60 protein-coding genes (2 of these 60 cut by a window edge) are annotated in these 54,667 nt (G+C 68.2%); 30 read left to right on the top strand and 30 right to left on the bottom strand.

Annotated features, from left to right (window positions below):
• The 4 genes from ACFQ9K_RS01120 to ACFQ9K_RS01105 all read right to left on the bottom strand — a co-directional run.
• A protein-coding gene (locus ACFQ9K_RS01120) for a hypothetical protein (RefSeq protein ID WP_378717204.1) crosses the window boundary here: on the bottom strand, positions 1-196 show its 5' portion. 170 nt of this gene lie to the left of the window's left edge; 196 of the gene's 366 nt are visible here — the first part of the coding sequence; it begins with the start codon at positions 194-196; its stop codon lies beyond the left edge, outside the window.
• A 3-nt stretch (positions 197-199) separates the two neighbouring features.
• Complete coding sequence (locus tag ACFQ9K_RS01115) at positions 200-1,954, bottom strand: alpha/beta hydrolase (RefSeq protein WP_378717205.1); 1,755 nt, start codon at positions 1,952-1,954, stop codon at positions 200-202.
• Positions 1,951-2,265, bottom strand: coding sequence for a hypothetical protein (locus ACFQ9K_RS01110; RefSeq protein ID WP_378717207.1), 315 nt, complete (start codon positions 2,263-2,265; stop codon positions 1,951-1,953). Before ACFQ9K_RS01110 ends, ACFQ9K_RS01115 begins: the two co-directional genes overlap by 4 nt.
• A 240-nt stretch (positions 2,266-2,505) precedes the next feature.
• Complete coding sequence (locus ACFQ9K_RS01105; RefSeq protein ID WP_378717208.1) at positions 2,506-3,195, bottom strand: cutinase family protein; 690 nt, start codon at positions 3,193-3,195, stop codon at positions 2,506-2,508.
• A 286-nt stretch (positions 3,196-3,481) separates the two neighbouring features.
• Here ACFQ9K_RS01105 and ACFQ9K_RS01100 point away from each other — a divergent pair, with 286 nt between their 5' ends.
• On the top strand, positions 3,482-4,051 hold the full coding sequence (locus ACFQ9K_RS01100; RefSeq protein WP_378717209.1) for a TetR/AcrR family transcriptional regulator: 570 nt from the start codon (positions 3,482-3,484) through the stop codon (positions 4,049-4,051).
• Positions 4,052-4,254: 203 nt separating this feature from the next.
• Positions 4,255-4,812, top strand: coding sequence for a hypothetical protein (locus ACFQ9K_RS01095; protein ID WP_378717211.1), 558 nt, complete (start codon positions 4,255-4,257; stop codon positions 4,810-4,812).
• A gap of 12 nt (positions 4,813-4,824) precedes the next feature.
• Here the strand turns inward: ACFQ9K_RS01095 and ACFQ9K_RS01090 are convergent, their stop codons facing one another.
• A complete protein-coding gene (locus ACFQ9K_RS01090) occupies positions 4,825-5,385 on the bottom strand; it encodes a TetR/AcrR family transcriptional regulator (protein ID WP_378717213.1) in 561 nt (186 codons plus the stop codon).
• A gap of 105 nt (positions 5,386-5,490) precedes the next feature.
• Here ACFQ9K_RS01090 and ACFQ9K_RS01085 point away from each other — a divergent pair, with 105 nt between their 5' ends.
• Entirely contained in the window at positions 5,491-6,039 is a 549-nt protein-coding gene (locus tag ACFQ9K_RS01085; protein ID WP_378717214.1) for a cupin domain-containing protein, read from the top strand.
• Positions 6,040-6,187: 148 nt separating this feature from the next.
• Here the strand turns inward: ACFQ9K_RS01085 and ACFQ9K_RS01080 are convergent, their stop codons facing one another.
• Complete coding sequence (locus ACFQ9K_RS01080) at positions 6,188-8,887, bottom strand: hypothetical protein (RefSeq protein WP_378717215.1); 2,700 nt, start codon at positions 8,885-8,887, stop codon at positions 6,188-6,190.
• On the opposite strand from ACFQ9K_RS01080, the gene ACFQ9K_RS01075 reads away from it, so the two are divergent.
• The gene (locus tag ACFQ9K_RS01075; protein WP_378717240.1) at positions 8,852-9,079 is read left to right on the top strand and encodes a hypothetical protein; all 228 of its coding nucleotides are present in this window, start codon (positions 8,852-8,854) and stop codon (positions 9,077-9,079) included. The two genes, ACFQ9K_RS01080 and ACFQ9K_RS01075, sit on opposite strands and share 36 nt — an antisense overlap.
• Positions 9,080-9,121: 42 nt before the next feature.
• Here the strand turns inward: ACFQ9K_RS01075 and ACFQ9K_RS01070 are convergent, their stop codons facing one another.
• On the bottom strand, positions 9,122-9,850 hold the full coding sequence (locus tag ACFQ9K_RS01070; protein ID WP_378717216.1) for a TetR/AcrR family transcriptional regulator: 729 nt from the start codon (positions 9,848-9,850) through the stop codon (positions 9,122-9,124).
• A gap of 22 nt (positions 9,851-9,872) precedes the next feature.
• The gene (locus ACFQ9K_RS01065; protein WP_378717218.1) at positions 9,873-10,259 is read right to left on the bottom strand and encodes a DUF4189 domain-containing protein; all 387 of its coding nucleotides are present in this window, start codon (positions 10,257-10,259) and stop codon (positions 9,873-9,875) included.
• A 326-nt stretch (positions 10,260-10,585) separates the two neighbouring features.
• Between ACFQ9K_RS01065 and ACFQ9K_RS01060 the strand changes: the two genes are divergently transcribed.
• From ACFQ9K_RS01060 to ACFQ9K_RS01050, 3 genes are all read left to right on the top strand, one after another.
• A complete protein-coding gene (locus ACFQ9K_RS01060; protein ID WP_378717219.1) occupies positions 10,586-11,476 on the top strand; it encodes a LysR family transcriptional regulator in 891 nt (296 codons plus the stop codon).
• Between the two features lie 165 nt (positions 11,477-11,641).
• Positions 11,642-12,217, top strand: a complete 576-nt coding sequence (locus ACFQ9K_RS01055; RefSeq protein ID WP_378717221.1) for a dihydrofolate reductase family protein — start codon at positions 11,642-11,644, stop codon at positions 12,215-12,217.
• Between the two features lie 160 nt (positions 12,218-12,377).
• On the top strand, positions 12,378-12,749 hold the full coding sequence (locus tag ACFQ9K_RS01050) for a peptidase inhibitor family I36 protein (protein WP_378717223.1): 372 nt from the start codon (positions 12,378-12,380) through the stop codon (positions 12,747-12,749).
• Between the two features lie 102 nt (positions 12,750-12,851).
• Here ACFQ9K_RS01050 and ACFQ9K_RS01045 read toward each other — a convergent pair whose 3' ends face one another.
• Together ACFQ9K_RS01045 and ACFQ9K_RS01040 are read right to left on the bottom strand one after the other, a co-directional pair.
• Positions 12,852-13,340 (bottom strand): MarR family winged helix-turn-helix transcriptional regulator, encoded by a 489-nt coding sequence (locus tag ACFQ9K_RS01045; protein WP_378717225.1) that lies wholly within the window; start codon positions 13,338-13,340, stop codon positions 12,852-12,854.
• Between the two features lie 208 nt (positions 13,341-13,548).
• Complete coding sequence (locus ACFQ9K_RS01040; protein ID WP_378717227.1) at positions 13,549-13,728, bottom strand: hypothetical protein; 180 nt, start codon at positions 13,726-13,728, stop codon at positions 13,549-13,551.
• A 170-nt stretch (positions 13,729-13,898) separates the two neighbouring features.
• On the opposite strand from ACFQ9K_RS01040, the gene ACFQ9K_RS01035 reads away from it, so the two are divergent.
• A complete protein-coding gene (locus ACFQ9K_RS01035; RefSeq protein WP_378717228.1) occupies positions 13,899-14,156 on the top strand; it encodes a hypothetical protein in 258 nt (85 codons plus the stop codon).
• Positions 14,157-14,335: 179 nt separating this feature from the next.
• Here ACFQ9K_RS01035 and ACFQ9K_RS01030 read toward each other — a convergent pair whose 3' ends face one another.
• From ACFQ9K_RS01030 to ACFQ9K_RS01015, 4 genes are all read right to left on the bottom strand, one after another.
• The gene (locus tag ACFQ9K_RS01030; RefSeq protein ID WP_378717229.1) at positions 14,336-14,734 is read right to left on the bottom strand and encodes a DUF4870 domain-containing protein; all 399 of its coding nucleotides are present in this window, start codon (positions 14,732-14,734) and stop codon (positions 14,336-14,338) included.
• A gap of 64 nt (positions 14,735-14,798) precedes the next feature.
• Positions 14,799-15,440 carry a hypothetical protein gene (locus tag ACFQ9K_RS01025; protein ID WP_378717230.1) on the bottom strand — a complete coding sequence of 214 codons (642 nt, stop codon included), beginning with the start codon at positions 15,438-15,440 and terminating at the stop codon, positions 14,799-14,801.
• A gap of 54 nt (positions 15,441-15,494) precedes the next feature.
• Complete coding sequence (locus tag ACFQ9K_RS01020) at positions 15,495-17,471, bottom strand: S9 family peptidase (RefSeq protein WP_378717231.1); 1,977 nt, start codon at positions 17,469-17,471, stop codon at positions 15,495-15,497.
• A gap of 45 nt (positions 17,472-17,516) precedes the next feature.
• The gene (locus ACFQ9K_RS01015; protein WP_378717232.1) at positions 17,517-18,728 is read right to left on the bottom strand and encodes an FAD-dependent monooxygenase; all 1,212 of its coding nucleotides are present in this window, start codon (positions 18,726-18,728) and stop codon (positions 17,517-17,519) included.
• 544 nt (positions 18,729-19,272) lie between these two features.
• Between ACFQ9K_RS01015 and ACFQ9K_RS01010 the strand changes: the two genes are divergently transcribed.
• The 3 genes from ACFQ9K_RS01010 to ACFQ9K_RS01000 all read left to right on the top strand — a co-directional run bounded on the left by ACFQ9K_RS01010 (position 19,273) and on the right by ACFQ9K_RS01000 (position 22,243).
• Positions 19,273-20,769, top strand: a complete 1,497-nt coding sequence (locus ACFQ9K_RS01010) for an amidase (RefSeq protein ID WP_378717233.1) — start codon at positions 19,273-19,275, stop codon at positions 20,767-20,769.
• Positions 20,766-21,755, top strand: a complete 990-nt coding sequence (locus tag ACFQ9K_RS01005; protein ID WP_378717234.1) for a sigma-70 family RNA polymerase sigma factor — start codon at positions 20,766-20,768, stop codon at positions 21,753-21,755. The genes ACFQ9K_RS01010 and ACFQ9K_RS01005 overlap by 4 nt, the downstream gene beginning before the upstream one ends.
• A gap of 77 nt (positions 21,756-21,832) precedes the next feature.
• Positions 21,833-22,243 (top strand): SgcJ/EcaC family oxidoreductase, encoded by a 411-nt coding sequence (locus ACFQ9K_RS01000; RefSeq protein ID WP_378727002.1) that lies wholly within the window; start codon positions 21,833-21,835, stop codon positions 22,241-22,243.
• Between the two features lie 102 nt (positions 22,244-22,345).
• Here ACFQ9K_RS01000 and ACFQ9K_RS00995 read toward each other — a convergent pair whose 3' ends face one another.
• Positions 22,346-23,782 carry an MFS transporter gene (locus ACFQ9K_RS00995; RefSeq protein ID WP_378727003.1) on the bottom strand — a complete coding sequence of 479 codons (1,437 nt, stop codon included), beginning with the start codon at positions 23,780-23,782 and terminating at the stop codon, positions 22,346-22,348.
• Positions 23,783-23,874: 92 nt separating this feature from the next.
• Between ACFQ9K_RS00995 and ACFQ9K_RS00990 the strand changes: the two genes are divergently transcribed.
• The 5 genes from ACFQ9K_RS00990 to ACFQ9K_RS00970 all read left to right on the top strand — a co-directional run bounded on the left by ACFQ9K_RS00990 (position 23,875) and on the right by ACFQ9K_RS00970 (position 27,728).
• Positions 23,875-24,564, top strand: a complete 690-nt coding sequence (locus ACFQ9K_RS00990; protein ID WP_378727005.1) for a winged helix-turn-helix transcriptional regulator — start codon at positions 23,875-23,877, stop codon at positions 24,562-24,564.
• Between the two features lie 168 nt (positions 24,565-24,732).
• On the top strand, positions 24,733-25,209 hold the full coding sequence (locus tag ACFQ9K_RS00985; RefSeq protein WP_378727007.1) for a DUF1772 domain-containing protein: 477 nt from the start codon (positions 24,733-24,735) through the stop codon (positions 25,207-25,209).
• Positions 25,210-25,309: 100 nt separating this feature from the next.
• A complete protein-coding gene (locus tag ACFQ9K_RS00980) occupies positions 25,310-25,708 on the top strand; it encodes a PPOX class F420-dependent oxidoreductase (protein WP_378727009.1) in 399 nt (132 codons plus the stop codon).
• 237 nt (positions 25,709-25,945) lie between these two features.
• A complete protein-coding gene (locus ACFQ9K_RS00975; protein ID WP_378727202.1) occupies positions 25,946-26,584 on the top strand; it encodes a hypothetical protein in 639 nt (212 codons plus the stop codon).
• Positions 26,585-26,630: 46 nt separating this feature from the next.
• Entirely contained in the window at positions 26,631-27,728 is a 1,098-nt protein-coding gene (locus ACFQ9K_RS00970) for a serine hydrolase domain-containing protein (protein WP_378727200.1), read from the top strand.
• A gap of 45 nt (positions 27,729-27,773) precedes the next feature.
• Here the strand turns inward: ACFQ9K_RS00970 and ACFQ9K_RS00965 are convergent, their stop codons facing one another.
• Entirely contained in the window at positions 27,774-30,851 is a 3,078-nt protein-coding gene (locus tag ACFQ9K_RS00965) for a BTAD domain-containing putative transcriptional regulator (protein WP_378982642.1), read from the bottom strand.
• Between the two features lie 261 nt (positions 30,852-31,112).
• On the opposite strand from ACFQ9K_RS00965, the gene ACFQ9K_RS00960 reads away from it, so the two are divergent.
• Genes ACFQ9K_RS00960 through ACFQ9K_RS00945 form a run of 4 tightly spaced genes read left to right on the top strand, consistent with a single transcriptional unit; the run spans position 31,113 to position 34,294 of the window.
• Complete coding sequence (locus tag ACFQ9K_RS00960; protein WP_378720521.1) at positions 31,113-31,313, top strand: ferredoxin; 201 nt, start codon at positions 31,113-31,115, stop codon at positions 31,311-31,313.
• A gap of 42 nt (positions 31,314-31,355) precedes the next feature.
• Entirely contained in the window at positions 31,356-32,579 is a 1,224-nt protein-coding gene (locus tag ACFQ9K_RS00955) for a cytochrome P450 (protein WP_378720522.1), read from the top strand.
• A gap of 48 nt (positions 32,580-32,627) precedes the next feature.
• Positions 32,628-33,524 carry an alpha/beta fold hydrolase gene (locus ACFQ9K_RS00950; protein ID WP_378720523.1) on the top strand — a complete coding sequence of 299 codons (897 nt, stop codon included), beginning with the start codon at positions 32,628-32,630 and terminating at the stop codon, positions 33,522-33,524.
• A 35-nt stretch (positions 33,525-33,559) separates the two neighbouring features.
• Entirely contained in the window at positions 33,560-34,294 is a 735-nt protein-coding gene (locus tag ACFQ9K_RS00945) for a MerR family transcriptional regulator (protein WP_378720525.1), read from the top strand.
• A gap of 3 nt (positions 34,295-34,297) precedes the next feature.
• Here the strand turns inward: ACFQ9K_RS00945 and ACFQ9K_RS00940 are convergent, their stop codons facing one another.
• Positions 34,298-34,861, bottom strand: coding sequence for a TetR/AcrR family transcriptional regulator (locus tag ACFQ9K_RS00940; protein WP_378720555.1), 564 nt, complete (start codon positions 34,859-34,861; stop codon positions 34,298-34,300).
• Between the two features lie 168 nt (positions 34,862-35,029).
• On the opposite strand from ACFQ9K_RS00940, the gene ACFQ9K_RS00935 reads away from it, so the two are divergent.
• Positions 35,030-35,470: a hypothetical protein gene (locus tag ACFQ9K_RS00935; protein WP_378720526.1), complete on the top strand. Its 441-nt coding sequence runs from the start codon at positions 35,030-35,032 to the stop codon at positions 35,468-35,470.
• A 4-nt stretch (positions 35,471-35,474) separates the two neighbouring features.
• Here ACFQ9K_RS00935 and ACFQ9K_RS00930 read toward each other — a convergent pair whose 3' ends face one another.
• Positions 35,475-35,954, bottom strand: coding sequence for a DinB family protein (locus ACFQ9K_RS00930; protein ID WP_378720527.1), 480 nt, complete (start codon positions 35,952-35,954; stop codon positions 35,475-35,477).
• A gap of 316 nt (positions 35,955-36,270) precedes the next feature.
• Positions 36,271-36,588 carry a hypothetical protein gene (locus ACFQ9K_RS00925; RefSeq protein ID WP_378720528.1) on the bottom strand — a complete coding sequence of 106 codons (318 nt, stop codon included), beginning with the start codon at positions 36,586-36,588 and terminating at the stop codon, positions 36,271-36,273.
• 248 nt (positions 36,589-36,836) lie between these two features.
• On the opposite strand from ACFQ9K_RS00925, the gene ACFQ9K_RS00920 reads away from it, so the two are divergent.
• On the top strand, positions 36,837-37,934 hold the full coding sequence (locus ACFQ9K_RS00920) for a fatty acid desaturase family protein (RefSeq protein WP_378720529.1): 1,098 nt from the start codon (positions 36,837-36,839) through the stop codon (positions 37,932-37,934).
• A gap of 12 nt (positions 37,935-37,946) precedes the next feature.
• On the opposite strand, the gene ACFQ9K_RS00915 is transcribed toward ACFQ9K_RS00920, so the two are convergent.
• Positions 37,947-38,525: a TetR/AcrR family transcriptional regulator gene (locus ACFQ9K_RS00915; protein ID WP_378720530.1), complete on the bottom strand. Its 579-nt coding sequence runs from the start codon at positions 38,523-38,525 to the stop codon at positions 37,947-37,949.
• Between the two features lie 49 nt (positions 38,526-38,574).
• Here ACFQ9K_RS00915 and ACFQ9K_RS00910 point away from each other — a divergent pair, with 49 nt between their 5' ends.
• A complete protein-coding gene (locus tag ACFQ9K_RS00910) occupies positions 38,575-39,429 on the top strand; it encodes a phytanoyl-CoA dioxygenase family protein (protein ID WP_378720531.1) in 855 nt (284 codons plus the stop codon).
• Between the two features lie 13 nt (positions 39,430-39,442).
• Here ACFQ9K_RS00910 and ACFQ9K_RS00905 read toward each other — a convergent pair whose 3' ends face one another.
• The gene (locus ACFQ9K_RS00905) at positions 39,443-40,282 is read right to left on the bottom strand and encodes an alpha/beta fold hydrolase (RefSeq protein ID WP_378720532.1); all 840 of its coding nucleotides are present in this window, start codon (positions 40,280-40,282) and stop codon (positions 39,443-39,445) included.
• Positions 40,283-40,337: 55 nt separating this feature from the next.
• A complete protein-coding gene (locus tag ACFQ9K_RS00900) occupies positions 40,338-41,027 on the bottom strand; it encodes a MerR family transcriptional regulator (RefSeq protein WP_378720533.1) in 690 nt (229 codons plus the stop codon).
• Between the two features lie 446 nt (positions 41,028-41,473).
• Between ACFQ9K_RS00900 and ACFQ9K_RS00895 the strand changes: the two genes are divergently transcribed.
• The gene (locus tag ACFQ9K_RS00895) at positions 41,474-41,971 is read left to right on the top strand and encodes a DUF4254 domain-containing protein (RefSeq protein WP_378720534.1); all 498 of its coding nucleotides are present in this window, start codon (positions 41,474-41,476) and stop codon (positions 41,969-41,971) included.
• 521 nt (positions 41,972-42,492) lie between these two features.
• Complete coding sequence (locus ACFQ9K_RS00890) at positions 42,493-43,755, top strand: PucR family transcriptional regulator (RefSeq protein ID WP_378720535.1); 1,263 nt, start codon at positions 42,493-42,495, stop codon at positions 43,753-43,755.
• A gap of 11 nt (positions 43,756-43,766) precedes the next feature.
• Here the strand turns inward: ACFQ9K_RS00890 and ACFQ9K_RS00885 are convergent, their stop codons facing one another.
• Positions 43,767-44,603, bottom strand: a complete 837-nt coding sequence (locus ACFQ9K_RS00885) for an alpha/beta fold hydrolase (RefSeq protein WP_378720536.1) — start codon at positions 44,601-44,603, stop codon at positions 43,767-43,769.
• A gap of 440 nt (positions 44,604-45,043) precedes the next feature.
• On the opposite strand from ACFQ9K_RS00885, the gene ACFQ9K_RS00880 reads away from it, so the two are divergent.
• Together ACFQ9K_RS00880 and ACFQ9K_RS00875 are read left to right on the top strand one after the other, a co-directional pair.
• Entirely contained in the window at positions 45,044-46,480 is a 1,437-nt protein-coding gene (locus ACFQ9K_RS00880; RefSeq protein ID WP_378720537.1) for a lipase family protein, read from the top strand.
• Positions 46,481-46,532: 52 nt separating this feature from the next.
• On the top strand, positions 46,533-47,531 hold the full coding sequence (locus ACFQ9K_RS00875; RefSeq protein ID WP_378720538.1) for a DMT family transporter: 999 nt from the start codon (positions 46,533-46,535) through the stop codon (positions 47,529-47,531).
• Here ACFQ9K_RS00875 and ACFQ9K_RS00870 read toward each other — a convergent pair.
• Positions 47,431-48,270 (bottom strand): DUF72 domain-containing protein, encoded by an 840-nt coding sequence (locus ACFQ9K_RS00870; protein WP_378720539.1) that lies wholly within the window; start codon positions 48,268-48,270, stop codon positions 47,431-47,433. The two genes, ACFQ9K_RS00875 and ACFQ9K_RS00870, sit on opposite strands and share 101 nt — an antisense overlap.
• Before the next feature lie 85 nt (positions 48,271-48,355).
• On the opposite strand from ACFQ9K_RS00870, the gene ACFQ9K_RS00865 reads away from it, so the two are divergent.
• From ACFQ9K_RS00865 to ACFQ9K_RS00855, 3 genes are all read left to right on the top strand, one after another.
• Positions 48,356-48,778 carry a PPOX class F420-dependent oxidoreductase gene (locus tag ACFQ9K_RS00865; protein WP_378720540.1) on the top strand — a complete coding sequence of 141 codons (423 nt, stop codon included), beginning with the start codon at positions 48,356-48,358 and terminating at the stop codon, positions 48,776-48,778.
• Between the two features lie 156 nt (positions 48,779-48,934).
• Positions 48,935-49,105 (top strand): hypothetical protein, encoded by a 171-nt coding sequence (locus ACFQ9K_RS00860; RefSeq protein ID WP_378720541.1) that lies wholly within the window; start codon positions 48,935-48,937, stop codon positions 49,103-49,105.
• The gene (locus tag ACFQ9K_RS00855) at positions 49,102-49,353 is read left to right on the top strand and encodes a cold shock domain-containing protein (RefSeq protein WP_378720542.1); all 252 of its coding nucleotides are present in this window, start codon (positions 49,102-49,104) and stop codon (positions 49,351-49,353) included. Before ACFQ9K_RS00860 ends, ACFQ9K_RS00855 begins: the two co-directional genes overlap by 4 nt.
• On the opposite strand, the gene ACFQ9K_RS00850 is transcribed toward ACFQ9K_RS00855, so the two are convergent.
• The 6 genes in view from ACFQ9K_RS00850 to ACFQ9K_RS00825 are tightly spaced (at most 16 nt apart) and all read right to left on the bottom strand, a layout consistent with a single transcriptional unit that may run on beyond the window.
• Positions 49,333-50,538 (bottom strand): TetR/AcrR family transcriptional regulator, encoded by a 1,206-nt coding sequence (locus ACFQ9K_RS00850; protein WP_378720543.1) that lies wholly within the window; start codon positions 50,536-50,538, stop codon positions 49,333-49,335. The two genes, ACFQ9K_RS00855 and ACFQ9K_RS00850, sit on opposite strands and share 21 nt — an antisense overlap.
• 13 nt (positions 50,539-50,551) lie before the next feature.
• A complete protein-coding gene (locus tag ACFQ9K_RS00845; protein ID WP_378720544.1) occupies positions 50,552-52,099 on the bottom strand; it encodes a long-chain-fatty-acid--CoA ligase in 1,548 nt (515 codons plus the stop codon).
• Positions 52,100-52,115: 16 nt separating this feature from the next.
• Positions 52,116-52,946, bottom strand: coding sequence for an SDR family NAD(P)-dependent oxidoreductase (locus tag ACFQ9K_RS00840; protein WP_378720545.1), 831 nt, complete (start codon positions 52,944-52,946; stop codon positions 52,116-52,118).
• A 15-nt stretch (positions 52,947-52,961) separates the two neighbouring features.
• Positions 52,962-53,372 (bottom strand): MaoC/PaaZ C-terminal domain-containing protein, encoded by a 411-nt coding sequence (locus tag ACFQ9K_RS00835; RefSeq protein WP_378720546.1) that lies wholly within the window; start codon positions 53,370-53,372, stop codon positions 52,962-52,964.
• Complete coding sequence (locus ACFQ9K_RS00830; protein WP_378720547.1) at positions 53,369-53,827, bottom strand: MaoC family dehydratase N-terminal domain-containing protein; 459 nt, start codon at positions 53,825-53,827, stop codon at positions 53,369-53,371. Before ACFQ9K_RS00830 ends, ACFQ9K_RS00835 begins: the two co-directional genes overlap by 4 nt.
• A gap of 4 nt (positions 53,828-53,831) precedes the next feature.
• Positions 53,832-54,667 carry the 3' portion of a lipid-transfer protein gene (locus ACFQ9K_RS00825; RefSeq protein ID WP_378720548.1) on the bottom strand. The gene runs 352 nt beyond the window's last position, so the window shows 836 of its 1,188 coding nt (coding positions 353-1,188); its start codon lies off the right edge, out of view — the gene reads right to left on this strand; it ends in the stop codon at positions 53,832-53,834.

Raw genomic sequence — 54,667 nt, 5'->3', positions numbered from 1 at the left:
GGTCCTCCAATGCCGCCTGGTAGGCGGCCAAGAGGGCTTGCGCACCTGGTATCGATGCCTGCACGAGGCGATTATTGGCGTCGACGATCACCCGGACGCCGTCGACATCACCTACTCCGCGCACCTGTTCCAGCGCGGCCTGGGCGCGCCGCACCTTGAGGCCGAGCGAATCGAAGTCGTTGTGCCGCATGCTCATCGGCTACCTGGGCGGCGGTGGCGGCGGCGGTACCGGCTGGGTCTGTGCCACCGGAGGCGGTGCGGGCGGGATCTGTGTCGCCTTGTCCCCCTTGCCCGCGATGATGTGACCCATACCCTCCAGCGATCTGCTCCCCGGCTCCCAGTACTTATTGTGTGCGGCTCCGTTCAAACCGAGCTCCGAACTCGGCCCGGGATCGGACGGGAAGGAGCGCCCGCGGAAGTCGGGATCGGTGGGATCCATGCCGTAATCGTCAAGTCCCCCAGACTCTTTCGGCGGCGCCGAGCCGGTGCCGGACGGGTTGTACGGGTCGTGGATGGCCGGCCCGGAGTCGACGCCGAAGAGGGCATCGTCGAGCTTGCCCACCCGGTTGGCCGCATACAGGGGCGTCGGATCGTGGACGGCGGCGGTCGCGTACACCCGGTTGCCCACCTCCTCGGACCGGACGCCGGTCAGGCTGAGATCGCTCGCATGCTCGACCGTTGTCCCCGGGCTGGCCACGAACACCACCGCGTCGGCATTGAGAGTCCGGCCATGGCTGGCCGCATCGCCGATCACGGTGGTGCCGTAGCTGTGGCCCACCACGGTGTTGTAGGACGGCGCGCCGACATGTGAAGCGCGCAGGCCATTCTGGAAGCGATCCAACGCGCCTGCCCCGGCGTCGGCGTACCGCCGGTGGGTGGCATCGAGAAGTTCGGGTGGTGCGTCGTAGCCGAGCCACGAGATCACCGCGGGATTCTTCGCGCCGGCGGTTCTGGCCTGGTCGCGCATCCGATCCACCCAGTCCATATACATGCTCTTCGACGGCCGGGAACCGGTGCCGGGCACGAAGGTGGCGACGTGGTCGGCGAGGTCGGGGTTACCGGAGGCGATGGCAGCGTGCGTGGTGGCGCCGGATTTGGTGTCGATCAGCAGGAGGAAGCGATCGGGGTGCTGTAGCTCCTTGTTGATCTTTTCCAGATCGTCGCGCTTGCCCTGCAATGCGGGGTCACCGGCGCGGGCGCGGGCGAGCTCGTCCTGCAGTGTCATCCGGTTGTAGTGGTCGCGGTCGACGACCGGGATGCCGTCCCGGTTTCCGATATACGGGTCGTGCTTCCACAACGCGTCCTTCTCCGCGGGGGTCAAGGTGGCCCAGAAGTCGTGCAGCTGTTGCGGATCGTCGGGCAATTGCGCCCGGCCGGCCAGAATGTCTTTGACCTTCGAACCAACGTCAGAGTTGGGGTTCTTCTGGTAGGTGTCCAGCAGTTGCAGCGAGTCGGTGATGGCCTTGGCCGCCCTCGTCTCGGCGTCACCGAACTGGGCCAGTAAGTGCTGGATCTTGGACTGGTAGCCGGCGGCCTGCGTGTCGAGATAGTGCTGGACGAGACCCGGTACGCTCGGATGTTCGTTGCCGGGAGGCACTTTCGGTGCGGTGACATTGCCGGCGTCGTCGACCGACATGCCGTCGTCCTCGGTCGCGTGCACGACGGTTGTCAACAGCACGTCGCGGTACCCGGCCAGCTCGGTGCCGAAGGCGTTGTAGTGATCGGCGAGTCCGACCACGGTCTCGGCGAGATGATTGGCGTCGAGCTGATGCGCCAGCGTCCGCGCCGAGGCCGCCGCGGCGCCTGCGCCCTTCCACTCGCCCAGCTCGTGATCGACGTCGCGAGCCATCTGCCCGACTCGGTCGGTGAACACGTTGGTCTGCGTCGACAGCGCCTCGGCGACCGACACCATGGTCTCCGGCACGCATGCCCGTACGTGGGTGATGGTCGTCATGATCCGGCGTAACGGCGCAGCTGATCCGTGTTCGCCTGTTCGAGCTCCGAATACGTGGCGGCGCCCGCGGTCATCCGGGTGGCCATCTGGTTGATATTGCCGCCGATCAGCTCGAACGCGTGCCGCACGGCCTCGGGAACCCGGTCGGACACCGCGCGCACCGGCGAGTCCTCGGCCATGATCGCCTTCGCCCCGATGATGATCTGCCCGATCTCAGCGGCGTGCGTACCGAGCTTGCCGCCGAGCCGACGTAACGCGTCCGCGTCGACCTGCAGCACGGCGTCACCGCGCTCCTCCACTGGCGTCCCCATTGCACCCCCGCATTGTCGGTTCGGACAATTTCACCCGACGGTAGCATTCCGTGTTCCGCGACGGCGACCCCCCAAAACCTCCACCCCGAATCCTGCCGCCCACCCGGATCGATTGTCCTTCAACGCATCTCACCACCGTGAGCAATCGCCTCCGCGGTGAGCGGGCTGCGGCGTGGCCGCTTGACTCAGCGCGCACGGCGGCAACACAGCCCCCAGATCGGGCCCGACCCGGACACTGGATCAGACGTGAGACGCGACGAATTGCGCTGCGGCGGAGGCATGCCGGGCGTAGTTCAGGTGCACGTTCCAGTCCGATCCGTTCGGGTCGCACACCGGATCATTGTGATTGCAGACGTCGTAGGTGCGTTCGGCGTAGACGCCGGTGACCGATCTGCCCACTCCGCGAATGGGGTTGCCGAACAGCAGCACCGCCGCGATCCGCGGCGTCAGCTGGGCGGGCAGGGTCGCGACGATGGGGCCTCCGACCTTGGCGCCGGCACTGCTGATTCCGATCGAATTGTCGACCACGTTCGCACCCTGGGAGTAGCCGAGGAGCACGAAGCGCTGTTCCGGACATGCGGCGGCCTGGGCCACCACGTGCGCGACCAGGTCGCGGTTTCCGGCCTGTACCGAGGCCGGCTGGTTCAGATCGGCCGGATATGCCACCCGGTACGCGTCGGTCTTGGCCGTCAAGGCGTCGGCGATGGCCGAGTACACCGGATTTCCGACGACGGTTCCCAGCTTCTCCTTGCTCCAGGCGCCGCCGGGTTCATTGGTGCCGCGAGCCGAAACCACGTGAATGTCAGCGCATCCCGCCGCTACCGCAGTGCCTGCCCCGATCGCGCTCGCCCCGGTTACCACCGCCAAGCCGGCCAGCGCCGTGACGACCGCCGCCGATATCGCTGGCCGGCCCGATCCCACCATTGTCATGCGTCTGCCTCTCGTTCGAACCCTGCGGCGAACGGTAGGTGGGACATAGGCAGAGCGACCTGTACCGGGCGGGTTTCTGGACGCCTCACTAGTGCGGAGAGTCGAGATGCGCATCTGGCACAACGCGAGTGCACTGCCGCGCAGCGCAGCCCGGCATCGATGCGCAGCGGCGTCGTGGGGCGGTCGACACCCTCCCCTGCTGGCGTCTCCACCAGCGAATCCCTTCGAGATACAGACCGTTCTATCTGCTAACCTTGATGGGATGGCGCGTAAAGCTGGGGGTCAAGTGTCGGAAGCGCGGTCGCGGCTGCTCGCGACGGCGACGCGGCTCTTCTACGCGGAGGGTCTGCACTCCGTGGGAATCGATCGGATCGTCGCCGAGGCGCAGGTTACGCGGGCCACGCTGTACCGTCATTTTCCCGGCAAGGAAGACCTGGTCGTCGCCTATTTGCAGGGTGTGCACCAGATGGAGCGCGAGGGTATCGACAAGATCCTCGCCGACGAGTTGCCCGCGGTCGACGCCCTGCGGGCCATCGCCGACTCGATCGCCGAGGGCATCCGGTCAACCCACTTCCGCGGCTGCGCCTTTCTCAATGCGGCGGCGGAGTATCCGGATCCGGCGCATCCCGTGCGCCGAGCCGTGCGCGAGCATCGGGAGTGGTTCCTGGGCACCATTACAGACCTGCTCGCGCGAGTCGGTGGGACCCCGCCGGAGCCTGCGGGCCGGCATTTCGTGATGCTGCGGGACGGCGCGATGGCGTCGGGCTGCCTATCGGACCCGGCCGAGGTCTGCGAAACATTCCTACGCGGGGTCGATGGAATACTGCGGTTCCGCGACGCCGCCTCGGCGAAGTAAGCGCGCCGTGAGCACTGCATTCAGCCCTGCCGCGTCGCTCTGAGAACGCCCAGAATCCCCTCTCGGGTTCAGCATCCCCGCGCTAAGCATCAGGTAGACCGAACGTTCTTTCTTGACAAGAGGTCGCACGGTCATTATGCTCAGACGAGATAGAACGTTCGGTCTCGATGAGGATCTGCCCCATAGCCTCGAAGGGAACCATGATGACTACTGTCGACTTGCCCGCCGCAGCACCGGCTCTGCGCCGGTTGTACTTCACGCGGTTCGCGTTCGCCATCGCGTGGGCGGTGCTGGTGTTCCTGACCACCAAATCGGGTTTGGGGGCGGCCGGCGCGGCCCTGATTGTCGTGTACCCACTGTTCGACGCGGGTTCGGCCATCGTGGACTCGCGCACGGCCGGAAGCGGCAGTTCGATACGCGGTTTGTCCGTGAATATCGCGATCAGCCTGCTGGCCACCATCGGCGTCGGCATCGCCGCGACTTCCGGCATTCCGGCCGTGCTGCGGGTGTGGGGCGTCTGGGCGATCGTCGCCGGCCTGGTCCAGTTGATCGTGGCCCTCACCCGCCGCGAGCTGGGCGGCCAGTGGCCGATGATCCTGAGCGGTGGCATTTCCGTACTGGCCGGGGCGAACTTCATCATCAGCGCGGCCGGGGCGAACGCGTCCCTGTCCACCGTGGCCGGCTACGCCGTCCTGGGTGGAATCTTCTTCCTCGTCTCGGCGATCCGGCTCGGACGGCCGAGGTCAACGTCGTTGCGCTGACGCGGATCGGCCTCAGAGCGACAGAAAAACCGCGGCCGCTTCGGCGGAGAGCAGGTCGGCGCGTGGCGCGTCCCCGTCGGTTTGCGCCAGGTGCAGCAGGCCGAGGATGGCCGCGTAGGCGATCCGCGCCCGATGTGCCGCGCGCTCCGGCGGGAGGCCGAGTTCACGGTAGGTGCGCGTCATCAGTTCCAGCCTGGCGTTGTTCACCTGACGCACCGCGTCCCGGACCCGAGGATCGTTGCGGTCGCCGAGCAGACTCAGATGTACCGACGGCGCCAGCGGCTGGACGGCTTGCACGACGGTGGTGAGCAACTCACGAAGCCGCTGTTCCGGATCGGCGATGGCGGCGTAGGCGGCGAGACCTCCGTCGCCGTGGCTGCGAACCCACTCCGCGAGTGCGGCTTCGATCAGCTCGTCCCGGTTCCGGTAATGCGCGTAGAAACTGCCCTTGGTCACGCCGAGGGTCCGCGCCAGCGGTTCGACCGCGACCGCGGCCAACCCGCCGACCGCGATCGCTTTCAGCGCGGCCAGCGCCCAGTCCTGGGCGGACAGCCTGGTCGACTCGTTGCCCACGAGGAAGAGGATACGCCAGCGTATTGACGACGATCACCCGGCAAGATACGGTGGCGTATCCATACGCAACCGTATCCATACGGTGCCGTACTGAGGAGCGATCTGATGGAACACCCGAAGATTCGGCGCGTCGTCACCGGGCACGACCGCGACGGCAAGTCCCGCGTGGTCGAGGACGGTGAGGTCGAGGCCATCACCACCGATCTCCTGCCCGGCTTCGCCGCCTATCAGCTCTGGGGCAGAGACGAGCACCCCACCTTCCCCGACGACGGCTCGCCCCGCGGCGCCGAGGCGTGGTACCCACCTCGCGACGGGTCGCGCTTCATGATCAACACGATCCCGCCCGGCGAGCCGGCCGTACCCGCCGACCTAGATCTGGCCTCGGCACTGGAAGCGCTGGAACGGCAAATGCCGGGCGCGATGGCGGTCCAGGAGCCCGACGGCGCCGGGATGCACACCACCGACAGCATCGACTACGTGCTGGTGGTCTCGGGCGAGGTCACGCTGGAGGTCGATGACGGCGAGCAGCGAGCGCTGCGCGCGGGCGACGTAGTCGTCCAGAACGGCACCCGCCATGCCTGGCGCAACCACGGCACCGAACCCTGCATGATCGTCGGCGTCGCCATCGGCGCCGATCGCGCCCGGCCTGCCTAGTCCGCCGCCGAAGTAGCCAGGGCGAAAATGGTTGTTGGACAACGAAAGTCGCACTGCCAACGCGAACCAACGTAGCGTTCACATCGCCGAGGATCGGCTGGAACACCAGCGAACGCGTTACCGGCACGCCCGCTGTCCGCGCAGGGCGCTATGTCCCGGTGCCGTGCAGTGTGATCTTCAGACGTGGGTTGCCGTTCTTCTGATTGATCTTCAGCGTGGCGTCGAACTGGCCGGCGTCGGGTGGGTGGAATATCACCCGCAGGTAGCATTCGGTCTTCCCCTGGGGCGGTGGGCATTCGCCGTCGAGGATGGAGAAGGCCTTGTTGTTCATGCCGTCGTCGAGTTGCACCACGGCCAGGTTGTCGCACTCCATGTAAGCGAAGGGGATGTATTTCTTGACTGCCTTCCCGTACTGGACGTCACCGTAGTAGACCGCGGTGCTGTACGGGGTGCAGGCCGGCTTTGGCGTCGTGCTCGAGGTGACAATCGGGATCGGAACGACTTTCGCTGTGCTGGTGGTCGTTTCGACGGTAGACGCAATCGTGGGTGCGGCCGCGGTCGGAACATTCGACCGCGGCTGTCCGGTGCGGGTCGGCTCGGGCTTCGGGCCCGGCGGAAGCTGTTCGGGCTCGTCCGTCGCGGAATCCGTTGGCGGGGTGGTGAAGACGATGGTGCCGGTGGCGGCGATCTCGGCGGGCGGGGGTGTCATCCGCGAACAGGTGCCCCACAACCCCAGCACGATGGCGATGATCACCGCGCCGATCAGGGTGCGGGGAACGCGGCGCCGGCTGCCGACCGCAGGGCGATCGGGCGGAGTCCGCCATTTCGCGATGGTGTCGCGCACCCGACGGGTCTCCGGGTGATCGGGGCCGAGGCGAGCGATGAAGTTGGGCAGCCACGCCTCCCACAACTCGATCCGCTCCGCCAGGGACGCCGAGGGCAACGCGTACAGTGCGGCGAACGCGCCGACCGGGTCGCCCGCTCCGAGGTAGTGCCGGATGGCGGCGACTTCCCGATATGCGGCGGCTTCGGCGGTGCCGCTCTGACCGAGCGCGGCGATGATCGCCCGATGCGCCCGGACACTCGAGCTGTCTTTGCGCGGATTCGCTTTGCGCAGTGGATCTTTCAATGCCGGGTGGGCAACGCCGAGATGCTCGCCGGTCGAACCGGGGCGACGCCGGGCGATCAGCGCGCCGAGACCGACCGCCGAATCGCGTACCTGCGCCGCATCGATGGTGGGCGCGCCGAGCTCCTGCACTGCGCGCCGGACGACGTCGATCGGCAGGACCGGTCCGGCTTCCGCGGCGACCACGACGGTGATCAGCAACCCGACCGCCTCCGCGCGCGCCCCGGTCAGCGACCACTGCAGGTGCCCAAGTCGATGCCGAACCAGGGAGTCGATGGATAGACCCGCGGTGAAGTCGCTGTCCGCGAGGTACCGGTCGACCTGCACGATCAACCGGGCGTGCAGCCACCCGGCCACCGCGCGCCACGGGCGGTCCGGCCACGGCGCGCCGGCCGGGACGCCGGGGTCGACGGCGGTGAGTGCGCGCTCGACTCGGGCTCTCGGCCACGGGTCGCCGTGTTCGTCTCGCGCGTGCCGCAACAAGTAGGCACCGACGTCGGCCACACTCGGCATCGGGAGCTCGAAGCGCCACATGCGCAGGGCCGACGGCAGGGCGGCGTCGGCATCGCCACGGGCAGTGCCGATTACGCGGACATGCGCGAAGTCCGCGTGGCTGGTCAACGTCTCGATCGCGGTCCACAGTTCATCGCGGTGGCCGTGTTCGGTCGGCAGATCGAGTCCGTCGATGAGAAGCGTTGTAGTGCGTCCTGTTTCGCCCAGTGTCACGAGCGCGCGGGCCAATCTTGCTGCCACCCTCGGGTATTCGACAGGGACGACAGCCGCCACCGGTTCGATCTCACCCGCGGTGCCGAGCACCGCGACTCGGCGTTCGAGCTGGATCGCGAGTTCCTCGGTTACCGATCGCAGCGTACTGGTGCCGGTGAGGAAGACGGCGGCGCCGATATGCGCTGCGCTGATCGCGGTTTCGAGGCCGAGCAGGTCGGGGCGCACCAGCAGGGCGACGGCGGTGGATTTGCCGCTGCCGCCCGGTCCGAGGAGCATTCGCAGGCGTTCGTAGCCGTGCTCGGTCACGGCGTTCACCTGGCTACGCAGCGCCTTGGTGACATGCAGTCCACGAACGAGTTCGTCGACGGTGCCGGCGTCGGGACGGTCGCGCACCGCGTCCCGAGCCCGAGTCACATTGGGTACCAGCCACAATCCCTGATCGGCGACCGAAGCGGGCGCGCCGGCGGCGAAGGAGAAGTGCTGCGGCTGCTGCCGCGCACAGGCTCGCGCTACCGGCACCAGCAGATCCGCGAACAGCAAATTCTCACCGCTGGTGGGGATTCCGCTGCGGAACGTCGCGAGCATGGTGCGGGTGAAGCATCCGTCGTAGGCGTTGCCGTCGTCGCTGGCGACCAGCAGGTCCACCCGGCCGGACATCTGCCGGACGAGGGCCGGCCAACCGCGTGCCCCCGCGTCTGCTGCCGCCGCGGCCTCGCAACTGTCCACCACGACCAGGAGACCGTCCAGCCCGGGCGAACCGCTGATCCGTTCCTTGAGGGTCTGGGCGAGGTGAACGGCGTACTGCGAGTCCAGAATCGGCCCGCCGTCTGCGTCCGATTCGAGCGAATCACGGGCCAGGAAATAATAGTCGCCATTGACGCTGAGACCGTGCCCGATAAACCACAACAGCAACGTTGCTGCTTGCTGCCCCGCGGACTGGAATGCCGAGCGCAATGTTGCTTGGAGATTCCGAACGGTCGGATTCACTATTGTCATACCGCCGGGTACGGCAGGCCGCCATCCACCGGAATCAGCAAGGGCAGCAGCGACTTCCGTGGCCAAACGAGCTGGAAAGCCGAGGTGGACAAGCGCATCGCATTCGGAGCCGATAATCAACGCAAGCCTTCTCCCCACGGCTACGATGGTAATATCGATCCCTTCGAAATACCGATCAAGAAGACAAATTGACCGGGACCCTCCAGTACGGCCGAGCCGGCGTACTCAACCGGTTCAGCCGACGTCCTTGTCGTGCGGGCCCGCATGGACTGACGGATCGGCGGCGGCCCGGCGGAGTCCGAACTCGTGGGCGATGTCGGCGGCTTCACGAATGGCCGAGCGGAGGACGGGGATACGGCTGAGGGCGAGGGTCCGACGAACGAACGGGACGAGGCGGTCGACGAGGCGGTAACTGTCGAGGCAACCGGGTGACCGGTCGTGCACCCAATACAGAACGAGCCCCATTTCGGCGAGCCACGCGAGTTCGGGCAGCACATCCCGAAGCTTCGGATCGACGCGAGTGGTGGCGCCGTTGACGGCCTCCGCGCAAATACTGATCGCGAGTTCCCTTGCGGCAGCGCTTTCTTCGGAGAATGGGCTGAGCGGGCTGTCCGGGTCGGCAGCGGTGATGAACAGCTGCGCGCCGAACTCGCGATAAGGCGTCGCCACGTCCAGCCATGTCCGCATCACCAACCCCAGGCGTGCGGCCATATCGGGCTCCGCGGCGAGCGCCGCCTGAGCGACGTGCTGATGGTCGGCGATGATGCGGTCGTAGAAGCCTTGGATCAGATGCTCTTTGGAGGCGAAGTAGTAGTACGCGTTGCCCACCGAGACTCCCGCCTCCTGGGCGATGGCCCGCATCGTGGTCTTGGCGTAGCCGCGCTCCTCGAACAATCGCAGCGCCGTTTCGAGGATGTGCATGCGGGTAGCGGCGCCCTTCGGCGCCGCTACGTTGTCCGTCATGCCTGCCACGTTATCCGACAGTTCAGTAGGGGTTATCGGTGCACATGGTGAAGGCAACCCGTCCGGGGCGCGGGGCGGCACTACCCGGATCCGGGAACGGCGGAGCGCTCATGGCCTTTACCATTGCCTGCTGCGCTGCCTCCACCTCCGTGGAGCCGATACCGACGGCGACGTGGTCGTCGACGCCGCGCGCGACCGCGGCGCAACGGTTGATGAAGGTCGCGATGATCCGGCAGTCGGCGAACCCGCAGAGCGTCAAGGCATCGTCCTGTGCGTCGGAGTCATTCGCGGCGGTGACGCCCGCCACCGCTGTGGTGCTCGCGGACATCGCGATCGCGCCGTAGATGTCGTTATCGGCATGAGCCGATCCGGTGGCGCTGAAAACGGCCAGCACCGAGCCGACTGCCACGACGGCAGCTTTGGACCAAACGGTCACGCGAATCCACTCCCTTGAACACGTTCAAAACATCGGTGAGCACAGTATGCGGCATCGATTTGAACATGTTCAAGACTCGAGTTGGACAGACACATACCGGGGCCGATGCGGCACCACGGTCCAGGACAAGCGACGAGGCTGCGTGACAACAGCGCGGAGCAGCGTAGGCCGTTGCTGATCGCCCCGTGCTCGGCTCGGTGACCCGACGATCCTGCGGAATCGGAGCGTGCGCGTTGGTGTTGTCAAGTCCTGATTCGCGCATGCTACGTTGAGCGCCGCTTCACGAACTGAGGATATCGATGCTGGAACGTCTCGAACTCGAGGCATTTCTCACCCTTGCCGAGGAATTGCACTTCGGGCGAACGGCCGAGCGACTGCACGTGACGACCAGCCGAATCAGCCAGACGATCGCCAAGCTGGAGCGGCGGATCGGGGCGCCGCTGTTCGAGCGCAACAGCCGGATTGTGCGGCTCACGCCGTTGGGCAAGCAGTTGCGGGATGAACTGCGGCCGGCCTACGACCAGATCTCGGCCAGCGTGCGCGCGGCGAGCCAGGGCGGTTCGATCACCCAGACCATCACCGTGGGTTTCTCCGCGCCCTGGAGCGGAAACCTGCTGGTGCGCGCCGCGGCGGTCGTCCAAGAGCGGTACCCGAACACCGGGATCGACATCGAGGAGATCCAGCTGATCGATCCGCTCGGCCGAATGCGTTCGGGCGCGGTGGATTTGCAGCTCACCGAATTCCCCATCAACGAGCCCGACATCACCACCGGGCCGATCGTCTTCGCCGAGCCACGGGCGCTGATGGTGCCCGGCGGTCATCCGTTCGCCACGCGGGAATCGGTATCGATGGAGGACATGGCCGACGCGACACTGGTCACCATCGCCGACGAACACGTGCCGCGCTACTGGATGGACGAGTACTACCCGCGGCACACCCCCGCCGGACGGCCGATACCGCAGGGCCCGGCCACGAACTTCTGGCCCGAGGTACTGGTGCACGTCAGCCAGGGCGTCGGCGTCAGCACCGTCTCGCTGCGCGCCCGCGACTTCCACTCCCGCCCCGGCATGGTCTTCGTCCCGATTCACGACGCGCGGCCGATCGAATACGGCCTGATGTGGCCGACCGGGCGCAAGAATCCGCTGGTGGACCCCTTCCTGGAAGCCGTCGCCGAGGTGGCCGAATCGTAGTGACCGCCGCCTTCGGTAAACGCAGCGTTGAGTGCGGCTAAGCGTTAACTCGCGCTTAGCGGAGCGTTGCCGAAACGCCGCTTGCCGCAAAGATTTCGACTGACAATGCTGGACTGCACCGCAGCAGAGATCAGCGGATTCGACCATGAGATTTCAGGAGGAATTGTGCCACGCGAATTGGTGTACACGGGGTTCATGTCGCTGGACGGCGTCGTGGACTCGCCAGGCGGCAAGGAAGAAGGTCATCGCAGCGGCGGCTGGGTGATGGCCACCGATTTCGTCCCGGAGGCCTACTCCCTCAAGACCGACGAACTCGCCGACCACACCGCGCTGTTGTTCGGCCGCCGCAGCTACGAGGCGTTCGCCCCGTACTGGCGCGAGTCCGACGATCACGTCGCGTACAAGGAGCTGCCCAAGTACGTCCTGTCCACCGCCCTCACCGAGTCCGATCTGCTCGACGGCTGGGGTCCGACCACCATCCTGCGCAGCACCGAGGACGTGGCGAAGCTCAAGCAGACCGAGGGCGGCGCCATCTTCATCCACGGCAGCGCCGAACTTGCCCGCCGCCTCGCCGACGCCGACCTCATCGACCGGTACAACCTGCTCGTCTTCCCGGTCCTGCTGGGTGCGGGCAAGGGTCTGTTCAGCCGTTCCGACCGAGACAAAACGCAACTGCGCCTGCGTGATTCGGCCACCTACGCCAACGGTGTGGCCAAGCTCGTCTACGACGTCGTGCGCTGACCCGCGCCCGCCCGCCCGCGACCGCGGGCGGGCATTGTCGGCGACGAGTTGTTGTCAGCGTGTATGCAATTCTCGATACGCCGACGATATCGGCCGACTTATACCTTTGACTCACTAAATCTCCTGTTGCACAGGGGATCTGGAGACGAAGGAGAAGACGATGAGACTACGCGTACTCGGCGCGGCGGCGCTGCTGGTGCTAGGTATATCCGGTCTGGCCTCCCCCGCCCAAGCGGACCCCGCGCAAGACGCCACCGGATACGCCCGCTGCCCGAATGGGAATTTCTGCCTCTTCAGCGCGCCCAACGGGGGCGGGCGAATCGCGTACTTCCGCCTAGGCTCCACCGATCTGCGCCTGCAGAACATCGACGGCCAAGCCTATTCGAAGTGGAATCGCACCGACCGATACTGGGATGGGTTCACCGAGTACAACTATCGCGGCGGCATCATCTTCCGGAGCGGGCCCGGTCAACAGCTCAATATTCCGGCCGATGTCGCCGTTCAGGTGCATTCGGTGAAGGGGGCCGCCTGACCCGGAAGCACGGCCTACGTAGACAGATAACCGCCCCACCCAGCGAAAGCCGCTGGGCGGGGCGCTTTTCGTGGCTATAGACCAGCACAGCGCAAGGCCGGTTCATCGAGGTTCGCGCCGGGCCCGGCGTCGCCGTTGCAGTCCCGGGTGTATGCCCGCGGGGAGGTCGGCGTGGGCGGCGATGCGCTGGAGCAAGGGGCGGAACAGTATTCGTTCGGCTTCGTCGAGCGGGGCGAGGATCTCCGATTCCAGTGCGTCGGCCTCCGCGTGGACCGCGCCGAGCACGTCGCGCGCGTGATCGGTGAGATGGACCGCGTGGGCGCGGCGGTCGTCCGGATGCTGGCGCCGAGCCACCAGTGCGCGCTCCTCCAGCTCGTCGACCAGTCCGACCATCGCGTTGCGGTGCACGCGCAGCAGATCCGCGAGTTCCTGCTGGCTGCGTCCATCCGCAACGGCCAGGTGGCCGAGGACGGCGAAGTGCGCCGGATCGAGATCCAATCGCGCCAGCCGCTCGGTGAACCGGTACGCCACGTGATGACCGATTTGCGACAACAGGAAGACTGCGCGCGAGTCCAGCGGCGGGTTCGCCATGAACTCACAGTAGCAACCGGGCGATAGTGCCACCGCGCCAGCGGATAACACGTCGGCCGAACCACCGCTGACGGAGGGTCGCGCGAACGCTGGTGCCCCAGGCGGGAATCGAACCCGCTACCGGCCGCTTTAGAGGCGGCTGCTCGGCCGTCGAGCTACTGGGGCGGAGGGGTGGCCGCGGCACTGCCGGCCACCCCAGGATGACCGATCAGGCCGCGTCCGGATCGTCGATCCGGTCGCGCAGTTCCGCGTTCGCGATCGCGGCCCTGGCGGCTCGGTACTCGTCCGAGGTCAGGGATCGCCCGAGCTGGTCGAGCGTCCGCAGCACGAACCGTTGCGTGACGACGCGGCGGTTCAGCACGTCGAGCGCGGCGGCCTGCCGCCACACCTTGCGCTGCAGCCAGCGGGTGGCCGTAGGCAGGTCCCCGGCGAGCTGGGCGCGCAGCGCGTCCCGCTCGGCGACGAGTTCGACGAGCTGAGCGCGCAGGTCGCTCGGCTAAGTGTCGTTGGAGATAGTCATGATTTCACCTCCCCTCGTTCGGTGAAGGCGAGAGGGAGGTGGGCGACCAGCCGGCGGGCGGCCGGTTCGAACGCGGCGGCGGTCAACGCACCACCGAGATCGGGTTCATGCACCCGGACCAGCCGGTGGCCTGCCGCTGCGGCGTCGGCGCACAGCCAACCAAGGGACAGTTCGTCAGTTGTGTTGAGTACCACCAAGACATTCGAGGTGGCGTGCCAGCCTGCGAACACGTCTGGATGCGCGCGGGCAAAGTCGAAGGCGGCGTGTGTTACCTGCGCGACCTGTATCCCCGGTGATAGATCGGCACGGGTGATCAGGTACAGGCGGCGGAACGGAACCTAAAGCTGGGTCACGAGATCAATGGTAGCCCAGCGGGACTCACCGCGCGAGACCATAGTTTCGGTGGCGAACTCGATCAACGACCCGAGACAGCCTCGGGCCGTTGATCTTCGGACTGATGACTTCGGACGTGCCGCTACTTGACCGAGTCGGCCAACCGGTCGGCGTAGGGAGCGATGAACTTTCCGACGACGGGGAGCTGCGCGCGGAACCCGCCGGTGCGGTTCGCCCGGACCATGGCCATGATCCAGACGACCAGGGTGAAGATCGACAGCGCGAGTCCGGCAAGGCTGAAGATGACCCCCAGGGCGCCGAGCAGCGAGCCGACGATGCTCAGGACGATGTTGAGCACCGAGACCGCGCCGAAGAAGACGATCGATTGCGCGGCATGGAATCTCACGTCCGGGTCGTGTTTTCCCACGAACAGGAAGATGATCCCGGTGAGCCACCCCAGCGCGTAGGACAGGATCGCGCCGGTCTTCTTGTCCAGGCCGGCGGGTCGCGGTTGGTTCGTATGCGGTTGAGAAGATGTCATGGGGTAAGTAGATGCCGGGCGCGCCGCCTACCGATCCCAGGTTTTCCGAGCGGACCGATACGGCTCAGCTGCCCGCCAGGACCGCGGCGTCCACATACCGGGGGTCGCGGGCGATCGCGGCAAAGCTCGACTTGCCCTCCGCACCAACCGATTCCTCCACCTCGGCCAGCCGGACCAGCAGATCGAAGTAGTCGGCCTCGGCGGGCCGCAACGCGGCGATCGGCGCCGCCAGATCGAGATCGGCGGCGAACCGCGCCCCGTCGACGCCCACGGACAGCGTCGCCAGCCATGCGTCCGAATCCGCCGCGAACATCGACCCGCTGGTCTCGGCCCAGAACAACACCGTGCTCGGCACCTCGGCGGAACTCGACCGCCCCGCCGCGGCGAGCAGCACCAGCGCGGTATAGATATTCGACTCACAGAACCCGAAGTGCATCAGGTAGGCCTCCAGCGCCCCCTCCCGATACCGCAGTACATATGTCAGTCCGCCGGTGTCCGCCCCGAAGCAGTCGGCGAAATACTCCCGTGGCGTCACCCCCTGCTCGGCCAGCCGCCAATCCGGCGACTTCCCGTCCCAGAACCACCCGTCATACATCGCACCGTGGTTCTCGATCACCTCCGGCCCCGGGGCCGGCGTCTCCAGCCACCGCTCGAATGCCGCTCGCTCCATGGGAATTCGGGCAGCAACGACAAACGTATCCGACACGACCGGCTCCTCATCGATCTCGACGGCGCCCACCGTACCGGGCCCCGCGCCATCCTAAGATCCCGCGAGGTTCTCCACGACAACCGGCTCGATGCCTTCGGCAGCAGGCAGCGTGAACCCGAAAACCTGTCCGTAGAAACTCAATTCGGCGTCCAGCGCACGGCGGATGTGCTCCGCGCGGCGGAACCCGTGCTGCTCGCCCTCGAAGACCAAGAACGCCACCGGGATTCGCCGCGCGCGCAGCGCCTCGACGATCATCTCCGACTGATTGAGCGGCACCACCGGGTCGTCGCTGCCCTGCAACACGATCAGCGGCTTGCGCAGTCGATCGACATGATGGATCGGCGACCGCTCGCGATAGATGTCGCGCCTGGCCGGGTATTCGCCGATCAAACCGTCGAGGTAGCGGCTTTCGAACTTGTGCGTGTCGGCGGCGAGCGCCTCGAGGTCGGCGACGCCGAAATGGTCTGCGCCGGCGGCGAACGGAGTATCCGCCCGGGCGAGCGCGGCGAGCGTGGTGTAGCCGCCGGCCGAACCGCCGCGGATGGCCAGCCGGCGCGCGTCGACCCGGTTCTGCTCGCCGAGCCAGGCGGCCGCGGCGATGCAGTCGGCTACGTCCACCACTCCCCAGGCGCCTTTGAGCAGCTCGCGGTACGCGCGGCCGAATCCGGTCGAGCCGCCGTAGTTCACGTCGACGACCGCGAACCCTCGGCTGGTCCAGTACTGGGTTTGCAGCGACAGCATGGGCAGCGCGGCACTGGTCGGCCCGCCGTGAATCATCACCAGCAGCGGCGGCAGTTCCCCGGCCGGCCCGCGGTATTCGCTGCTCGCGGGCGGGTAGAACAGCGCGTGCGCGGTCCGCGGCGCACCGGCGCCGTCCACCGAGGGAAACGAGATCGGCTCGGGCACCGAGAGCGCGGCCGGGTCCAGACCGAGATCCCGCGGCGCCCGGAGGCTCTCGAATTTCGGTGTTCCGGAGGCGAATTCGATGCGGTACACGCCGAGTTCGGTCGCCGGGGTGGCGGCAACGACGACGACCGCGTCCGCGCCGACCCGCTCGATCGCGGTGATCGCGGAGAACGGCAGGTCCAGATCGGCCACCGAGCCATCCGGCCGGCGCACGCCGAGGCCGTCGTAGCCGTCGCGCCAACGCGCGAACACGATGCTGCCGTCCTCCAGCACGGTGTAGCGCGATGATCCCAATTGCCAAGCGGGCATACCGATCTCGGCGTCCCGCTCGATCATCGGGGTGACCGCGCCGCCGGGCGTCCAGCGGTAGAGATTCCACCATCCACTGCGGTCGGAGAGGAACAGCAGCGAACCGTCGGGCTGCCAGCGCGGTTCCATCACCGACTCCCCCGGACCGCCCGCGACGACGGTCTCGGCCCCGGTCGCGAGGTCGCGCACCCGCAGGACGGTGTCGTCCCACGGCATCGACGGGTGATCCCACGACACCAGCGCGAGCGAGCCGCCATCCGGGCTCAGCCGGGGCGCGGCGACGAAATCCGTTCCGCTGAACAGGATTTCCGGCTGCGCCGCCTGGCCCGCGGACAGCCGCACGATCTCGTTGCGGACATCGATCGCGCCGCGACCGTCGACCGGATGGTGCTCTCGGACCGCCACCATGACGGTGCCGTCCGGGGACAGCGCGCCATCGGCGTACCGGTCGCCGCGGGCCGCGGCGGGAACGGGGGTCAGCGGCACCGGCGAACCACCCGACGCGAGCCGGTACAACCGCTGGTCGGCCCAGTTGGTGAACCACAGCACCCCGTCGCGCACCCACCATGCCGCGCCGCCGTATTCGTGCACCGCGGTACGCGCGTCCATGCCGTCCGGCAGCAGGTCGGTGACCGTGCTGTCGGCGGCGCGCCGCACGATCTGGGTCCGCCCGCCCTCGCTCGGCCGCCCCTCCGACCAGTAGACGTCGGCGCCGTCCACCCGCACCTCCCACAACCGCACCGCGGCGGTGACGACGAATTCGGAGGTGATCGAGGTCGGCCAGGATCCGAAGGGCAACTCTGTAACTGTCACCGGCCCAGGCTAACCGGCCGCCGGCCCGGCCCGCCCCGGCCGCGGCTAGGAGGTGACGGGCGCGCCGATCGACGGCCCGGAATCCGGCACCCCGGCGTAGTCGGGCAGCTCGACGCCGTTGATCGCCCGATCGATCAGCTCGAAGTCCCATTCGACCTCGGGCTCGGTGCCCGGCTCCGGCTTCGGCGCGGGGTTGGTGAGGCTGTGCGCGTGCAACCGGCCGATCTCCTGATTCGCCTCGACGAACGGGCGCATCCGCGCCTCGTAGGCGGCGAACCCGGCCTCGATGTCCCAGCCGGCGGCGGCCAGCTCGCCCGCCAGCAGGTAGGCGCCGACCAGAGCGAGCCCGGTGCCCTGCCCGGACATCGGCGACGAGCTGAACGCCGCGTCGCCGAACAGGCCCACCCGTCCGTTGGACCAGCGGTCCATCACCACCTGGGCGACCTGATCGAGGTAGAAATCCGGGGTGTCGTCCAGGTGCGCGAGGATCTCCGTGGTCCGCCAGCCGAAGTCGGACATCCGCTCGCGCAGCAGCCGCTTCTGTCCCTCGATGTCGCGGTAGTCGACCTCGAAATCGGCCGAGGGGAAGGAGAACATGGCCATCGCCCGGGTGGCGTCCTGGATGGGGCGCAGCATGGCCGAGCGCCCCGAATCCTGGTAGTCGAGCAACCAGCGATCCAGCCCGAACTCGTTCGGCACGCTGTAGAAGGCCAGCACCAGCCCGAGGTGGCGGACGAACTGCTCGCGCGGCCCGAAGACCATCGCGCGCAGCGCCGAGTGCAACCCGTCCGCCCCGATCACCAGGTCGAAGCGCCGCCGATCGCCGCCCTCGAAGGTCACGTCGACCCCGTCCGCGTCCTGGGTGAGCTCGGTGATCCGGTCGCCGAAGCGGTACTCGACACGGTCGCGGGTGTCGTCGTAGAGCACCTGGGCCAGGTCGCCGCGCAGGATCTCGATATCGGCGATGTAGCCGTCGCCGCCGTCGTCCTCCACGCGGAAGGTCTCCAGCACCTTTCCGTCGGTGTCCACGGTGTGCGCGCCCGCCGTGTCCGTGCAGGCCGCGCGGATCGTCGCGTCCAGGCCCATCCGCCGGATGACCTCCTTGGTCACCCCGCGCGCGTCCACCGCCTGCCCGCCGGGACGCAGTTCGGCCGCGCGCTCCACCACGGTCACCACGGCTCCTCGCCGCTGCAGCCAGTGGGCCAGTGCGGGCCCCGCGATGCTCGCGCCGGCCACCAACACCCGGATCCCGCTCATCGCGCCACCCGCTCGCCCGCCGTGCCGTCGAGTGCGACGCAAGTTTCCAGAATCGAGTCCCGCATGTCAGTGCCTCCGTGTGCTGTCGGTGTATCCAGCTGTATCGACGGCGGACCCAGCCGAATTTCATCGGTGCGGCCGAGATCGGGCGAATGAACTCGCCCGATAGCGCGCACCTACCCGGTGGAACCACTTGCCTGCCGAACAGTCTCGGCGATGCCGGACCGCGCCGCAGCGAGTTGTCGGCGCTGCGTGGCGGTCAGCGGATCGAAGACGAGCCGCCGCGGACGAGGAGCAGTTCATCGACCGCTCGCTGACCCGGTTCCTCTATACCAGCGAGACTCCGATCTTCGGTTGAGCCGAGCACCCCGCCGGTCGGACGAACAGCTCCGCTGACCGGCCGGTGGGGGCGGTCGATCGGCCGGGCAACGGCCCGCGAACATGACGCGGCCGCACCCCGGGTGCATGATGGCGGTGCTCGACACCACGAACTCGTCCGCGACCTCGCGGCCGACGGTGACGATCCCGGCCGAGAGGAAAGTCCATGCGGTACAGCGAATACCGGGCCTACGACGCGGTCGGCCTGGCCGAGTTGGTCGCCAAAGGGGACGTGCGCCCGATCGAACTGCTGGAGGCCGCGTCGGCCCGCCTCGACCAGGTCGACCCCGAGATCAACGCGATCAGCCTGCGCATGGACGAGGCGGGGCGGGCGGCGGCCGAACGTCCGCTGGCGGGACCGTTCGCCGGTGTGCCGTTCCTGCTCAAAGATCTCGGCCAGGATTTCGCGGGCTATCCGACCGCGTCCGGCACCGGCCCGTTGCGAAAACTGAAGGCCGACAACAACAGCACCGTGGTGCAGCGGTGGATCGACGCGGGCCTGGTGATCTTCGGCAAGACCACCACCCCCGAGTTCGGCGCCGTCGCGGTCACCGAGACCCGCACCTACGGCGCGACGCGCAATCCGTGGAATCTCGACCGGACCCCGGGCGGTTCGTCCGGGGGCTCGGCGGCCGCGGTGGCGGCGGGGATCGTGCCGATGGCGGGCGCCAGCGACGGCGGCGGCTCGATCCGCATCCCGGCGGCCTGCACCGGGCTGTTCGGTCTCAAGGCCGGGCGCGGGCTGGTCCCGGCGGGCCCCGATTTCGCCGAGCACATCTTCGGCGCCGCCACCGCAGGCGTGCTCTCGCGCACCGTCCGCGATTCGGCGGTGATGTTCGACCTGCTCAGTGAGCCCGATCCCGGCGGCCCCTATCTGGCGAGCCGCTCCGCCCAGCCGTACGCCACGGCGGTGGACGCGCCACCGCGCCGGCTGCGCATCGGCTTCACCCACGAATCCCCGTTGGGCACACCGGTACACGCCGAGGCGGTGCGCGCGGTCGAGGCGACCGCGGCGGTGCTGGAACAACTGGGTCATCAGGTCGAGCAGGCCGCGCCGCGCCTGGACAGCAGGCAGATGGCGCACGATTTCATGACGATCTGGACCGCCAACCTCGCCGCCCGCCTCGCCCAGGCCCGAAAGCTCAGCGGCGCACGCGATTCCGACTTCGACCTGACCACCCGCGTGGTCGCCGCCGGCGGTCGCGCGCACTCCGCACCGACGTTGATCGAGGCGCACGGCCGGTGGAACACCTACACCCGCGGTCTCAGCGAGTTCCACGACACCTACGATCTGCTGCTCACCCCGACCCTCGCCGAGCCGCCGCTGCGCATCGGCCAGACGAAACCTCCTGCGGCCCTGGAGAAGATCATGGGTGTGCTGCTGGAACTGCGTGCGGGCACGGCGATCACGCGCACGCCGATCTACCGCGACCTCGTGCTCGCCAATCTCGCGCCGGTCCCGTTCACCCAACTCGCCAACGTTACCGGCCGACCCGCCATGAGCGTGCCCCTGCACCGCACCGCCGACGGGCTCCCGCTGGGCACCCAATTCGTCGGGCCCCTCGGCGCCGAATTCCTGCTCCTGCAACTCGCCGCCGAACTCGAACGGGCCCAGCCCTGGAGTCACCTCGAACCCCCGCTCGCCCCCGGGACGGCGGAATGACCGAAGCGGGCTTCGAGCGTCGAATCGAACCGTTCCGGACGGAACTGCTGGCGTACTGCTACCGGATGCTCGGCTCGGCGCACGACGCGGAAGACCTGGTCCAGGAGACATACCTGCGGGCGTGGCGAGCGCGCGAGCAGTACGACGAAACGCGCAGTTCGCTGCGCACCTGGCTCTACCGGATCACGACCAACGTCTGCCTGACCGCGCTGCACGGCCGCGACGGCCGTCCCCTGCCGTCGGGTCTGGTCGCCGCGGCGGATCCGCTCGGGGCGTTCGTCCGGGCCGAGCACGCCACCTGGCTGCAACCGGTGCCGGATTCGTTGCTGCACAACGCGGATCCGGCCGGCACCGTGATCGATCGCAGCACCCTGCGCTTGGCCTTCGCCTCCGCCCTCCAGCACCTGTCGGCACGGCAGCGCGGCGCGCTGATCCTGCGTGAGGTGCTCGGCTTCGCCGCGGCCGAGACGGCGGAGATCCTCGGTACCACCGTCGTATCCGTGAACAGCTCGCTACAGCGGGCACGCGCCCGGCTGAAGGAACTCGGAGTCGAGCTGGAACAGGCCGGCGAACCGTCCACGGCCGAGCAGCGCGCCTGGGTCGAGCGCTACATGACGGCATTCGCGCACGCCGATGTCGAGGCGCTCAAACGGCTGCTCACCGAGGACGTCGTCATGGAGATGCCGCCCATGCTCAACTGGTTCAGCGGGCGCGGCAACTACGCCCGGTTCATGGCATGGATCTTCGAAGCGGCCGGGAAGGACTGGCGGCTGGAGCCGATCACCGCCAACGGCGGCCAGCCCGGGTTCGCCGCCTATCAGCGCGTCGACGGCCATTACGAGCTGCACACGCTCCAGATCTTCACCGTCACCGCCGCGGGCATCAGCCGGAATTCGGTGTTCCAGGATCCGGAGGTCTTCGCGACATTCGGCCTGCCGGCCCGGCACGGCGGTCAGGCCGAGAATTCTTTTTCGCGGGCGCGATGAGTTCGGGCGCCGGCGCCGGTATGTATTCCCGAGTTCGCCGGACACCCCAGGCGAGCCGATCAACAAGGGAGACTCCGATGTCGAACCACCGTGCCGCCGACGAAGCCGCGATCCAGGCCGTGCTGGCCGATTCCTACCAGGCATGGGCGGCCGGCGACGCCGACGCCATGGTCGCCGACTACACCGCGGACGCGACCGCCATCATGACCGGCTCGCTCCGCGACAGCCGCGAGGTGATCCGCCAGAGCATGGCACTGGCCTTCGCCGGACCGCTCGCGGAGAGCACGACCGTCGACAAGCAACTCGGCATCCGCTTCGTCGGCGCCGACGCCGCGATCGTGATCAGCGAGTCCGCCATCCTGTTCCCCGGCGAAACCGAGGCGCCGGAGGCGCGAAAGGTGAACGCCACCTGGGTTTTCGAGAAGCGCGGCGGCCAATGGCTGATCGCCGCCTACCACAACAGCCCGGTCCTGGCGCCCGCTCGGTGAACCGCACGAACTGACCGGCCAGCCCTCATCCGTGAGCATGGATGAGGGCCCCGTTCCTGGCGCGGCTACCCCGGCCGTCGATGACCCCGCGGCGACGCCGGGTCACATGGGTGCGTCGTTGGTGCGAGTGTTGTACGTACCCAGCCCGATCAACGCCGCGATCATTACGGCGATGCTGCTGGCCAGTAGTGCGCGACCGAATCCGGAAGCCAGCGCTTCGGGCGGGGCCGTCCCAGCGCGCAGCAGGTGGGCGGTGTGCGAGGTGGCGAGGGTGGTCAGCACCGCGAGACCGAGCGCGCCACCGAGTTGCTGCGAGCTGTTCAGCAGCGACGCGGCGAGTCCTGCCTGGTCTGGCGATACTCCGGCGTTGGCGGCGTTGGTGACCGACACCAGGACCGTGCCCAGGCCGACCGCCACCACCATCATGCCGGGCAGCAGGTCGGTCAGGAACTCGCCGTCGACCGGCAGCCGCGACAGCAGAAACACACCGGCGGACGCGAGTACGCAACCGCCCACGATCAACGGCCGGGTCCCGATCAGCGGAATCAGCTTGGTCGAGCCACCGGCGCCGATCCCGACCCCGAAGGTGAGCGGCAGATACACCAGACCGGTCTTCAGCGCGGAGTATCCGAGCACGTTCTGCATGTAGAGGGTGAGGAAGAAGAACATCGACAGGAATCCGGCGATCGCGATCAGCTGGGTGGCATCGGCGGCGGCGAGCCCGCGAACCCGGAAGATCGACAACGGCATCAACGGATTCGGCTGCCGGTACTCGTTCACCACGAACAACACCAGCAGCGCCGCCGCGCCCGCGAGCCGGCCGATCGTGCTCAGCGAGTCCCAGCCCGCGTGCGGCGCCTCGACCACCGCATAGACCAGCAGCAACACCCCACCCGTGCCCAGAATGGCACCGGCGGTGTCGAAGTCGCGGCCCGGCGCACCGTGCCGATCATCGGGCAGCAGTCGATAGATCGCGGCGAGCAGCACCGCACAGATGATCGGGTTGATCAACAGCACTGCGCGCCAACCGAAGTACTCGGTCAGCACCCCACCGAGCAGGACACCGGCGGTCGAGGCCAGCCCGATCATCGCACCCCAGGCACCGAGGGCCCGATGCCGATCCGATCCCTCTTCGAAGGTGGTCGTCACCAGCGACAACGCCGCAGGCATCATCAACGCCGCGCCGGCGCCCTGGACCAGGCGCGCACCGACAAGCAACGGCGCGGTGGTCGCGAACCCACCGACCAGCGATGCCAGCGCGAAGACGATCACCCCGGCCACGAGCACCCGCCGCCGCCCGATCAGGTCCGCCGCGCGACCGCCGAGCAGCATGAACCCGCCGTAGGTCAGCAGGTAACCGGTGGCGACCCACTGCAGGCCCTGCTCGGAGAAGTCGAGCCGATGCTGGATCGAGGGCAGTGCCACATTGACGATCACCGAGTCCATGAAGTCCAGAAACCCGACCGAGCAGAGCAGCACAAGAATCAGCCTGCCGCGCCGAGTAGAAAGGGCAGCGGAATTCCCGACCGCACGAGTCATGACAAGGTGCCTCTCGCCGAAGTGAAAGCATCTCGAATCAGGCGGGCCCGCGTGCTCGACTCCCCTCCTTTCGGTTGATAAAATCAAGCTCGATGGATAAAGTCAAGCGTGAGTTGAAAAGTCCCCGCTCCTACGAGCAGTTCTGCGCCCTCGCGCGCGCCCTGGACCTCGTGGGCGAGCGCTGGACCCTGCTGATCGTGCGCGAATTGCTCCCCGGCCCACTGCGTTACAACGAGCTGAAGTCCTCGCTCGCCGGCATCGCGACCAACCTTCTGGCGGACCGGCTGCGAGCGCTGGAGTCCAACGGCATCGTGGAACGACAACTCGGCGAAGCGGGAGTGCGGTACGCCCTGACGCCGTGGGGTGCGGGACTCCAGGAACCGATGGAGGCGCTGGGCCGGTGGGGCGCGCCGCTGCTGGCGACCGGACGCAACGGCGACTCGTTCCAACCGCGCTGGCTGGCGCTCGCCCTCCCCGCCCTGCTCCGGGGAGTCACCGCCACTCCCCCGGTGGAGCTCGGCCTCGAGACGGACGGATTTCGCCTGATCCTGCGCATCGACGCGAACGGTCCGAGCGCGGTCGCCCAGACCGATCAGCAACCGGACACCGTCTTCAGCGCCGTTCCGGACGTCGTGATCGGGCTCGCGGCAGGCGGACTCACGCTCGACCAGGCGCTCGCGCTCGGCGAGCTCCGCGGCGACCGGCGAACCCTCAGCGCGGCGTTCCCGCCGGGACGGACGATCGGCGCGACAGCTGTCCCACCGGCCACGACCAACGACTGACGGCGGACCCGCCGCGCGTCAGCGACCGGACCGGCCTGCGCCACTTACCGATTCGAGCGCCAGCCCTGCGGCAACGCCTTGAAATCTAGCAGCGCTAGACAATGTAGCGGGCGAATGTTACCGTTGCTCCAACATCTAGCGCTGCTAGATTTAGGAAGGGAAGCCGAAATGCTCATCGTCACCGGTCAGGTCATCGCCACCGTCGCCGTTCTCGCCAATGCCGTCATCTACGGCACCGATGCCTGCGGGGCGGTGATCATGCGGTCGGTGTACCGCAAGCTCGACGACGCGACCGTGACCGTGAGCGCGGGATGGGGTCACTACTACGGCGACCGGCGCATGCCGGTTTTCGGCGCGGGCGGTGTGATCGCCGCGCTGCTCACCCTGCTGATCGCGCTGTTCGCCGGGCAGATCGGCGCCGCGGTGGCGGCGGGGATCGCGGTGGCGGCACTGCTCACCTGGCTCGCCCTCTACGTCCGCGTCGCCAAGCCGATCAACACTCAGCAGACCGCCGCCGCGCAGAGCGGCATCATTCCCGCCAATGCCCGTGCGCTGCAAGACAAGTGGGACAGCATCCTGAAGTACCGAATCACCTTGCAGTTCGTCGCCGTCGCCGGACTGTGCGTCGCGCTGATTCTGTTCTGATCTCGAACATCCGGGCAGGCAACGGCTTTCACGTGCCTCCCGGCAACTTCCGGCCGAGCGCCGGGGCACCCTGACATCGCTCTCATGAGGAGAAACCGACATGACCTTCACCGCCAACGAACAGCAGTTCCTCGCCGAGGCCGGAATCGGCCGGCTGGCCACGGTGTCGCCCGACGGAGTGCTGCAGAACAACCCGACCGGCTACCGGGTGAACACCGACGGCACGATCGACATCGGCGGCATGCGGATGCGCGCCAGCCGGAAGTTCCGCAACGTCGAGGCGGGCAGCCGGGTGTCGTTCGTCATCGATCAGCAGGTTTCGGTGGAGCCCTACGTGATCCGCGGCATCGAGGTGCGCGGCACGGCCGAGGCGCTCGACGACGCGGAGCCGCCGTTCCCGCACCAAGAGCGCGCGATCATCCGCATCCACCCCGATCGGGTCATCTCCTGGGGCCTCGACGGCGGATCCTTCGACTTCACCAGCCGCGCCGCCGAGTAGCCCGGCCTCGGGCACAATCCGCCGGCGGCGCAATCATCCTGCGCCGCCGGCGGATACGTCGTTGCCGGTCATACCGCTCGCGCACCGCGCCGAGAGGCCTGTGACCAGGTCGAACACCGTGTCAGCGGACGTGTCAGGTCGGCGTCAGGTCGGTATCAGCCGGGGTGGCGAAGGTAGTTCCAGTGACCGGCTGGACCAACCCACCGACACACCGACCGACGACACAGGAGTTCAGTCATGACCACCTTCCAGACCCCGGAACCGATCGCCGTCACCATCGACGTGCTCAGCGGCGACGTCACCGTGATCGCCACCGACCGGAGCGACACCGTGGTCACGGTCCGGCCGGCCGACGCGGCCAAGAAGGGCGACGTGCGGGCCGCCGAACACACCCAGGTCGCCTTCGCCGCGGGCGCCCTGACCGTGCAGACGCCGAAAGACTGGCGCACCTACACCCCGTTCGGCGGCAACCCGTCGGTCACGGTGACCGTCGAGGTGCCCCTCGGTTCCCAGCTGAAGGCCAACGCCGGCGTTGGCCGATTGGCGGGCATCGGCGAACTCGGCCGGTCCGACCTGGAGATCGCCGCGGGCGACATCCTCGTCGAGCGCCCCAGCGACTCGGTGACCGCGAAGGTCGCCAAGGGCGACATCCGGATCCGCGAGGCGGCCCGCGGTGTGCTCCGGCTGGAGACCTCCATGGGCGAGCTGGAGGTCGGCATCCGCGCGGGCAGCGGCGTGCAGCTGGAAACCAATGCCGCGCACGGCGCGGTGCAGAACGTGCTCGGACCGGTCGGCGGTACCCGGCATGACGCGGAAACCGTGCAGGTCTTCGCCCGAAATTCCTACGGCAACATCATCATTCGGCACGCGGCCTGACCGCTAGCACCCTCCCCGAACACCACCCGAGAAAACGAAAGAAGCCATGCACGTGCAGAACACCACCCAGGACCGTCCGGAACTCCAGCGGCTCATCGACCAGGTCGTCGAATCCGGTTTCACCGGACTGACTTTGCGGGTCAACGACGAACAGGGCGAGTGGACCGGCAGCGCCGGAGTGAGCGAGCTCGGCGCAACCACCCGGCCGCCGATCGACGGGCACGTCCGAATCGGCAGCAACACAAAGACATTCACCGCGACCGCGGTGCTGAAATTGGTGGCCGAGGGCAAGATCGCACTGGACACCGCGGCGGTCGACTACCTACCCGAGTTCGACCTCGACCCGCGGATCACCGTGCGCATGTTGTTGCAGCACACCAGCGGCATCTTCAATTTCACCGGTGAGTACGCCGAGGACGGGACGGTCACGCCGGGCACCCCCTCCACCATCTCGGGCAAGGAATGGGTGGACAACCGGTTCAAGACCTATCCGCCGGAAGACCTGGTGCGCCTGGCCTTGTCCAAGCCGGGCAACTTCGAGCCGGGAACGGACTGGAGCTACGCCAACACCAACTACGTGGTGCTGCGGCTGTTGATCGAGAAGGTCTCCGGCCGTTCCTACGCCGAGGAGATGCAGCGGCTGATCCTCGGCCCGCTCGGGCTGACCGGCACCGTCACGCCGACCAACCAGACCGAGATCGCCGAGCCGCACGCCCATGCCTACTACCGCTATGACGACAACGGCGTGGAGCGGACGATCGATGTCTCCGAGCACAACCCGTCCTGGGTCTCCAGCGGCGGCGACATGATCTCGACGACCGAGGACCTGCACACCTTCATCTCCGCGCTGACCGGCGGGCTGCTCCTGCCGGACGCGTTGCGGACCGAAATGTTCACGCCGGAAACCAAAGTCGGCTACGGCCTGGGCGTCTTCGTGCAGCCCGTGGGTACGAACGGTGACGTCGTCATCACCCACAACGGCGGCATCGCCGGCTACGGGGCACTGATGTTCAGCACACCGGACGGCAAGAAGACCATGACCGCCGCGTTCAACTACGTGGACGACGCCACCATGTCCCTGGCGGCGGCCTTCCAGGCGGCGTTGAAGCTGCTCGTCGACGCGGTCTTCGGTGGCGCGCAGTGAACAACCCGGCGATCACGGCGGCCGGGACGACGGCGGCGCGCACGTTCACGAAGCGAGCGTAGCGGCCACCAGCTCGCGCCAATCCGCTTGTGTCCCTTCGTTCATCGCCTCGGTGAAGCTCGCTTCACCGAGGCGATCTCGTGCGCTCTGCTCGATCCTGGCCACGTCCGGATCGGACCGATCCGGCAGCCCGCGCACGCCCGTGCTCGCCGCGAGCAGCCGCACGGCTCGCTCGGTGTGGTCCAGCCGCAGCGCCAGATCCGCGATGCCGACGAGGATCTGCGCGACGAGGGGCGCGTGGCCCGCCACCGACGCGGCCTCGAACGCCGCGGCGTGCTCGGCGCGGGCTGCGTCGAGATCCTCGGCGAGGTAGCCGAGCAGGCCGTGGATCACCGCGCTGACCGTCGGCTGTTCCGCGTCTTTACCCAACAACGTTGTCGCGGCGTCGATGTGGCGATGCGCCTGGTCGAGGTCGCCGCTCCAGCGGGCCAGCTCGGCCTTGGTCAAGGCCAGCTCGGCCAGCGCGTTCGGCCAGGCGGCCCGGTCCGCGTATCGCTGCGCCTCGGCCATCGCGGCCGTGCTCGCGGCCGAATCTCCGGCGAGCCAATACAATTGAGCCTGCCGCGACCGCATCTCGACGATGTTCTCGATCGCGCCGACCTCGGTGACCACGGCGATCGCCTGTGCGTAAAGCTCTACGGCAGCGGCGAATTCGCCGCGCATGGCGAGGCGATTGGCCAGCTCGGTCAGCGCGAACGACATCCCCCAGCGCTCGCCGATGGCCCGGAACTCGGTCAGCGCCGCCTCGAGGTACGCGTCCGCCTCCGGGCCGTCCTGCCCGAGCACGATCCGCATCTTGCCCATCTGCAGCCGGGCCAGCGCGCGCACCCACGGATCGTCCGCGGTGAGCAGCGGTTCGAACGCGGTCAGCAGCGCCTCCGGCCCCTGCAACATGCGCTCCAGCGCATCGGTGAACGCCAGCAGCGGATGCGGGGTCTGGCTGAGCTGGTTGGCCTGGTGCGCCCGGCGGATCCACTTCTCCACGTCGTACTCGTCGTTGCGACCGGTGCTGGCGAAATGCGCGACCAGCCCGTAGACCATGGCCCTGGTCGAGTCGTCCACCTCGCCGGACAACTCGGCGGCCGCGGTGAGCAGTTCCATGCCCTCGGCCTTGTGCCCGCCGAGCCACCAGTACCAGCCCGCCTGCGCCGCGAGCCGCATGGCGCCGGTCGCGTCGCCGGCCGCGAGCGCGCCGCGCATGGCGACCGCGATGTTGTCGTGCTCGGCCTCGAGCACGGCCAGCCACTCCAGTTGCTCGGCCCGGCGCAGGTGCGGCTCGGCGGTCGCGGCGACTCCGGTGAAGTAGGCGAGATGCGCCCGGCGCGTGGAGTCCTGCTCGCCCGCGTCCGCCAGCCGGTCCGTGGCGTACTGCTTGATCGTGTCGAGCATGCGGTAGCGCGGCTCGCTGTCGCCGGTGCCGCGCAGCAGGGACTTCTCGGTGAGCGCGGTCAGCAGCTCGAGCACCTCCCACTGCTCCACCTCGGTGCCGACGCAAACCTGTTCGGCCGCTTCGAGACTCGCGCCGTCGGCGAATACCGCGAGCCGGCGCAGTACCGCCCGTTCGGCGTCGGTGAGCAGTTCCCAGCTCCAGTCGACCACCGCGCGCAGCGTCCGGTGCTGCGGCAGCGCGGTCCGGCTGCCGCCGGTCAGCAGGCGGAACCGATCGTCGAGACGGTCGGCGAGCTGATCGAGGGACATGGTGCGCAGCCGGGCCGCGGCCAGCTCGATCGCCAGCGGGATGCCGTCGAGGGCCCGGCAGACCCGCGCCATGGTCGCCAGGGCGTGCGCGTCGGTCGCGAGGTCCTTGCGCACCGCGCCCGCCCGATCGCGCAGCAGCTGCACGGCCGGGGAGGACGCGATCTCGTCCGGATTCGCGTCCGCTGCGGGCAGGGCCAGCGGTTCGACCTGCCACAACGCCTCGCCGGTGATGCCGAGCGGTTCCCGGCTCGTGGCCAGGATCCGGAGTCGCCGGCATTCGCCGAGCAGCCGGTGCGCGAAGGCCGCCGCGGCGTCGATCACGTGCTCGCAGTTGTCCAGGATCACCAGGGTTTCGCGCTCGCGGATGGCCGCGACCAGCCGGTCCATCGGTTCCGCGCTCGTCGCGGTGCCGAGCAGGGCGTCGCGCAGGCCGAGCGCGGCGAGCGTGGACTGGGCCAGGTCGGCGCCCGGGCCGAGGGAGGCCAATTCCACCAGCCAGGCGCCGTCGGGCAGGTCGTCGAGCATGGTTCGCGCGGTTTCCCCGGCCAGCCGGCTCTTTCCGGAGCCGCCGGGGCCGGTCAGCGTGGTGAGGCGGTGGCCGGCGATGAGTTCACGGACGGCGGCGACGTCGGTGAACTTGCCGATGAACTCGGTCAACTCGGCGCGCAGGTTGGTCTTGCGGTCGGCCTCCTTCGCGCCCACCTCGCCGCGCAACAGGGCGACGTGCAGTGCGGACAGCTCGGGTGACGGGTCGACGCCCAGCGTGTCGGCGAGCTCCTCCCTGGCGCGCTGGTACACGGTCAATGCCTCGGCGCCCCGGCCTGCCGCGCCGAGCGCGCGCATCAGCGCGGCGACGAGCCGTTCCCGGGCCGGGTGCCGGGCCACCAGCTCGGTCAGCTCGGCGACCAGGTCGGCGTCGCGGCCGAGCCGGATCTCCGCCTCGTAGAGATCCTCCAGCGCGGCGAGGTGCAGGCCCTCGAACCGGGCGACCACCGTGTCGACGGCGGTGTTGTCGCGCACATCGAGGTCCTGCATCGGAGCGCCGCGCCACAGCTCGACGGCCTCGCGCAGCAGTTCGGCGCGCTGCGCGTCGCCGCCGCCGCGGGCCTGGTCGAGCAGCTGCTCGAAGCGCACGGCGTCGACGGCGTCGGGCGACACCGTCAGGCGGTAGCCGCCGGCCTGCACGTCCAGCGACCCGTCCGGCAGCGCCCGGCGCAACCGGGAGACCAGGGCCTGCAGGGAATTCGCCACGTCCGACGGCGGCTGCTCGCCCCACACCCAGTCGACCAGGGTCGTTTTCGGGACCGCGCGACCGGGTTCGAGCGCGAGGGCGATCAACAGCGCCCGCAGCCGCGCACCTGGCACCTCTATCGATCCGCCATCCGCTAGCCGGATCTCGAGCGGTCCAAGTATTCCGATCTGCACCGGCCCATTCTGCCGTGCATGGTCGGTGCTGCCCGGTCCACCCTGGATAACCACGGCCGACCCGACGCACACCGTGTCAGGTCGCTGTCAGCTCGATATCAGCCGCCCTGGCCACAGTATTCCCATGAGCGATTCGGCAATCCCAGCCTCCGGAGCGTTAAAAGCGTTCGGGGACAAGACAATCTCGGGGGCGCAGGGCTGATGGAACTTCGCGTGGACCGGGAGCGCTGCATCGGCGCGGGCATGTGCGTGCTGACCGCCCCCGAGATATTCGACCAAGACCTCGACGACGGACGGGTGCTCCCGCCCACCCGCCCACCCGGACCCGGGGAGGAGGCGGACGTCCGCGAGGCCGTCCAGATGTGCCCTTCCGGCGCGCTCACCGTCGTCTCCGGCGACTGAACCGCGTCGCCGACAACACAAGTCGTCCCGAAAGGACCCCCCATGAGTAGCGACGTTCCCGTCCCGCACGGCCTCCCGATGACCCGCGACGCCGGGCCGTTCGACCCGCCCCGCGCGATCTCCGCGCTGCGCGCGGCCCGGCCGGTCAGTCCCCTGATCTTTCCCGATGGTCACGAGGGCTGGCTGGTCACCGGGTATGCCGAGGTCCGTCAGCTGATGGCGGACACCCGGTTCAGTTCGCGGCAGGACCTCGGCATCGTGCACGTGCCGTACGAGACGCCAGGCATGCCCGTCGCGACCGAGCCGTCCCCGCAATTACCGGGGCTGTTCATCGCCATGGACCCGCCGGAGCACACCCGGCTGCGGCGCAAGCTCACCGGCGCGTTCACCGTCCGGCGGATGAAGATGCTGGAGGAGCAGATCGTCGAGATCACCGAGCGGCGGCTGGACGAGATGTCGCGGATGACCCCGCCGGTCGATCTGGTCAAGGAGTTCGCGTTGCCGGTGCCGTCATTGGTGATCTGCGAACTGCTCGGTGTGCCGTACGAGGATCGGGCGAACTTTCAGGTCAACTCGGCGCAGTTCTTGGTGAAGGACCAGACGCTCGAGCAGAAGATGGCGGCCTTCGGCGCGATGAATACCTATCTGGCCGAACTGGTTACCCGGAAGCGGGCCGAACCCGGTGAGGACATCCTGTCCGATCTGGCCCGGCACGACGATCTCGCGCTCGACGAGCTGGTCGGCATCGCCTTTCTGCTGCTGCTCGCCGGGCACGAGACGACCGCGAACATGTTGGCGCTCGGCACGTTCGCGCTGCTGGAGCATCCCGAGCAGCTGGCCGAACTGCGCGGCGAGCTCGACCGGGTTCCGGATGCCGTCGAGGAGCTGATGCGCTATCTGTCGGTAGCCGACATCTTCTGTCGGTATGCCACCGAGGACATCGAGCTGGGCGGTGCGACGATCGGCGCGGGGTCGACCGTGGTCATCTCGCTGCTGGCCGCGAACCGTGACCCGTTGCGCTTCGAGAATCCGGACCTGGACCTCCGGCGCAAGGCGCGGGGACACCTGTCGTTCGGTCACGGCGTGCATCAGTGCCTCGGGCAGCAGTTGGCGCGGATCGAGATGCGGGCCGGTTTCGCCGGGTTGCTCCGGCGTTTTCCGACGCTCGAGCTCGCCGTCCCCGCCGGGGAGGTCAGGCTGCAAACCGATATGAACATCTATGGGGTGCACGAGCTGCCGGTGCGGTGGACGGAGACCGCGCAGTGACCCTCACGGTTTGACCTTGACCCTACGTCAGGGTTGGAGCATCGCCGGATGACGAACAACAGCACATCCTCGACTCGGCCCGCCCCGCCGATCGGGGGTTTCCACGAGATCGACGGCCGCCGCCTCTTCGCGCATCGGTCGGGCAGCGGCGGACCGGCCGTCGTGTTCCTGACCGGTGCGAGCGCGGTGGGTCTGGACTATTTCGGTGTCCAGCAACAGGTTTCGCAGTTCACCACCGCCGTTCTGTATGACCGCGGCGGCACCGGCTACAGCGATCCGCTCCCCCTGCCGCGCACCGCCACCGCGGTCGCCGCCGAACTGCGCGCGTTGTTGCGGTCCCAAAAGATCCCCGGCCCTTGGGTTCTCGCGGCGCACTCGCTCGGTGGGCTGTACGCGTTCCGGTTCGCGCAGCTGTATCCGCAGGACGTGGCCGGACTGGTCTGGTTGGACGGTCTCCATCGCGACTGGGACGACTTCGTGCCGCCCACCGCGAGCCTGGCCGCGATCGAGCGGATGGGACCCGATCTGGAACAGCTCGAACAGATGCGCCCGGCGCTGCGCGAGATGCATGCCGAGTTGTACGCGGACTATCCCGAGCACGTGCGGGAACCGCTGATCGAGGCGCGGGTGAGTGCCGAATGGATGCGCGCCGGACTGGCCGAGCGCCGCACGCTGGCCGACCTTGCCACCGAATTGCGTTCCGGGCCAGGGCTTCCCGATGTTCCGGTGATCGCGCTCTCGGTGGTGGGCATCGATCCGGACCAGCCGACGGCGCACGAGCTGAACGATGCCAAGACGCGGATGGACGCGGCGCTGGTGCGCACGGTCGCGCACGGCGAACAACGCCTCGTCTCCGACACCCTGCACCACCGGCTCTGCTTCGACCGGCCGGATGCCGTGGTCCAGGCGATCCGCGACGTCGTGGAGCGGGCGGCCCGGCCCTAGACTCGGGGATGCGCTCCGCGGACCCGAGGAGGACGGTGCTCACGATCAGCCAGCTGGCGGCGACCGCCGGGGTCACCGTGCGCACCGTTCGGCACTACCACCACGTCGGGCTCCTGCCCGAGCCCGACCGTGACGCCTCCGGTTATCGCCGCTACAGCGCGCAGATGGCGGTGGATCTCATCCGGATCCGGACCCTCGCCGATGCCGGTGTGCCGCTGGCCAGGATCGATGCGCTGCTGCACGCGCAGCCGGCCGAGTTCGCGGCGGCGATCGTCGACATCGATGCCGAATTGCAGAACAAGATCGACCGGTTGACCGAATACCGGCGCCGGATCGGCGAATTGGACAGCGGCGAGAAGCTGGTGCTGCCCGCCGAGGTGGTCGCGGTTCTGGACCGGATGCGCGGGCTGGGGATCAGCGAACAGCGGGTGCTGCTCGAACGGGACTCCTGGATCCTGATGCAGGCCTTGGATCCGGGGGCGATGCCGCAGCGGATTCGGGAGAAGAACGCGGCCCTGGACGATCCCGAGACGACGCGTCTGTACCTCGCCTGCGATCGAGCGGTCGACTGGGATCCGAACGATCCGCGCCTGGATCAGCTCATCGATGATCTGGATGCCTGGGAGATCGCCCACGAACGCGAGGCGGGACAGACCGGGCTGCTGAAGTTGGTCGTGTCCCGGATCTCCGCTGCCTCACCGGCGTGGCAGCGGATCGTCGATGCGCTGACCCATCGCGCGAAGCAGCGGCAGAACGCCGATCGGGCATAGGGGCTATGGTCGGCAGCCGTCGAGCAGCAGTCGGATGGTGACGCGCGCATCGTAGTTCGGATCGGTCGGCTCCGCGCCCGCGCAGATGTCGCCGATCCCGCGCATCAGCTGGTAGGCGGCGATGTCGGCGGTGACCTCGCCCGCGTTCCGTGCGGCGGTGAGCAGGTCGTCGAACACCGGGACGAGGCGGTCGAGGAACAGCGCGTGCAGGCCGGCGAAGCTGTCGGGGTCGCTGCGGATCGCCGCGGCCAGCCCGTGTTTGGTGGCCAGGAAATCCACGAACAGATCGACCCACTGACGCAGCGCGGCGAACGGTGACGGTGCTGTCGCGAGCAAGGCGGGGCCCGCCTCGGCGCACGCGTCGATCTGATGCCGGTACACCGCCGCGATGAGATCCACGCGCGTGGGGAAGTGCCGATAGATGGTGCCCATGCCGACGCCGGCCTCGGCGGCGATCCGGCGCACCGGGGCGTTCACGCCATCGGTGACGAACACCGAGGCCGCGGCATCGAGCAGGGCCTTCTCGTTCCGCCGCGCGTCCGCGCGCTTGCCCGGACTCGCGGTCATCGGCTCGGCATCTGCACTCACGCGGCGCTCCTTACCTTTGGCCTGCACATTCGGAGCACCGCTCCATTTCACCAGCATATCCGGTCGCTTGCCCGGGCCGAATCCGAACGGCTGCTATCTTGCGACGATGCGGGGATATCCACCGGCACCGGCCGCCGCGGAGACGGCGTGAGTGACGACGCGAGAATTGCCGCGGTCGCCGCGCTGATCGAGCTGGCTCGCGGCACCGATGTCCGGGATCGGGCCGACGCCGGTCACGGACTCGCCGCATTCGCCGAAATGCGTTCCGCGCGAGCGGTATTGGCGTCTCTCCTGCTCGATACGGCGGACACGTTCGTCACGGTCGTGACCGCCGAGGCCCTGCTCCGCCGGAAGGACGCGGCCGGGCTGTCGATCGTCGCCGTCGCCCTTGCCGAGGCGGATGCGAGTCAGTCCGAATGGATCGGCTCGGCCGTGCGGGACGTGTACGGCGTATTCGCCGCTGAGCGCGACGCCGCGGTCCGCGTCTGCACGACGCTGACTCGCGACCAGGACCCGCGAATCCGTTCCGGCGCAGCCGATCTCATCGCCGAGCTGAACCGGATCGAGCCGATTCTGCACCCGGCGTAGATCATCATTCGCCGGTCTGACCGTCGATGATCTCCCTGAGCAGGTCCGCGTGTCCGTTGTGGCGGGCGTACTCCTCGACCATGTGGGTGAGGATCCAGCGGAGGGTGTAGGACTCGCCGGTCGGATGCCGGACACCGACCTTGTCCAGCTCGCGGCATCCGGCCACGATCTCGCGAGAGCGGGCACATTCGTTGCGCCACAACCGGATCGACTCGTCGACATCGGCATGCTCGACCACGAAGTCGGTGTCGTCGACCGAATTCGCCCCCCAGTACAGCGGTGGCGCTTCGTCACCCTGGAAGACGCGCGCGAACCAGGTGCGTTCGACATCGGTCAGATGGCGGATCAAACCCAGCAGCGACAGCGCCGACGGCGGCACGGCCTGCCGCCGAAGCTGCTCGCCACTGAGCCCAGAGCACTTCCAGTCCAACGTATCCCGCTGAAACTCGAGAAAGCCGACGAGTGTCTCATACTCCCCTGCCACCTGCGGTGGTTCACTACGCTGACCGGACTCCATCCGATCATCATGCCCGGACCCGGCGACTCACGCCGGACAAGCACACCCCACCCACCAAACCACCCCCGAACACGCCATCTCGACCGAGCCCGATCCATCGCGAGCCGGACGACGCACAGCGAGGCTCGCGTCCCGATGCCACCATGAGGAAGAGACCTCGATCGAGGTAGTACTCGGTGACATCACCGATGCGGCGATCGCGCCGGGCCGGCGATGCGACCAGACGGCCCGCCGGTGTGACGGGCCCTGGCTCGAAACGATCCGGGTTCGCCGGGTGAGGGGATCAGATCGGGCGGCCGAAGCGCACTGATTGGAAGTTGGAGTTCTCCTCGCGGGTGCCGGGCGGGAAGAGTTCGCCGAACGGTTCGGTGCAGGTGGAGTTGCGGAAGGTTTCGGCGGCGCGGTCGGTGGCGTTCTCGGTGTAGGCCACGCCCAGGATGCGGAAGCATTTACCGTTTTCCGGGTCGTGCAGCGTGTGCCGCTGACCGTCGGTGCCGGTGTAGATGAAGTCGCCGGTGGCGGCCTGCGCGGTACCTGTCGTGCCGAGGATCGAGACGAGAACCAATCCGGCCGTTGCCAATGCGGCGCCGATGTGTTTCATGGGAATACCTTTCGTCGAACGCTGCCCGCAGATCAATCATGTTGTCCATCAATGGGATTGAACAAGGCCCCAATTGTCTGGCCTTCAATGATCATGATTCGTCCTGGATCATCCACGCCCGGAGCGGCCTCCCGATATCACCCCGGGGTCCTATTCCGGTTCATACCAAGGGATTACCCGCGACGAGAAATCAGCCGATAGCTTCGGTCCGGTCAGCGTCCGGCGTGCGGACCGGCGGAAGGACAGCTATGACGACATCGGCCCTGGTCCCGGAGTCGGCCCCACGATCGGCGCGGCGTGGCGGCGCCGACGGCGATTACGCCCGCCTGCTGCGCCGGATCTCCGCCGCGGGGCTGCTGGATCGACGGCCGATCTACTACGCCGTCCGGCTCAGCCTCGTCGGGCTCGCGTTCGCGGGCGGCTGGACGGCGTTCGTCCTGGTCGGCGACTCGTGGTGGACGCTGCTGGTCGCGGCGTTCCTTGCGGTGGCATTCGCTCAGGTCGCGCTGGTCATGCATGATGTCGCGCACCGCCAGGTGTTCCGGTTGCGCGGGACGACCGAGACCGTAGGCCGAATCGTCGGCAACGCCGGCATCGGCCTGGCTTACGGCTGGTGGCAGGACAAGCACACCCGGCACCACGCCAATCCGAACCACGAGGAACTCGACCCCGACGTCGCCCCTGACGTTCTGGTCTGGTCGCAACGACAGGCGCGGGCCAGCCGCGGCCTGCCCCGGCTCATCGGACGCGCACAGGCATTCCTGTTCTTTCCACTCCTGCTGCTGGAGGGCGTGAACCTGCACGTGGCCGGCGTGCGCGCGCTCAGCAATCGATCGGTCAAGCGCCGGGCACTGGAGGGCACGCTGCTCTTCGCCCACTTCGCCGGCTATCTGGCGGTGCTGTTCGCGGTCCTGCCCGTCGATAAGGCCATCGCGTTCCTCGCCGTGCACCAGGCGCTGTTCGGCCTGTACATGGGCTGCATCTTCGCCCCGAACCACAAGGGCATGCCGACCCTGACCGGCGACGATCGCCCCGATTATCTGCGCAGGCAGGTGCTGACCTCACGCAATGTCCGCGGCGGCGGGTTGACCGACCTCGCGCTCGGCGGGCTGAACTATCAGATCGAGCACCACCTGTTCCCGAGCATGCCGACCCCGAATCTGCGGCACGCCCAGGTGATCGTCCGCGACTACTGCGCCGAAATCGGTGTGCCCTATCACGAGACCGGGCTGATCGCCTCCTACGCCGAGGCGCTGAAGCACCTGCATCACGTCGGCGCACCCCTGCGCACCGACGAACCCTCGCCATCCGGCGAATCTTCCCCTCCGGCAACGACTCCCGAGTAGCGCAGGCAGCGATCAGGAAACGCCGAGCGCGGCGGCGGTGGGACGCCAGAGGCGGTCGGCGGCCTGGTCCGGAGTCGGGAGCGGGGTGCGGCGGAGTTGCTGCGCGATACCGTAACGCAGGCCGCCGATGACGAAAGCGCCTGCGCTGTCGGGATCTACGTCGGCGGGGAGTTCGCCGCGAACCTGGCCGCGGCGGATGTTGTCGGCGGCGTTGTCGCTCATGGTCCGGATATAGACGGCTTCGAGTTCGGTGAGCTGCGGGTCGAGGGCGGTGCGATCGAGCAGGACCGGGGCCAGCGGGTCGGCGAAGTGGTAGGCGACGAAACGGCGGGTGCGTTCACGTTCGCGGGTCGCCCAGTCGGCGTCGGCGGGCAGGTGGGCGTCGGCGATGGCGTGCCGCAGCCCCGCGTAGAAGCCGTCGTAAATCGCCGCCAGCAGACCGCTTTTGGAGCCGAAATGGTGATAGAGCGCGCCGGTGCTCAGGCCGGCGCGCCGGGTGAGCGCGACCAGTTCCAGCACCCCGTTGCCGCGGACCAGTTCGTCGCGGGCGGCGTCGAGAAGTTGTTGACGTCCGATCGGTGCACGTGCCACAGTCGTAGCATAACCGAACTCAGTTATGTTTCGATCGCGAGGAGCCGCCATGAGCGCCGAAGTGTCATCGTTGATGGACCTGGGTGGCGATCTGGCCGGAACCTATCGCCGGACCGCGAGTAGCGGCGCGACCATCGACCCGGCGGTCAGCGCGGCGGATCTGGCCGCGGTCCAGCGCGACGGCTACGTGATCCTGCCCGATCTGCTGACCCGGAGCGAACTCGACGAGATCCGCGAATCCGTTGCGCCACTGCTGGATCGGCACGGCCGCAATGACTTCGAGGGCCATACCACGCAACGCGTCTACAGCGTGCTGAACAAGACCCGCGCCTGCGACCGGATCGCCGACCATCCGCGCGTGCTGGCCCTGCTGGATCGGCTGTTCCTCCCGAACTACCTGCTGTCGATGTTGCAGATAATCAACATCCTGCCCGGCGAGCAGGCCCAGATGCTGCACACCGACGACGGTTTCTATCCCCTGCCCCGACCGCGGGCCGCCCTCGGCGCCGCGACGATCTGGGCGATCGATGACTTCACCGCCGAGAACGGCGCGACCGACATCATTCCGGGCAGTCACCGGTGGGGCCACCGCCTGCCCGAGGCCGCCGAGCGGGAACCCGTGGTGATGCAGGCCGGCTCGTGCGTCTTCTTCCTCGGCACGCTCTGGCACGGCGGTGGCGCCAACCGCTCACCGAATCCGCGCCTGGCCGCCACCGCCCAGTACTGCGAGCCGTGGCTCCGCCCGCAGGAGGCGTTCACCCTGTCGATCACCCGCGATACCGTGCGCACCGTCTCGGAGGACATCCGCCGCATGCTCGGCTACAGCATCCATCCGCCGTTCATCGGCCAGGTCGACGGCATGCATCCCAAACGACTGCTGGAACCCGGCGCCCAACCCGTGTGACGATCGGCCCGGTCTATTCGCGCACCGGCTCGTGCCGATGCGCCCACTCGATGATGGTGTCGGCGACGAGATCCGGGTTGTCCCACATCGGGACGTGGCCGACCGCCGGGAGCAGCCGGAATTCGGCGCCGGGGATTTCCCGGCGGTACCGGGTCGCGCAGGTCGCCGCCGGGACGAAGCGATCGTGTTCGGCCCAGGCCAGCAGCACCGGGGTGGTGATCTGATCGAGGTCGGCGGGCAGGCAGTCCGCGTCGGTCCGGATGGCCGGCAGCAGCACGTCCAGCATGGTGAATTCGGCCGCCCCCCTGGTGAATTCGAGCGCCTCACGGACCGACATCCGGTCCCCGTGCAGCATGGCCTCGCGGAAGGCGAAGCGCCGTGCGGCCGCGCTGCGTAGCACGAAAGGAGCTGCCCGGTACGACCTTCGGGCGCGCGGGACCAACACGGCGAACTTGTGCCCCGTGCGCGCGCCCTCAGTGGAGCCGGGCTCCCAGCCGAAGGCCGGGGAGAGCGCGACGACGCTGTGCACCCGGCCGCGTTTGGCCAATTCGATGCCGAGCGCTCCGCCGTAGGAGTTGCCTGCCGCGTGCGCCTTGTCCACGCCGAGATCGTCGAGCTGACGTTCGAGGGCATCGGCCGCCGTGGAGATCGTGCAGCGCACGTTGACCGGAAAGCGCGGGCCGCCGACGTGGCCGGCGAGAGTAGGGGCGATCACCTCGAACGCGGTGGTCAGCTTCGGCAGTACCGGCCGCCAATGATGCCAGGTGCCGGTGCCGCCATGCAGCAGCAACAACGGTTGCCCGGTTCCGCCGCGAAAGTAAGCCGCGTTTTCCTTGCCGTCTGCATTCGCCATTGATTGCATACAGACAATGTTACATCTCATCGATGCAATAGTCAGCAGGCGTGCGCTAGTCGAGGTCGAGGTGATATGCCTCGGCGATGACCTGCTGAGCGGCGATCCGGAAGATCGCCAGCACCGACTGCCCGGCCAGCGCGGAGACCCGCTCGATCGATTCCTCCCGGTCGGCCGACAGCTCCCCGGTCTCGAGATGCCGCTGGAACAGGCGCAGGAAGCCGGCCGCGATCGAGGTGGAATGCGCGTAGATGGACTCGGTCAGCTCCACCACCTCGGCCAGCGGAACGCCGAGGTGGGCCAGCTCGATCGCGGCCTGATACAGCCGCGGCGAGCGCACCTCCCAGCGCCCGTCGGGGAGGATCCGGACGTGACCGAAGTCCGCGATCCGCTGCAGCAGTTCCTCGGTGACCTGCTCCCCCCACAGCTCGATCAGCTCCGCGGGCTCGACGATGATCGGCGCCTCCGGACCGAAGGGGTTCGCGGTGGCGCCGGCCAGGGCCAGCAGTTGCTCGGCCCGCCCGGTCGGCATGCGCCCGAGGAGCTCGCCGATCTCATCGAGCGAGAGCCCGGAATCCTGAAGCGAGCGAATGGTATCGAGCCGCTGCTCGTGCTCGCTGCCGTAATAGGCGGTGCGGCCGCGCATCTCGGGGGCGGGCAGCAGGCCGCGGGTCTGGTGTGCCCGGACGTTGCGAACGGTCATGCCGACCCGCCGGGCCAGCTCGTCGATGGTCAATTCCGGCACGCACGAATCATCCCATAGGGGCTATGTAACACCGGCCCCGCGCAACGGTTCGCGCTCTGGCGGCGTCAGCTCCGGTTTGCCGTCACGTCATGGATTGCGGAGGCATAACCAAAGAGGCCAAACAGCGAACGGAATGACCCGAATTCAGCTTCCGGAGGGCGGCCCGATGACCGAGACTTGAAGGTGCATCCGGCTCCGGGCGCTTCGCTCCCTTATCTCGGGTACGCGCAGAACGACCGGCCGACCCAGAGGAATATGGCTGGTCGCCGGGGCCGGATGCACCTCGACCGTCGCCAGGGAAGGCCCACCTTGCCCACGCAGCTGGACAACCGAGAGCTGGGGGACGCGCGATCGCGCGCGCGAACCAGAACACCGAGCCTCCTCAGTGCGGCACGAGCCGGTCGCATTTGCCAGGAGCACGCGCCGGGTCGCGCCGGTCACCTCGCGTGACCGTGCAGACCGCCGACGGACCCGGGGCACAAGCCATGTCGATCGACGGCGGCGCCCGGCGCCCGCTCCTGCCGGACTGGCATGAGCTGTCCGCCGCGCTCCGCATGCACACCGGTGACCGTCCGGGCGACCACCTGGTCATCCAACTGGCCCGCGCGCTCGCGCAGTTGCACCACACGCGCCGCGCCCAACCCGAGCGCCTGGTCGAAATCGACTGCCGCCGTGCCGAAGTCGTGGCGGTGATCGACGACTGGGTGGCCAAGCAGGTGCCGCCCCGGCGCACCGCGGACCGCCCGCCCGAGTCGCTCGGCGGCACCGTCGACCGCATGGCCGCCGCCCAGATCCTCGCCGATCATTTGCTGATGACCGCCGAGAACGTTCCGGAACAACGGGTGCACGCGGCCTGGTCCCGGCTCGCCGCGCTCGCCATCACCTGGACCGATCTCGCGCACGACATCGAGTCCCGCCGACCGCGTTCGATCGGCCGTCACTGATCACCGCCGCTCAGGTGGTCGTCGGAATGGTCCAGAGGTAAGCCGATATCGGAGGCAGTTCCGTCGTATCGACAAGGGGGTCGACACGTAGTAGGCCGAGGAATTCTTCCAACGACGTATACCGCGCCAAAATGTCCTCCAACAGGCGGCGCGCGGCGTCCTCCGGTTTCATGACCGGGCTATGCCCACGGTTTCGATAAGCAAACCGGCCCATAGTTTTCGTGATCCGTTCATTACGGCCCTCCAGGATTTGGATCAGTGCCGATCGGACTCATTGAATTGCCGTTCCGCCCGTCGGCGGAACGGCTTCAGATTACCCATCCGGCATGCCCGGAGCCGCATTCCCGCAGTGTGCGTCGCGAACTTTTCAGACAGGAAATTCACCCATGGATCCCGACCGGTCGGTCATCGCGACCGACCACTCCGCCACACCCCGAACTGGGCGGCGGTACTTGACATCTCGTCGCGCCGATAGGACGAATGCGCCGCGCCCGGACACCCAGAGCAGCAGAATGTGGGCTATGACGGCCTTGGATCAGGAAGCCCTCGACTGGCTCGTCCAGTTCGGCGCGCAGGCGCGCAACGACGAGCAGACCCAGCAGCTCGTCGACCTGGTCGACGGCAAGATCAACGAGGTCAACGCGCAACTGCCCGGCGACGCCGAACTCGCCGAGATGCTGCACGCCGCGACCCGCTCGCACTGGCGCAGCTTCCTGGCCATGGTGAGCCGGGAGGTGTTCGAGGTGCATCCGCCCGCGGAGGTGCTCGCCCTCTCGCGCACGGTCGCCCGGCGCGGCTTCGGCATCGACGTGGTGATGCGGACCTATCGGGTCGGGCAGGCCATGCTCTGGCAGTTCATCACCGACCTGCTGAACAAGGCGATCGAGGACGACCAGCTGCGCAGCGCGGTGCTGCTGCTGTTCTGGGATCGGGTGCTCGAATGGACCGACACCTGTGTGGAGGCCTCCGTCGCGGTCTACACCGATGAGCGCGAGCAGTGGCAGCGCGGCGCGCTGGCCCGGCGGTTCGGGCTGGCCGGCTCGCTGCTGCGCGGCGACGCGATCGACATCGACCACGCCGAGGCCCAGCTCGGCCATTCGCTGCGCCGCTACCAGACCGCGATCGTGCTGTGGGCCGACGACTCCTCGGCCACCCCGGACCCGGTGCGCACGCTGGAGAAGTTCGGCAACGAGATCGCCGCGCTGCTCGACGCGCCGCGCCCGCTCATGCTGTCCTCCGGTGTGCGCGGCATGTGGGCCTGGATCGCCACGCCCACCGTGCCGGATCTGACGGCGCTGCCCGCCGTCGGTCAACCGGGCCTGCACGCCGCCATCGGTTCGTCGGCGCCGGATATCGCCGGATTCCGGCAGAGTCATCGTGAGGCCATCGCCGCGCAACGCGTGGCCATCGAAACCGATCACCCCGCACGGGTGATCCGTTATGCGGACGTCGAATTGGTGTGTCTCACCACCGGGGACGGCAGTGTCGAAGCGATGCGGGTCATGGCGGCAAGAGAATTGGGCGCATTGACGAGTGCCGACGAGACCACCGCCCGATTGCGCGAAACCCTGCTCGCCTATCTGGCCGGCGGGCGCAATGTCCCGGCCACCGCGCGACAATTGAACGTGCACCCCAACACCGTTCGCTATCGCATCAACCAATCCGAGGAATTGCTCGGCCATTCCGTCGAGGAACGCGCGACCTATATCGAATTGGCGTTGCGCTGCGCGCAGACCTACGGCGACAGAATCCTTACCCCGCAGCCGGACCGGGCGATCGCCTGAGCCGGCACGCCTCACTCGATATCCGCCAGGAAGCTCTGCACCAGCGCGGTGACGACGCCCGGTTGCTCCAGTACGCAACAGTGCCCCGCATTGTCGATCACCTCGAAACGCGCCTCGGGAATCAGCTCGGTGAGCCGGCGCGCGTCCACGATCGGGGTGACCTTGTCGTCGACGCCGACCGCGACCAGGGTCGGCGCGGTGATCGCGGCGATCTCCGAGTCGGCAGCCGCTCGGCCGAGCGCGCCGCGGATCGCCCTGCGGGTGCCCGCGCTGTCGATTCGATCGAGGCGCTCGGCCCACTCGGCGACGGTGTCGGCGGCGGCCGGGTCGGCCAGGAACGCGGGCCCGAACAACAGCTTCGCCACCTGGCCGCGCACCAGATCGACGCCGAAAAGACGTACCGCCCAGGTCAATCGGGTGTATCTGCGGGTCGCGCCCCGGTCCTGCGAGCCGGCGCTGGTGGACAGCAGGGTCAGCGATCGGATCAGTTCGCCGTGCCGGGCCGCGACCCGTTGCCCGATGAAGCCGCCCATGCCGATGCCGACCCAGTGCACTGGCGCGAGGCGCAGCGCGCGGATCAGCCCGACCGCGTCGGCGGTCAGCGTGTCCATGTCGTAGCCGTCCCCGGTCGGCTGGGTGCCGCCCTGGCCGCGCCAATCGATGCCGACGCAGCGGTAGTGCTCGCGCAGCACGTCGATCTGCGCGCGGAACATCCAGCTGCCGAACAGCAGGCTGTGCGCGAAAACGATGACGGGACGGTCGGATCGGCCGTTCGGGTCGCCCGTGTCGGTGTAGCCGATCGGTATGCCGTTCACGACGATCGTCCGGATGATCGTGGAGAGCATCATCGAGCCGGCGGGTCGAAGGTGCGAGCACGGGCGAGCGTGGGCAAGAGAGGCTCCTCGGGAGTGGCATCCACCGAAATCCGGAACAACGCTGCTGTCAGCCTGGCAGCGACGGGCGTCGCGGCGCTTGGCCCAGCCACCAACGCGGCGGCCGCGAGTTGTCACCGAGCACAAGCCTGCACCGGCACACCTTTCCTGGTACACCGCCCGATTCCGGGAAAGGTTTGTGCAATATGCACAGAAGAGAACCGAAGAAATTAGTATTTTGCCTCTGGCCCGGTCTCCAGTTCTAGCATTTGCTGTTACTTAGCCTTACAGACATTCTGGTGGGTTACGCGCGGCGTGCCGCACACGAGCACGCGGTCGTGGCCGGAATACTTTCTGCGCCCGACAGATCCATTTCCCGGATCTCATCAGCACAGCTCACCAGCGAAAGAAGCGCAATGGACATCGTCGTACCCGGAAAGATCGGGCGATTCCGCACCGCGGCATTCATCGCCCTGATCGCTACTGCCATTCAGGTAGCTGTCGGAATACCGGCAATTGCGGCACCGACCGACAATCCGGCCGCGGAGCAGGTTCCCGTACAACCGCCGCTGCCGTTTCCCATTCCACCGGCACCGCCGGAACTCGATCCGGGATTCTATGCGCCGCCGGCGGACCTGGTCGCCTCGAAGCAGCCGGGCGAGATCATCGCGGCCCGCGCGGTGCATCTGGCGTTCTACTCGGTCATCCCGTTCAACATCGACGCCTGGCAGCTGTCGTTCCGCTCCACCAACACCAGGGGCGAGCCGATCGCGGCCGTCACCACGCTGATGAAGCCGCGCGGCGACAACGCGGGCGCGCCGCGGCCGCTGCTGTCGTATCAGTTCCCGCAGGACTCGAACGCGCAGTACTGCGCGGCATCCTATGTGCTGCAACAGGCTTCGGTACCGGGCAATATCACCGGCCAGTTCGACATCCCGTTCGAGTTCGTGCTGCCGCTGACCGCGCTCGGCGCGGGCTGGGCGGTGGCGATGCCGGACCACGAGGGACCGGACTCGGCGTTCGCCGCGGGTCCGCTCGGCGCGCGCATCACCCTCGACGGCATCCGGGCGGCGGAGAACTTCGAGCCGATGGGGCTCACCCCGCAGACCAAGGTGGGCCTGGCCGGATACTCCGGCGGCGCGATCACCACCGGGCACACCGCGGAACTGGCCGCGTCCTACGCGCCGGAGCTGAATATCGTCGGCGCGTCCGAGGGCGGCGTCCCCGCCGACATCAAGGCGATGTATCAGCTGGCCAGCGGCAACCTCGGTTCCGGACTGATCTTCTCGGGGCTGCTCGGCGTGGCGCGGGAGTATCCGGAGCTGGCCGCGTACAACGAGCAGCACATGAAACCGATCGGCAAGGCGTTGACGCCGATCAAGAACTCGCTGTGCCTCTACTCGGCCGCGCTGCTGCCGTTCATGAACCTGACCGACGGCATGTACGACTCCCCCGACCCGCTCGACGACCCGGTGCCGAGCAAGGTGTTCGACGCGCTGCGGATGGGTCATTCGGTGCCGAAGATGCCGATGTTCATCTTCAATTCCAACCCCGACTGGATCGCTCCGGTCGGCCCGGTGAACACCCTGGTCGACGAGTACTGCCGCGACCCGAAGGCCCAGGTGCATTACACCCGTGACCATTTCAGCGAACACATCACGCTGGAGATCGACAGCCTCGCCCGCGTGCTGCTGTGGATGAAGGATCGGTTCGACGGCGTTCCCGCCGAGCCGGGCTGCTCCATCCACGACGAGGGATCGATGGCACTGGACCCCGCGAGCTGGCCGCTCTGGTTGCAGGGCGCGGGCACGGTGCTCGCGGGGCTGCTGCAACAGCCCATCGGCAGCCGGTAGGCCGCCCGATAATCCGTCGCGCTGCCCGGCCAGACCGTGCCACAGTCATGGGATGACCGGGCAGCGGACCGAGGCACCCGTCGTCGCGCCGGACGCAACCGCCGGCGCGACGATCGCCATTGCCGTTGGCGCGCTGATGGTCTCGACGTCGGGAGTGTTCGTCGCGTTGGCCGGCGCGCCGACCGAGGTGTCGACGTTCTACCGCTGCGCGCTGGTATTGCCGGTGCTCGCGGTGTTCGCCTGGCTGGAGAGCCGCCGCAACGGATGCATGGACGCGCGCGAGTGGGGGTTCGCGCTGCTGTGCGGCACGTTCTTCGCCGCCGACATGTTCTGGTGGGGCGCGGCGATTCTCGAAGCGGGCGCGGGACTCACCACGGTGCTGGTGAACGTTCAGGTGGTGGTCGTGCCGCTGATCGCCTTCCTTGTCGATCACGAAAAGCCCAGTAGACGTGTACTTTTCGCGCTGCCGATGATGATCTTCGGCCTGATCGCGGCCAGCGGAGTCCTCCAGCGGGGCAGCACCGGCCCGAATCCGACGGCGGGCGCGGCGCACGCCATCGTGGCGGGCATCTGCTATTCCGGCTTCCTGTTCCTGTTGCGGCGCAGCGGAAGACAGGGACGCAACCTCCAGACCTACGCCGTCTCGATCGCCGTCCCCGCCGTCGCCGCGTTCGCCTGGGCGCTGATCCGGGGGTTCCCGTCGACGCTGCACATCGACGGCCCGGCGCTCGGCTGGATCGCGCTCACCGCGCTCACCAACGGGGCGATCGGCTGGCTGCTGGTCGCCCGGTATTCGCCACGGGTGCCCAGCGCGGTCGGCGCCGGACTGCTCCTCCTGACACCGGTCGGTTCGCTGCTGCTTGGCGCGCTGGTCATCGGCGAGCGCCCCGCGCCGGTCCAAATCGTCGGCTGCGCGGTGATTCTCGCGGTCGCCCACGGTGCTTCGACGGTCAGAAAAGCGTCATCGGCTCGATCGGCGCCGGCTCGGGCAGCGGGGTCAGCTCGGGCACCTCGGCCGCCACCGCCGCGTGGAATCGGCGCGCGAGCGTGACGGCCTTGGCGTTGTCCGGGGTGTGGATGAAGACGGTGGGCGAGCGACCTTCGCGCAGCCAGTCCGCGACCGTGCCGATCCAGGGCTGCCAGCCCTCGACGGTGCGCTCGGTCGCGTCGCGGCCGTGGTACCGGACGATCGGGTACTCGGTCAGCGCGCGCGTCCGGCGCGGCAGGCGCGGTTTCTTCGAATACGCCTCCTGTTCCGCGGCGGTGACCGGCAGTCCGTCGAAAAGCACTGTGGTGTCGAAGGGTATCCATTCGGCGCCGACCCGGCCGAGCACGCTCTCCAATTGCCTTGCGGCCCGTTCGTTCTCGAAGAACGCGGGATGACGGACCTCGACGGCCGAGCGATAGTGCGGCGGAAGCCGCCGCAGAAACAGGGCGAGCGCGCCGAGATCGTTCGGCCCGAACGAACCGGGCAACTGCACCCACAACGCGTGCGCGCGCGGACCGAGCGGCTCGATCGCCGACAGGAACGCGCGCATCTCGTCGTCGACACCGGTCAGCCTGCGTTCATGGGTGATCGACCTGTGCAGCTTCACCACGAACCGGAAGTCCGTCGCGGTCTGCCCGGCCCACGACTCGACCGTGCGCCGCGCCGGTATCGCGTAGAAGGTGGTGTTGCCCTCGACCGCATTGCACCGCTCGGCATAGGCGGCCAGCCGATCCCCCGAGGCCGGTTGCCATTCGTGCCAGGCGGCGTGCGTCCACATCGCACAGCCCACGTGAAGCCGCATACCGCGACGGTAGTACAGCGGGCCGACACTCTTCGCGGGTGCATGAGCCGGGAATGAACGACCGGGCCCGGTGGTAGAACATGGCATGAAACTCGACGACGCTGCTCGCGCGCTCATCGGCGCCGGTGCGAACGCCACGCTGGTCACGATCAACCCGGACGGCAGCCCGCAGGTGAGCGTGGTGTGGGTGGCGCTGCAATCCGGACCGGACGGAGACGAGCTCGTCACCGCCCACCTGGGCGAATACCAGAAGGTGCGCAACGTCCGCCGGGACAGCCGGGTCGCGGTCACCATCCTGTCCGACGAGCGCGGCGGGGTCATGCGCCCGTACCTGTCGGTCACCGGAACCGCCCGGATCGTCGAGGGCGGCGCCCCCGAACTCCTCGCCGAACTGGCCAAGACGCTGCTCGGCCCCGACTCCAGCTTCCCGCCGGCCGACGCGCCGCCCGGTCTGCTCACGCGCATCCGGATCGACAAGGTCGGCGGCATCGGGCCCTGGGCGTCTTGAAAACGGGCCGCACCGAAGTGTGACGTTGTACCGGTCGGACCGGGAAGTCAGGACGAATACTCCCTCGGCTGCTTACAGTTTCGATAACGCTGTCGCGGGCATCCGGGTTGCGCGGGGTGCCCGCACTAGGTTTCGACCCTGAGGAGATCGTCCGTCGTGGTCCGTCCAGACAAGATCAGACCGTCCCAGCAAGCAGCAACCGACACCACCGCCCGCTCCGGGCCCGCCGTCGTATGGCCCGATCCGAGCCCGCTGGCCGCCTGGTGGCAGCAGGTGATGGAACCCGGGACCGGCGAGTTCCCGGCGGCGCTCGAGGCGATGTCATGAGCGAGAGCGAGAGCGAGACCTGGGTACAGGGCACCGTTCGCTGGTTCGACACCGCGAAGGGCTTCGGCTTCCTGGAATCCGCGGACTACCCGGACGGCGTTTTCGTCGAGTACTCCTGCATCGACTCGCCCGGTTTCAAAACGCTGACCGCGGGCCAGCCGGTCACCTTCATCGGCGAACTGCGCCCGCGCGGCGTCGAGGCCGTCGCGGTGCGGTCGATGGCGCTGTTATCCACTGCCGCCGCGTAATTCGGACAACCCGAGCACCTCGGCGCCGATCGCCGCCGACGCGGACACGATGCCGGGGAACGCGCGCAGGTGCGAGGTGAGCGCGAGATGGCTCAGCATCGATTGGGCGGCCTGGACTCGCATACGAGCCGGGATCGGGTCCCAGTCGGGATGTAGTTTGCGCAGCAGGTGCACCCATTCGGCGATGTAGGCGCGTTGCGCCGCCTTCGCCCGGTGATGGTCCGCGTCGGGGAGGTGCCGCGCCTCCGAGACGAGTGTCTGCATGAGGTGCGGATTCTCGAACACGAAGGCGCCGTAGCCCGCGAGCAGCCGTTCGAGTCCGTCCCGCGGGTCGGTGGCCTGTGCCAGCGCGCGGTTCATGTCGATGCGCAGCCATTCGTCACCGCGGACGATGGCCGCCATCAGGATGTCCACCTTGCCGGGAAAGTGGTTGTACACGCTCGGCCCGGCAATGCCTACGGCAGCGCCGATGTCGTCCATGCTGACGCTGACGAAGCCGCGTTCGGCGAAGAGCGTGGTCGCCTCGGTGAGGATCGCCTCGCGCCGAGCCCGCGCGGCGAGCGGCGCCCGCGCGACCCGCCGGTCCCGCCGCTCCCCCAGCATCGGCTTCGGTGCGGCGAGCACCGCGGCGATGAATTCGCCGAGCAGCGTGGTGAATTCGGGCTCGGGCAGCGAAAGACTGTGGAAAGAAACACTATTCGCGACCGCCAACGCGGCCCAGGACAGCAGGTCGGCCGCCGCCGGATCGAGTTCGGGGCGGCGCGCCGCGATGATCTCGGCCAGCCGAGCCCCGATCCGCCTGGCCTGGATGCGGAACGCGGCCCGATCCTCGTCGGACAGATGCCGGGCTTCGCGCCGCCACAGCACCCCGACGTCGCGGCCGGCCAGCACGGTCGCGGCGAGCGTGTGCGCGAGGTCGTCGGGTTCGTCCGCCGCGGATTCGACCGCGGCGGCGAACGCGCTCAGCGCCTCCTCCACGACCGTCGCGAGCAGGCTCTGCTTGCCGCGGAAATGGCGGTACAGCGCGGACGGGCCGATGGCCACCGCCTCGGCCACCTCCCCCATGCCCACGTTCCCGTAGCCGTTGCGGCAGAACAACTCCGTGGCCGCCGCGACGATCAGTGCACGCCGGTTCGCCGGCCTGGTGCCACGGGCCGGACGAACCAGGTCCGGCCCGTTCACCATTCGATGTCGCCCCTCAGGAAACTTGGCTGTCGCTGGCATCCCAGTACTTCTTGCGCAGTTCGCGCTTGAGGATCTTACCGGCGCCGGAGATCGGCAACGCGTCGGTGAACTCCACCGTGCGCGGCGCCTTGTAGCCGGCGATCAGCTTCTTGCAGTGGGCGCGCAGCTCCGCCTCGGTGGCCCGCGCGCCGGGCAGCAAGACGACGACGGCGTGTACCCGCTCGCCCCATTCGTCGTCCGGGACTCCGATCACCGCGCACGACGCCACCGCGGCGTGCGCCGCGAGGGCGTTCTCCACCTCGGCGGAGTACACGTTCTCGCCGCCGGTGATGATCATGTCCTTGATCCGGTCGACGATGAAGACGTAGCCGTTCTCGTCCATCCGGCCGCCGTCGCCGGTGTGCATCCAGCCGCCGCGGGTGGCGGCCGCGGTGTCCTCCGGCCGATTCCAGTAGCCGAGCATGACGTTGTCGCCGCGGACGACGACCTCGCCGACCTCGCCGCGCGGCACCTCGTTGTCGTCCGGGTCGACGATGCGGACCTCGACGTGCGGCGTGGCGCGGCCCGCCGAGCGGCGCAGCGCCGGGTCGTCGTGATCGGCAGGCGAGAGCAGGGTGGCCACCGGCGCCAGCTCGGTCATCCCGTACGCCTGGGTGAATCCCGCGGTGGGAAAGGCCTTTCGGGCCCGGCCGAGCACCGCCTCGGCGATCGGTGAGGCACCGTAGGTCACCGTCTCGACGGTACCGAGATCGAAGTCCGTCACCGCCGGATCGTCGACCAGCATCTGAATCATGGTGGGCACCAACAGGACATTGGTGACCCGGTGCTCGCTGATCGCGCGCAGCACGCCCGCGGGGGTGAACATCGGCACGATGACGTGGGTGCAGTTGACCAGGTTGCCCGCCGTCATCATGGCGATGTCCGCGAGGTGGAACATCGGCGCCGCGTGCAGCACGGTGCCACCGCGGCTGACGAATTCGCCGCCGGCCGTGCTGCCGAGCGCGGAGATGATCATGTTGTCGTGACTGAGCATCACGCCCTTGGGATGCCCGGTGGTGCCGCCGGTGTAGAAGACGCCGGCCAGGGTGTCGCCGCCGGTCCTGCGGTCCTCCACCGGCTCGTGCTCGGCCACGAGCGTCTCGTAGTGCAGCACGCCGGCCGGCGGCTCGCCGTCACCGCAGAAGATCACCGACGCCAATCCCGGAAACTCTTGCCGCAGTGCGGGAATCATGGCGGCGAACGCGTCGTCGACGAGCAGTACCCTGGTGTCGGATTCGCGCAGCGAGTACCCGATCTCGGCCGGACTCCAGCGAATGTTCACCGGGTTGACCGCCGCCCCGATCCACGGCACCGCGTACAGATACTCGTAGTAGCGATCGGAATTCAGGGCCAGCATGCCGACCCGATCGCCCGGCCGGACCCCGAGCGCGATCAGCGCACCGCCGAAACGCGCTATCCGATCGGCGGATTCGGCGATCGTGCGCACTCGGTCGCCGTAGACGGTCAGCGGGCGATCCGGATTCTGTTGCAGATTGCGGTGCAGCGATTGGGTCAGGTACACGGGCGGTCCCTCGGTCCTAGATGTTGAAGCCGCCGCCACAGACCAGGGTCTGCGCGCTGACGTAGTCGGACTCGGGCAGGCACAGCAGGTACACCGCGCCTGCGGCCTCGGCCGGCGTGCCACCGCGGCCGAGCGGGATCATCTGCTCCATCGCGGCCAGCAGATTCGGGTTCACCCCGACCTTGATCTCCTTGCCCTGCACGTCGATGGTGCCGCCGGTGCCCGCGGGCGCCTCGGTGAGCCGGGTCTTGATCAGGCCGAACGCGACCGCGTTCACGGTGACGTTGTAGCGGCCCCACTCCTTGGCCAGCGCCTTGGTCAGGCCGAGGACGCCCGCCTTGCCGGAGGAGTAATTCGCCTGTCCCGCATTGCCTCCGGTGCCCGCCATGGAGGAGATGTTGACCACCTTGCGGCACGGCACCGGCTCTCCGGCCGCCTTGGCCTGCTTCACCGCCGCCGCGATCACCGGCTGTGCGGCCCGCAGGATCCGGAACGGCGCCTTCAGATGCACGTCGAGGATGGCGTCCCACTGCTCGTCGGTCATCTTCTGGATGACCGAGTCCCAGGTGTAGCCCGCGTTGTTGATGATGATGTCCAGCCCGCCGAATTCGTCGACGGCGGTCTGCACGAACCGTTCGGCGAATCCCTCCTCGGTAACGCTGCCGACGCACGAAACCGCCTGTCCGCCTGCCGCTTCGATGGCGGCGACGGTCTCCTTGGCCGGTTCGGCGTCGAGGTCGTTCACCACCACCTTCGCCCCTTCACCGGCCAGCTTGAGCGCGATCTCGCGGCCGATGCCGCGGCCGGAGCCGGACACGATAGCGACCTTGCCATCCAGAGTTCCCATGTACCGCAATTCCTTTCAGAGGGCGACGACGGCGTCGCCGGTGAGTGTGACGGTGCCGTCGGCGAGGGTGACGGCGAGTTCCAGGGTGGCCCGGCGTTCGCCGTCCACCGTGTCGATCGAGACGACCTTGCCGGTCGCGGTGGGCTCGGCGTGCACCGGAGTGATGGCGGCGAACCGCACCCGATAGCTCCGGATCGACCGCGGGTCAACCCAATCGGTGAGCAGCCGGCCGAGATAGGCCATCGACAGCATGCCGTGCGCGAAGACGTCGGGCAGCCCGGCGGACTTCGCCACATCCAGGTCGATGTGGATCGGGTTGTGATCGCCGGACGCGCCGGCGAACAGCGCCAACGTGGTTCGGGTGATCGGCCGCACCCGCAGCGGCGGCAGTTCGGCGCCGAGGTCGACGGAGGCGAGGCCGGTCATGTCGCCGCCTCCGGGTTACGCACGACGATCACGGATTTCAGCTCGGCGATCAGGGTGCCGTCGGCGCGGGTGACGACGGAGGACTTCTCGATGAACTCCAGCGCGCCGCCCTTCTTGGTGTAGACGTTGCCGATGGTCGGCGTCGCGGTGAGCACGTCGCCGGCCACCGCGGTCGCGTGATAGGTGAACGACTGCTCGCCGTGCAGCACCCGGCGCAGGTCGATGCCGAGGTCGGCGAGCCAGCTGAACGAATCGGGGTTGTCCAGTTCGATGCCGAACAAGAAGGTCGGCGGCACCGGAAGATTCGCGTAGCCCGCCGCTTTCGCCGCGTCGAGATCGGTGAAGATCGGGTTCCGCTCGCCGATCGCCTGGGCGAAGAAGCGCAGCCGGCCGGCCTCCACGGTCAGGGTGCTCGGCGGCAGTGGCGTGCCGATGACGCTCTGGTCCACGGGCATTCGGTCAGCCCACCTTCTCGTATAGGGTCACCACGGCCGCGCCGCCGAGCCCGATATTGTGCTGCAGGGCCAGCTTCAGGTCGTCGGCGACCTGCCGCCTCTCCGCCTGTCCGCGCAGCTGCCAGACCAATTCGGCGCATTGCGCGAGCCCCGTCGCGCCGAGCGGGTGCCCCTTGGACAACAGCCCGCCCGACGGATTCGTGACCACCCGGCCGCCGTAGGTGTTGTCGCCGTCGACGACGAACTTCTCCGCCGTGCCCTCCGGGGTGAGCCCGAGCGCCTCGTAGGTGAGCAGTTCGTTGGCGGTGAAACAGTCGTGCAGCTCGACCACCCGGATGTCCTCGGGCGAGACGCCCGAGGCCTCGTAGACCTGGTGTGCCGCGGCCTTGGACATGTCGTAGCCGACGATCTTCGTCATGTCCTGCTCGGCGAAGGTGGACGGGAAGTCGGTGGTCATCGCCTGTGCCCGGATCACGATCGACGCGTCGATGCCGTTGGCCGCGGCGAAGTCCTCGCTGACGATGACCGCCGCGGCCGCGCCACAGGTGGGCGGGCAGCATTGCAACCGGGTGAGCGGGCCGTAGATGTGCGGCGAGGCAAGCACTTCGGCCACCGTGACCGGGTCCTTGAACACCGCGAACGGATTGTTGGCCGCGTGCCTGCGCGACTTCACCGAGATCTTGGCGAAGGTTTCCGGTGCGGTGCCGTACTTTTCCGCGTACTGCCGTCCGGCCCCGCCGAACATCTGTGCCGCGAAGGGTGATTCGTCGCGCTCCTGGATCTCGTCCATCACCTCGTCGAAGCGCGCGAACGGACTCGGCCGATCGGCGTAGCCGCGGG

Origin of the sequence: Nocardia sp. NPDC056564 (assembly GCF_042793755.1) — a bacterium.
Lineage (GTDB): Bacteria > Actinomycetota > Actinomycetes > Mycobacteriales > Mycobacteriaceae > Nocardia.
This window is presented reverse-complemented; position numbering and strand designations above follow the sequence as displayed.

What these genes read in the sequence shown, in the direction of transcription:
- ACFQ9K_RS01115 (WP_378717205.1), bottom strand. Translation starts at nt 1,954, where the DNA reads ATGACGACCATCACCCACGTACGGGCATGCGTGCCGGAGACCATGGTG.
- ACFQ9K_RS01110 (WP_378717207.1), bottom strand. Translation starts at nt 2,265, where the DNA reads ATGGGGACGCCAGTGGAGGAGCGCGGTGACGCCGTGCTGCAGGTCGAC.
- ACFQ9K_RS01105 (WP_378717208.1), bottom strand. Translation starts at nt 3,195, where the DNA reads ATGACAATGGTGGGATCGGGCCGGCCAGCGATATCGGCGGCGGTCGTC.
- ACFQ9K_RS01095 (WP_378717211.1), top strand. Translation starts at nt 4,255, where the DNA reads ATGACTACTGTCGACTTGCCCGCCGCAGCACCGGCTCTGCGCCGGTTG.
- ACFQ9K_RS01085 (WP_378717214.1), top strand. Translation starts at nt 5,491, where the DNA reads ATGGAACACCCGAAGATTCGGCGCGTCGTCACCGGGCACGACCGCGAC.
- ACFQ9K_RS01080 (WP_378717215.1), bottom strand. Translation starts at nt 8,887, where the DNA reads ATGACAATAGTGAATCCGACCGTTCGGAATCTCCAAGCAACATTGCGC.
- ACFQ9K_RS01070 (WP_378717216.1), bottom strand. Translation starts at nt 9,850, where the DNA reads ATGACGGACAACGTAGCGGCGCCGAAGGGCGCCGCTACCCGCATGCAC.
- ACFQ9K_RS01060 (WP_378717219.1), top strand. Translation starts at nt 10,586, where the DNA reads ATGCTGGAACGTCTCGAACTCGAGGCATTTCTCACCCTTGCCGAGGAA.
- ACFQ9K_RS01050 (WP_378717223.1), top strand. Translation starts at nt 12,378, where the DNA reads ATGAGACTACGCGTACTCGGCGCGGCGGCGCTGCTGGTGCTAGGTATA.
- ACFQ9K_RS01045 (WP_378717225.1), bottom strand. Translation starts at nt 13,340, where the DNA reads ATGGCGAACCCGCCGCTGGACTCGCGCGCAGTCTTCCTGTTGTCGCAA.
- ACFQ9K_RS01030 (WP_378717229.1), bottom strand. Translation starts at nt 14,734, where the DNA reads ATGACATCTTCTCAACCGCATACGAACCAACCGCGACCCGCCGGCCTG.
- ACFQ9K_RS01015 (WP_378717232.1), bottom strand. Translation starts at nt 18,728, where the DNA reads ATGAGCGGGATCCGGGTGTTGGTGGCCGGCGCGAGCATCGCGGGGCCC.
- ACFQ9K_RS01010 (WP_378717233.1), top strand. Translation starts at nt 19,273, where the DNA reads ATGCGGTACAGCGAATACCGGGCCTACGACGCGGTCGGCCTGGCCGAG.
- ACFQ9K_RS01005 (WP_378717234.1), top strand. Translation starts at nt 20,766, where the DNA reads ATGACCGAAGCGGGCTTCGAGCGTCGAATCGAACCGTTCCGGACGGAA.
- ACFQ9K_RS01000 (WP_378727002.1), top strand. Translation starts at nt 21,833, where the DNA reads ATGTCGAACCACCGTGCCGCCGACGAAGCCGCGATCCAGGCCGTGCTG.
- ACFQ9K_RS00995 (WP_378727003.1), bottom strand. Translation starts at nt 23,782, where the DNA reads ATGACTCGTGCGGTCGGGAATTCCGCTGCCCTTTCTACTCGGCGCGGC.
- ACFQ9K_RS00990 (WP_378727005.1), top strand. Translation starts at nt 23,875, where the DNA reads ATGGATAAAGTCAAGCGTGAGTTGAAAAGTCCCCGCTCCTACGAGCAG.
- ACFQ9K_RS00985 (WP_378727007.1), top strand. Translation starts at nt 24,733, where the DNA reads ATGCTCATCGTCACCGGTCAGGTCATCGCCACCGTCGCCGTTCTCGCC.
- ACFQ9K_RS00980 (WP_378727009.1), top strand. Translation starts at nt 25,310, where the DNA reads ATGACCTTCACCGCCAACGAACAGCAGTTCCTCGCCGAGGCCGGAATC.
- ACFQ9K_RS00975 (WP_378727202.1), top strand. Translation starts at nt 25,946, where the DNA reads ATGACCACCTTCCAGACCCCGGAACCGATCGCCGTCACCATCGACGTG.
- ACFQ9K_RS00970 (WP_378727200.1), top strand. Translation starts at nt 26,631, where the DNA reads ATGCACGTGCAGAACACCACCCAGGACCGTCCGGAACTCCAGCGGCTC.
- ACFQ9K_RS00960 (WP_378720521.1), top strand. Translation starts at nt 31,113, where the DNA reads ATGGAACTTCGCGTGGACCGGGAGCGCTGCATCGGCGCGGGCATGTGC.
- ACFQ9K_RS00955 (WP_378720522.1), top strand. Translation starts at nt 31,356, where the DNA reads ATGAGTAGCGACGTTCCCGTCCCGCACGGCCTCCCGATGACCCGCGAC.
- ACFQ9K_RS00950 (WP_378720523.1), top strand. Translation starts at nt 32,628, where the DNA reads ATGACGAACAACAGCACATCCTCGACTCGGCCCGCCCCGCCGATCGGG.
- ACFQ9K_RS00940 (WP_378720555.1), bottom strand. Translation starts at nt 34,861, where the DNA reads ATGACCGCGAGTCCGGGCAAGCGCGCGGACGCGCGGCGGAACGAGAAG.
- ACFQ9K_RS00925 (WP_378720528.1), bottom strand. Translation starts at nt 36,588, where the DNA reads ATGAAACACATCGGCGCCGCATTGGCAACGGCCGGATTGGTTCTCGTC.
- ACFQ9K_RS00920 (WP_378720529.1), top strand. Translation starts at nt 36,837, where the DNA reads ATGACGACATCGGCCCTGGTCCCGGAGTCGGCCCCACGATCGGCGCGG.
- ACFQ9K_RS00910 (WP_378720531.1), top strand. Translation starts at nt 38,575, where the DNA reads ATGAGCGCCGAAGTGTCATCGTTGATGGACCTGGGTGGCGATCTGGCC.
- ACFQ9K_RS00905 (WP_378720532.1), bottom strand. Translation starts at nt 40,282, where the DNA reads ATGGCGAATGCAGACGGCAAGGAAAACGCGGCTTACTTTCGCGGCGGA.
- ACFQ9K_RS00890 (WP_378720535.1), top strand. Translation starts at nt 42,493, where the DNA reads ATGACGGCCTTGGATCAGGAAGCCCTCGACTGGCTCGTCCAGTTCGGC.
- ACFQ9K_RS00885 (WP_378720536.1), bottom strand. Translation starts at nt 44,603, where the DNA reads ATGATGCTCTCCACGATCATCCGGACGATCGTCGTGAACGGCATACCG.
- ACFQ9K_RS00880 (WP_378720537.1), top strand. Translation starts at nt 45,044, where the DNA reads ATGGACATCGTCGTACCCGGAAAGATCGGGCGATTCCGCACCGCGGCA.
- ACFQ9K_RS00875 (WP_378720538.1), top strand. Translation starts at nt 46,533, where the DNA reads ATGACCGGGCAGCGGACCGAGGCACCCGTCGTCGCGCCGGACGCAACC.
- ACFQ9K_RS00870 (WP_378720539.1), bottom strand. Translation starts at nt 48,270, where the DNA reads ATGCGGCTTCACGTGGGCTGTGCGATGTGGACGCACGCCGCCTGGCAC.
- ACFQ9K_RS00865 (WP_378720540.1), top strand. Translation starts at nt 48,356, where the DNA reads ATGAAACTCGACGACGCTGCTCGCGCGCTCATCGGCGCCGGTGCGAAC.
- ACFQ9K_RS00855 (WP_378720542.1), top strand. Translation starts at nt 49,102, where the DNA reads ATGAGCGAGAGCGAGAGCGAGACCTGGGTACAGGGCACCGTTCGCTGG.
- ACFQ9K_RS00850 (WP_378720543.1), bottom strand. Translation starts at nt 50,538, where the DNA reads ATGGTGAACGGGCCGGACCTGGTTCGTCCGGCCCGTGGCACCAGGCCG.
- ACFQ9K_RS00840 (WP_378720545.1), bottom strand. Translation starts at nt 52,946, where the DNA reads ATGGGAACTCTGGATGGCAAGGTCGCTATCGTGTCCGGCTCCGGCCGC.
- ACFQ9K_RS00835 (WP_378720546.1), bottom strand. Translation starts at nt 53,372, where the DNA reads ATGACCGGCCTCGCCTCCGTCGACCTCGGCGCCGAACTGCCGCCGCTG.
- ACFQ9K_RS00830 (WP_378720547.1), bottom strand. Translation starts at nt 53,827, where the DNA reads ATGCCCGTGGACCAGAGCGTCATCGGCACGCCACTGCCGCCGAGCACC.